The following is a 54534-nucleotide window of genomic DNA, read 5'->3' as shown; positions in this document are numbered from 1 at the left end:
CAGCCGGTAAAAATTTGGCGACGATTTCTCAGGTCGTGACCCGACGGGCCTACCTTGGACCTATCGTTGCGGATTACACTCGCTACACGGTGGCCGCTGTGGTCTGTGAGGTGGCCGAGCAGCTACTGGCCCACGAGCAAGATAGGCTTCAGGACCAGTTCGTTCTGCTGGCTGGTGCTTTATCTGCCCTGGCCGCGGGGGAGCTCCCAGCGTATCGGATTCTCGATTCCTACCTGCTGAGAGCGCTTCATCTTGCGGGGTGGAGTATGGCTTTAGCTAGGTGCGCATCATGCGGTCTCGAGGATGGCCTTACCTACTATTCTCCTGAGGTTGGCTTGCTCTGCACTGGCTGCGCTCGGTCGGGTGATTTCAGCCGCATTTACCCGGTACCGCCACAGACTCCGCAGTATTTGCAGGTACTTGCTGGTGGGGACTGGCCTGCTGTTACCGGGCAGTTCCCATCAGTCTTAGCCCATAGAATGTCCGGGCTTATCATGGATTATGTGCAGTGGCAGTTGGATAAGCCGCTGAAGACCCTAGCAACCTTGGAAAAGGAACAATAGCCCTATGACTGTCATCAAGCCACCTGCCCACCCAAGTGGTGTTGTAGCTCCTGCTATCCCCAGTAAGTTTGTCCCTCAGCATGTTGCCGTGGTGATGGACGGGAACGGGCGGTGGGCTAACGAGCGCGGTCTGCCCAGGAACGAGGGGCACCGGGCGGGGGAGGCGGCACTTCTTGAGGTCGTAGCTGGCGCAATTGAGATGGGCATCCCTTACATTTCTGCTTACGCCTTTTCAACGGAAAACTGGCGTCGGTCACCCGACGAGGTTGCCTTTTTGATGCGTTTCTCATCCGAAGTGCTGGAACGCCAATTAGAAACGCTTAAGTCCTGGGGCGTCCGTATTCGGTGGGCCGGCCGCAGGCCTAAGCTCTGGAAGTCCGTCATCTCGCTCCTTGAAAGATGCGAGGAAGAGACCAAGAACAATACGCTGTGTACCCTGACCATGTGCGTCAATTATGGGGGGCGCGCCGAGATTGCCGATGCAGCAGCCCTCCTTGCCGAGGATCTTGCTAGCGGCAAGCTGAAGGCCAAACACATCAACGAAAAAATTTTCCAGCGCTACCTTGATGAACCCGATTTACCCGATGTAGACCTGTTCCTACGCACATCTGGCGAACAGCGAATTTCAAACTTCTTGCTCTGGCAAAGCGCCTACGCCGAAATGGTCTTCATGAACGTTCTCTGGCCCGATGTAAACCGTCTCACCTTATGGCAGGCTGTCCAGGAGTACGCCTCTCGCGATAGACGCTACGGTGGGGCGGTAGATAAGGTCAGCAAACCCTAGTTTTTGCTTACAAATTGGCAGTTGTGATGCCCTAGCTGAAAGGGGTCCCCGATGCGGATCTACCCAACCCTGTTCAAGCTCTTTTTTAAACCGATGGACCCTGAAAAGGCCCACCATCTAGGTATGTGGGGTGTGAAGACCCTGCGAGCGACGGGTGTGACGCGGTGGGGTGGCAGGTTCTTCTCGCCTGACCCCTCTTTGTCCACGGAGGTCATGGGTATCCGGTTCCCATCTCCTTTTGGAATTGCCGCTGGTTTTGACAAGGGGGGTACGGCTATCGTAGCTCTGGGTAACTTGGGCTTTGGGCATGTCGAGATTGGCACCATCACAGGCCAGGCCCAACCTGGTAACCCTCAGCCACGATTATTCAGATTGCTTGAGGACCGTGCAATTGTTAACCGCATGGGCTTTAACAATAACGGTGCAGCAGACACTGGACCGAGGGTAGCTGCGGCTAGAGCTGACCTTGATGCCGAATACCGGGGTAAGGTACGTCCTGTTATTGGTATCAACATTGGTAAGACCAAGGTCGTTGAGTTGGACCAGGCCATTGAGGATTATCTGATCAGCACCCGTATTCTTGCGCCTCAGGCGGATTATCTTGCGGTTAATGTAAGTTCTCCCAATACTCCTGGGCTCAGGGATCTTCAGGCTATCGAAACCCTCGAGCCGCTTCTTGCCGCTGTGCGTGCTGAGGCCGATAGGGTAGTGCTAGGCCGACGAGTTCCTCTGGTCGTCAAGATTGCGCCTGACCTTGCCGATGAGGATATCAGAGACCTTGCCGCCATGGCTCTGCGCCTTGGCCTCGACGGCATTATCGCCACCAATACGACTATTGCTCGTGAGGGCTTGGAGCTGATAACCCCCATGGATAAGGTCATGGAACTCGGTGCTGGTGGCCTATCGGGGGAGCCACTCAAGCATCGTTCGCTTGAAGTTCTGAAGCTCTTGAAAGCAGAGGTAGGGGATAAGCTCGCGCTGATCTCTGTAGGCGGTGTAACAACTGCTCAGGATGTTGCTGAACGGCTAGATGCTGGGGCCGACCTGGTTCAGGGTTATACAGCCTTCATCTATCAGGGGCCGCTCTGGGCTGCGCACATCAACCGAGAGCTCCTCAAACTGAGGAAAGCTTCCTAGTCTCCAGCAGATACGATAAAGGGCCGCTACCGAGTGGTGAGCGGCCCTTCTCATGCGCCTGTGAGCTCTATTAGCTGGGGTAGTTTCCTCGTTCTACCTGCGGTTTAGGCAGGCGGAACCTACGAATCATCATGGTGCGGTTGAAAGCGTAGAGACCAGAACGAGGTTCAAGAGTGGTGAATTTTTCGGTTAGCTTTTTCTTGAGCTTGCGCCACATGATGAAGTAATCGAGGATCCACAGCAGAAGCATTGCCCACATGAGTAGAGCGGTTAAATGCTGTGTAGCGGGAACTATCAATCCGATAATGAAAATCAGCAGGATGACAATCAGCATAAAATCACCTACGTTGAAACGGGCATCAACGTAGTCACGAATGTATCGACGCTGGGGGCCGCGATCGTTAACCGGGAGGTAGCGTTCATCCCCGGTCTGAAGGGCCTGTTGCTGCTTAGCCCGGAATTCACGCTCTGCTGCGCGCTGGGCCTCTTTTGCGGCCTTCCGGTCAGCGGGAACGAGAGGGTTCTTACGCGCAGCTTCACGTTCCTTACGTGATGGGGTAGGGCGTCCCTTCGGTGGCGTGTATTTTGCGGGCTTGTTATCTTTGTCGCTTGCGGCGGGGGGAGCGGAGTCAATTGCTGCGGCATCCGCTGTTTCTACTGATTTCTTATTTCGTCCAAACACCCCTTAAGAATAGCAAGTTGTTCAAAGTTATAGTGGCTCGGCGTATTCTGGGATACATGACAACAACATGTTTTAATTTTTCGGCACGTGATGAACTAGCTCGCTTCATTGATGAGCGATTCGAGCAATATGTCCAGGAGCTGACAGAACTAGTAGCTATTCCTTCGGTGGCTTGGGAATCTTTTGATTTGGATGAAGTTGCTCGGAGCGCTCAGAAGGTTCAGGAGCTTGCGCTTGATGCTGGCTTTGACTCGGCAGAGGTTCTGACAGCTACCTACGGTAAGGGGCAGCAGGGTATGCCCGCAGTTCTAGCTTCGAAGTCTGCCGCCCCGGGTTACCCCACTTTTGTTCTCTACGCCCACCACGATGTCCAACCTGCCGGTGATCTCGAACTCTGGGAGACGGAACCTTTTAAGGCTCAGCAAAAGGGGGATAGACTTTTTGGGCGTGGGGCAGCCGATGACAAGGCTGGAGTTATCGCCCATCTGGCCGCTTTTAGAGCTGTGAAAGCAGTCTTGGGCGATGATTTTAGAGCCGGGGTCACCCTCTTTATTGAAGGTGAAGAAGAAGCGGGTTCACCCAGTTTCGATAGTTTCATTGCAACTTACCGTGAGAAGCTCTCAGGTGACTATATTGTCGTGGCAGACTCAGCCAACTGGCGGGCAGGAGTTCCTGCTCTCACGGTGGGTCTGCGAGGTGTTGCAAGCGGTGATATCTCGGTGAAGGTTAGTGACCATGCCGTTCACTCAGGGGTATTCGGTGGGCCCCTTCTCGACGCGAATACGGTTCTTATTCAGTTGCTTGCCACCCTCCATGACACTCAAGGTTCGGTTGCAGTTGAAGGTTTAATCTCTTCCCCTGAACTTGAGGTTGAATATTCTGAAGAAGATTTTAGGGCGGATTCGGGTATCGTCAAGTCGATGAAACTTGCTGGTAAGGGCTCTATTACTTCACGCCTGTGGTCCCAGCCGGCTATTTCAGTCATCGGCATGGACATCACTCCTGTATCTGAAGCAGCCAATACTCTTGCGGCGACTGCTAAAGCAAGGATTAGCGTTCGTCTTGCGCCAGGCCAGGACCCAGCAGCTGCTCACTCTGCTTTGGCACGACACTGTGCAGAAAATAACCTGTTTGGGGCTGAGATTACATACAGTGCTGTAGATTCTGGACGCCCGTATAAGGGTGAAGTTGATGGTGACGGTGCTCAGCTCGCGCTGGCGTCCTTCGCCCAAGCCTGGGGGGTGGAACCCGTTAAAACCGGCTTAGGAGGGTCCATTCCTTTTATCGCGACACTCACTGAGGTTTTCCCCAGCGCCCAGATTCTCATCACAGGTATTGAAGACCCCGACACTCGGGCCCACAGCGCCAATGAGTCGCTCTTTTTGCCAGACTTCAAAAAAGCCATCCTGGCTGAAGCGCTGATGATTTCCTCCCAATGTCTTGACTGCTAACAGTTGACCTGTCTGCGAACAGGTCGCCCAAAATTTAATAAAGGCGTAAGATAAAGGCGAATTAGTCGAATGAAAGGATTCATGGAATGACTGAAACAGTTTCCACGGAACTTCCCACCCACGGTGTCAATCTCACAGAGGTTGCTGCTGACAAAGTCCGCAGCTTGCTCGAGCAGGAGGGGCGCACTGATTTAAGACTGCGCATCGCAGTTCAACCCGGCGGTTGCTCTGGCCTGATTTACCAGCTCTATTTTGACGAGCGGGTTCTTGATGGCGATGCTGTCCGTGACTTCGATGGGGTAGAGGTTATCGTGGACCGCATGAGCGTGCCTTATCTTGATGGTTCAACTATTGATTTTGAAGACACTATTCAGAAGCAGGGCTTCTCCATCGATAACCCTAACGCTCAGGGATCATGTGCTTGTGGAGATTCTTTCCACTAAGTCTTGCTTGTTTACCAGGAGGGGCGCACCCACGGTGTGCCCCTCTTTCTGCTTTTAATAGTGAAATACTTGTGAAATGACACGTTGCTTAGGTGACAGATTGTCACTTTTTACGCCCATTTGAGGGTAAGCTCGTAATGAAAGATTTAACACCTGGGTTCATGCTGTCCATACACAGCACCGGGTGGCACGCACATCGCTACAGGAAGGGCCGTCTGTGAGTTCGCAGCATCGAACCAGCAGCAAGGGGCTGAAGGGCAAGGCACTTGTCCTTGCCACAGCAGCTTCTGCGCTGCTCTTGACCGGTTGTTCAGAACAGGCAAAGGTGGGCTGGTTGCCCACCAGGCGTGGTGTTACCGATAACGCAAATACCATCATGGAGCTCTGGATTGGTGCCTGGATCGCTGCACTGGCAGTTGGTCTGGTCACCTGGGGTCTCATGATTTGGTGCCTTATCGCCTACCGTCGCCGCAAGTACGAAACCGGTTATCCTCGCCAGGTGAGCTATCACCTTCCCCTGGAAATTTTCTACACCGCAATCCCCATCATCTTGATTGTCAGCTTCTTCACCTTCTCCGATAAAGCGGAGCGTGAGATTACTGCTCCCAAGTCGGATGTTGCTGACGTAACTATTGAGGTTTACGGTAAGCAGTGGTCCTGGGACTTCAACTACATCGACGAAAATGTCTACTTTGCTGGTGTTCAGGCTCGCCTGGATAAGGAAGGACAGGTAGGAGTTGAGGAAACACTCCCCACTCTCTACCTGCCCGTGGATTCAACCGTGGACATTCAGCTTAAGTCTCATGATGTCGTTCACTCATTCTGGGTCCCCGCCTTCCTTGAGAAGCGCGACACCATCCCCGGTATGACTAACCACATGTACTTCACCACCGGTAGCGAGCCTGGCACCTACCAGGGTAAGTGCGCCGAACTCTGTGGGGAATACCACTCAGAGATGCTGTTCAACGTGAAGGTAGTCAGCCAGAAAGACTACGACGCTTACATCCAGTCGCTGAGGGATTCCGGTCAAGAAGGCCGCCTCGGTGATGAGCAAAACCGTAACCCTAACATGAACACCAACCAGTAAGAGGTGACCCGTGACTACTCTTGAGTACTCAGCGGAGACAACCGGTAGTGTTGTTCCGCGGGTGGTTCCCAAGTCAAAGGGACGCATCATCGTCAATTGGCTGACTTCCACCGACCACAAAACAATCGGGTACATGTACCTGATTGCAGCATTTATTTTCTTCTGCTTAGCCGGTGTCATGGCTCTACTCATGCGCCTTGAGCTTTACTCACCCGGTATGCAGCTCTTGCAGACTAAGGAACAGTTCAACCAGCTGTTTACCATGCACGGCACGCTCATGCTGCTGATGTTTGGCACGCCTCTGTTCACTGGTTTCGCAAACGTACTGGTTCCGCTTCATATCGGTGCCCCTGACGTTGCTTTCCCTCGTTTGAACTCCCTGGCCTTCTGGTTCTTCCTGTTTGGATCTTTGGTAGCTATTGCAGGCTTCCTGACGCCTCAGGGCGCTGCTTCGTTCGGCTGGTTTGCTTATGCACCTCTGAACAGCACCACCTACAGCCCTAGCGTAGGTGGCGATCTCTGGATCTTTGGCCTGGCACTGCAGGGCTTCGGTACCATCATGGGTGGTGTCAACTTCTTGACAACCATTCTGTGCATGCGTGCCCCCGGTATGACCATGTGGCGTATGTCGGTGTTCACATGGACCACACTGATTACCGCAATTCTCATCATCATGATCTTCCCGCCGCTTGCATCTGCTCTGTTTGCGCTCGGCATGGATCGTCGCCTCGGTGGCCACATCTTTGATCCTGAAAACGGTGGTGCCGTTCTCTGGCAGCACCTGTTCTGGTTCTTCGGTCACCCTGAGGTTTACGTTCTGGCACTGCCTTTCTTTGGCATTGTCTCTGAAATTATCCCGGTATTCTCTCGTAAGCCGATTTTTGGTTACAAGGGCCTGATTTTCGCAACCATTACCATCGCCGCTCTCTCTGTTACCGTGTGGGCTCACCACATGTACGTTACTGGCGCTGTCATGTTGCCCTTCTTCTCCTTCATGACCATGCTGATTGGTATCCCCACCGGTGTTAAATTCTTCAACTGGATTGGCACTATGTGGCAGGGGTCAATTACCTTCGAGACCCCTATGCTCTGGGTTGTTGGCTTCCTGATTACCTTCCTCTTCGGCGGTATCACCGGTATTATCCTGGCCACCCCTCCGCTGGACTTCCACCTGTCGGATTCTTACTTCGTGGTTGCTCACTTCCACTACGTAATTTTCGGTACCTTGGTGTTCGGCATGTTTGCTGCTCTCTACTTCTGGTGGCCTAAGTTTACTGGCAAGATGCTCAATGAACGTCTGGGAAAGATTCACTTCTGGTTGCTGTTCATTGGCTTCCACACCACCTTCCTCGTTCAGCACTGGCTGGGCGTTGATGGCATGCCTCGTCGTTACGCCGACTACATGCCTGAGGATGGTTTCACCTGGATGAACCAGCTTTCAACTTTTGGCTCAATGATTCTTGCTGTCTCCATGATCCCTTGGTTCTGGAATGTCTTTACAACTGCTCGCTCAGGCAGGCGTGTTGAGGTCGATGACCCTTGGGGCTTTGGAGGTTCCTTGGAGTGGGCAACTTCTTGCCCTCCTCCACGCCATAACTTTACGGCTCTACCCCGTATCCGTTCAGAACGCCCGGCGCTGGATCTTCATCATCCCGAGCTATCAACCAATCACGATATTGCTGCGGCTGCCCGCCAGGCTACCGAGCGATAGGAGACATGCGTGAAACTTCTAGGTAATATTTTTGGGCTGATCGGTGTCTTCCTCATTCCTGTCGGTATCGTCTATGGTGTGATGACTGACTTCACTGAGTGGGCTGGCTTCCCGGCCATCCTGGCTACTGCGGTCATGTGCTTGTTCCTGTGGTTCTTTCTCAAGTTCACAGATAAGCGGCATCCCGATATGCCCTATGAAAACCTTGAGGGTGAGATTGCAGATGGCGCTGGTGACTATGGTTTCTACTCACCGTGGTCATGGTGGCCTCTCTTCATCGGCGCTGCTTGCACCATTGTTGTAGTCGGTCTGGCAATTGACTGGTGGATTGTTCTCCTGGCCATTCCTTTTGCCGCTACCGCTGTTATTGGTTGGGTCTATGAGTACAACCGTGGCGATCACGCTCACTAAGGGCCAATAGGTCATAAAAGTAAGGCGGAGCCCATATCTGAAAAGATATGGGCTCCGCTTTTATGTGTTTGGTACTTTCCTGTCGGGGAGAGTAGTGATGGTAGCTGGCTTGAAAATCTAGCGGAAGAGCGCTGATGAGAAGGTTTGATTCCCTGCAAGTGGTGTATTGAAGCCATGTTAGATCTGTGCGAGACGGCGGGTGCGCCTGGGGGCAAGTTACCCCTTATTGTTTGGTTTTTCTTTTTACCTTCTGGGGGTACGGAGTCCTTAGCTCTTAGCTTCAGTTGATTAGAGTTTTATGACTACCTTTCGCCAGATAGAGCTGGTTGTCTAACCGTATGGGCCTATCTAGTAGGGGCGAATTGAAAACCTCGCTAAGGGGCTCCAACTCTAGTGCAATCCTATGCAGGAGGCTTTTGGCATGCTCACCAGGCTAAGCGACGCCCAGAACAGCCCAGAACAGCCCAGAACAGCCCAGAACAGCCCAGAACAGCCCAGAACAGCCCAGAACAGCCCAGAAGGCATATTCGCGCCTAAGGAGCTTGTGTCGCAGCAAGACACGCCGTCTCTGAGACAAACTGTTTTTCAAACAGATCACTCATGATCCGAGCACTAAGGTTTGCGCCCATCTATTGAGCTTCCAGTATTGCTTCCAGGCATAGGGGAGTAGCCGGGGTTATACCCTCAATAAGCCCCTTGAGGCACACCAGCAGAGAAAGCTCGTCCGCTACAGATTAAACCGCTTTAAACAAATGTGGGGCACCCGCATAAGCGGATGCCCCACACCTAACTACAACCTATATTTACTTTTCGATTGATTCTGCAGAGCTAGCAGTCACAGCATGATCGCCGTGATGCTCATGGTGAGCAACTTCTAGTTCTGTGGGGGTGACGGCAAGAACGCGGTCTTCGAACCAAATCTTTGAGATGCCTGAACGCAACTTCTCAATCGAGCTGATCTTACCCTTCTTATTGGGCTGAGCAGGAATTGGCGCAGGTGACTCAAAGGAAACCAGCTCGTAGCGGCGGTATTCATCAATAGGCTTGTGAACCTCAATGAACTCGCCGTGGGGCAGCTGAACAACCTTACCTGTTTCAACACCATGCAGAACCAGCTCACGGTCTTTACGCTGAAGCGACAGGCAAATGCGCTGAGTGAGCAGGAACCCAATAATGGGGCCCAGGACAAAGGAGGCACGCAACCAATAGGCCACATCGTTGAGTGAGACATGGAAATGGGTTGCAATGAGGTCCGAGCTTGCAGCAATCATGAGGGATGAGTAGGCAGTAATACCAGCTACACCACAAGCAGTTCTGAACGGGGCATTCCGGGGGCGATCAAGGATGTTGTGAACACGATCGTCTTTGGTAACCCAGCGTTCAATCCAGGGCCAGAAGACCATGGCCATCATGACGGAACCGGCCATCAAGGCAAAGGGGAGAAGAACATTGAGAACCCAGGTTCCACCAAGGAACTCAAACTCCCAGGGCCAGGGCCAGACCCCGGGCCACAGGCGAAGAGCGCCATCGCCGAAGCCGACATACCAGTCAGGCTGGGTTCCTGCCTGTACAGGTGAGGGGTCGTAGGGGCCGTAGTTCCAGATAGCGTTGATGGTAAAGGTCGCGCCCAGGAAGGCAATGATACCGAAAACGATGAAGAAGAAACCGCCAGCCTTTGCTGCATAAACAGGACCGACAGGGAAGCCAACGACATTGTTTTCAGTCCGGCCAGGCCCAGGGTACTGGGTGTGCTTATGAAGTACAACCATGAACATGTGAATGGCAACCAGCAAGAGGAGCATAGCTGGGATGATCATGATGTGTAGGCTGTAAAGTCGACCGATTACGGCATCGCCGGGGAACTCTCCACCGAAGAAGAAAAGAGAGATGTAAGTACCAACCAGAGGTATGGACTTGAAGATACCGTCGATAATCCTCAAACCATTGCCCGAAAGAACATCGTCAGGCAAGGAGTAGCCGGTAAAGCCTGCGAGAATGCCGATGATCAGCAGGACAGTTCCTATAACCCAGTTTAGTTCACGGGGACGTCGGAAGGCGCCGGTGAAAAAGACACGTAGCATGTGTACTGACATAGCCATCATAAACATCAGAGCCGCCCAGTGGTGGATCTGACGCATGAGGAGTCCACCGCGAATATCAAAGGAGATATCCAGGGCAGAGGCGTAGGCTGCAGACATGTGCGTGCCCTTCATGGGCACATAGGAACCATCGTAGGTTACGGAGACCATGGTGGGGTTGAAAAAGAAGGTCAGAAAGGTTCCCGAAATAATCAGGATTACTAGGCTGTAAAGGGCAACCTCACCGAACATAAATGACCAGTGATCTGGGAAGATCTTACGGCCGAACTCCTTGATGATACCGGAGGCACCAACCCGCTGGTCGACATATTGAGCGATCTTTCCCGTTGAGGTTTTTGCCTTGTAGTCATTTTGCAATGAAGTAGACATTACGCTTCACCTGCCATTTCCTTGATTTGCTGTGCGCGTTCCCAGTAGCCGGGGCCTACGGGTTCATGGAAATCGCTTTGAGCGATTAGGTAGCCTTCTTCATCAACTGCGATGGGCAGCTGAGGTAGGGCGTGACCTGCCGGACCGAATACAACCTCGCACTCATTTGCCGCATCGAAGGTCGACTGGTGGCAGGGGCAGAGTAGATGATGGGTCCGCTGTTCATAGAGCGCGATAGGGCAGCCGACGTGCGTACAAACCTTTGAGTAGGCAATAATGCCATCGACGTTCCAGTCCTCGCGGCCCGGGGACACGTTGAGCTCGTCAGGATCTAGGCGCATCAGTAGCACTACTGCTTTTGCCTTCTCTTCAAGATATCCATTTTCATGAGAAAGGCTTGACAGGGTCTCAGGCAGTACGTGGTAGGCGGAGCCTAGAGTGACATCGGAAGCCTTGATGGGCGTACCCGAGGGGTCGCGTACAAGGCGAACACCCTTATCCCACAGTGTGTACTTCAGTACTGAAGGATCAGCCGGTCCCAAGTCCCGGAATAGGGTGACGAATGTCAGGGGAGCGAGGATTACAGAGCCGATGAGTGTGTTTCGCAGAAGCGGGCGTCGTTTGATGCCTGATTCCTCGATGACAGTTTCAACGATTTCCTGTGCCTCAGCTCGATCCTCCTCAGAGGTGACTGCATGACGCTCTTCGACCATTTCATGGTCGGGCATGAGCGAGCGTGCCCAGTGGACGATACCGATGCCGATACCGAACATGGCAAATGCGATGCCTAGACCCAGCAGGAGGTTCTGCAGGCGAAGCATGTTGTTTGCTTCGGGGTTCATGACATCGTAGAAGTTGCCGGTTACCTCAATCCCGAAGTAGCCGAACCAAAAGAGCAGTGAACCCAGCATTGAGATGACGAATAGTAGAACTACCTGTCGCTCAGCACCTTTAGCTTTTTTGGGATCGACGTCGGTGAGTCGCGGAGCATGCGGGGGAAGCCCCGGGTTGGGGAACTTCTCCTTACTTGCCTCTTGAGAGGTAACTACGGCAGCATTTTCGTGTGCGCCGTCACTATGGTTTCCCATGTGTTGCCTCAAATCTTCCTTGGTACGAAATTAATGTGTGTGCGTGAGCTTATGCAGCTCGTGAAGTTAGCCAGAGGGTAAAAGCAATAACAATGACCAGGCCAAGTGTCCAGATGAGCAGACCCTCGGATACCGGGCCGAGTGAGCCAAGCTTGAAACCGCCAACAGATGCGTTAACTTCCTGAGACTTCAGGTAAGTAATGACATCGCGCTTTTCTTCAGGGGTGATGTTTGCATCGTTAAATACAGGCATGTTTTGAGGGCCAGTTTCCATGGCCTCGTAGATATGCTGCTCGGATACGCCCATCAGGGTAGGTGCAAACTTACCGCGGGTTAGAGCACCACCAACGCCTGCAGCGTTGTGGCACATTGCGCAGTTAGCAAGGAACACCTTTGAACCGTTAGCTGCATCGCCCTGCGATACGTCCAGGTATTCAGCTTCGGGGATAGTGGGGCCAGCACCCAGCGAAGCTACGTAAGCAGCAAGCTGCTTGGTCTGCTTTTCATTAAACTGGCCAGGCTTCATTTGAGCCTGCACGCCCTGCATCTGCATAGGCATACGACCTGTGCCGACCTGGAAGTCAACGGCTGCAGCGCCAACACCAATCAGGCTGGGTCCGTCAACAGAACCCTCGGCGTTTGTGCCGTGGCAGGTAGCGCAGTTAGCCAAAAACAGCTTCTGCCCAGCATCAATATCATCACTGGTGTAAGTCGTGCTTGTTGCAGCCTGTGCTTCGTTGGTAGCCGTTGCAACAGAGTACAGGCCTCCAGAAAGAATCAGCGCGAGAGCAAGCAAGACGAGAGCTGCAAGCGGATGGCGTCGCTTTTGAGAAAGTGCCTTCACGTCGTTGTTCCTTAGTGTGTGTGCTATTTGGGATTATTTTTAGCGGTTACCGGTTACTTGAGGAAGTAGACAACAAGGAACAGAACGATCCAGACGACGTCTACAAAGTGCCAGTAGTAAGAAACAACGATTGCTGAAGTTGCTTCGTAATGACCAAAACGCTTTGCTACATAAGCACGGCCAATGATGAGCAAAAATGCGATAAGGCCGCCGGTAACGTGTAGCGCGTGGAAACCGGTGGTGATGTAGAAAGCTGAACCGTAGGCGCTTGAAGCGATGGTCATGCCTTCAGCTACGAGATTTGCGTATTCGAAGGCCTGAACAGAAACGAAGAAGGCGCCCATGATGAAGGTCAAGAGGAACCATTCAACCATGCCCCATTCGCGGATGTTGAAAAGTGATCCGGTACGACGGGGCTTGAGCTGTTCAGCTTTAAATACACCAAACTGGCAGGTAACAGAACTCAAGACCAACACGATGGTGTTGGCAAGAGCTAGCGGGACTTCAAGGTGCACGGAGTTCTCGGCCCAAATATCGGGTCGAGATGCACGCAGAGTGAAGTACATTGCGAACAGGCCGGCAAAAAACATGACCTCAGAAGCGAGCCAAACAACGGTGCCTACAGCTACCTGGTTGGGTCGATTAAGAGTGGCATGAGCCGACTTACTTGGAGTATGGGTTGCAGTTGTCACATAGACATTATGTCTGTAAAACAGCCCTTGAACCAATAGGAGAGGGGGTTTAGGGGTAGGTGTGTTGTAAATCTTGCGCTTGCCCCTGCATTTCTGGGGCTTTCATCACGAGATATCAGACACATTGTCTGTAAAACTCGCGTAACCATACCGCATCAGAGAGCCCCACAGCTTCTATTGACCTGTTCCATAATCCATAGAGGGTAGAAGGCTTAGCTAGCTGATATACGTAGAATAAGGAGCATGACACCCAATATCACCTGGAAACAGATACTCACCAAGCTCATAGCCCATCAAGAGCTTGAACCGTTTGAAGTTGCTTGGGCCATGGATCAGATGATGGAGGGTGAAACTCCAGAAGGCATACTGGCTGCATTTCTTATTGGACTTCACGTTAAAGGCGAGACTTCTGCAGAGCTTAATGCTTTAGCTGAGGGAATGCTTGATAAGGCTCGCCCAATTGAGATCACCCACAAGGCAGTTGATATTGTAGGAACCGGTGGCGATCAACAAAATACCGTCAATATATCCACTATGGCCTCGTTAGTTGTGGCAGGCTCCGGTATTCCGGTTATCAAGCATGGCAACAGGGCATCATCTTCAATGAGCGGAAGCGCGGATGTGCTCTCCGAGCTTGGTATAAATCTAGACCTTAAGATTAAGGATGTTGCAGGAGCCTTGGATTCGGCTGGTATTACATTCTTATTCGCACAGGTATTTCACCCATCAATGCGTTACCTAGCACCCGTTAGGCGGGCACTCGGGGTTCCATGCGCATTCAACTATCTAGGCCCCATGACCAATCCCGCAAAAGTGCGGTCTTCTGCTATTGGTGTTTCCAACCAGGCTATGGCCCAGAAGATGGCCCAGGTCTTTGCCAATCGCGGCAATCATGCGCTTATTTTTAGGGGCGGAGACGGCCTCGATGAAATTACTATTACAGGTAAGTCCTACGGTTTTGAAGCCGTCGATGGGGGAGTGAAGCCCCTAGAAATCGATCCCACTGAATTTGGTTTCAAGCTTGGCAGACTGGAAGATCTACGAGGTGGTGACGCAAAATATAACGCTCAGGTAGTACGTGAGACACTGGGCGGACACCCCGGGCCAATCCTGGATGCCGTTATTCTCAATGCAGCAGCGGGAATCCTTGCCTTCCATAAAGTAGACGATCAACCCTTCAGCCAGCGATTCGAAGCTGCACTAGAGCAAGCCAGGGAGTCTATTGGATCAGGCAAAGCCACTGATACTCTCGATCGCTGGATTTCTTATAGCCAGGCCCAGTAGAGCAAGAGCAAGGCCCCGAGTGTAACTCGGGGCCTTGCTGCTGTGTGCCTGAGTCTATTGCTTGCGGCGCAGAGCCAGCAAAACACAGCGCCAACCAACTAAAAATAGGAGAAGCGTAACCGCTGAAACGATGATAAAGGGTGTTGCGGCGGTGTCTCCAAACGAGAGGCGCAATCCAAGGCCCAAGACCAAGGTGGTTACCCAGAGCATGAAGCCTTCTAAAACAAGGGGCAGTTGCCTGCGGGTTTTGACAGCCCAAACACCAACATGACCAGCAAGCACGGCCAGCACAAAAGGCAAGGCGGTTACCGGGAGTTTACTCAGGGTTTCCTGATGGCTGGTCAAACCAATCGCAACGAAAAGAAGAACCAAGACAAAATCAATTCCGAGCCGAGTTAGCTGAGAAAAATATTTACCTGAATTGACAGAACTTAACATGGTTACCACTGTAACCTATCAAGCTATCTCAAAGCTGAGGAAGTCGGTGTAGGGCAGGGTCTAGGCCACCCAGGGGAGCTTTTCAAGCTTTACTTTACATAATGTATATTATCGGCTCTATGAAAACATCAATCTGAACCCTAACTTCAGTCAATTTTCGGCGTCATGTTACGCACGACTGTTGGTATCCTTCCAGGTTTTAAGGAGAATGGAAGGACTATAGGTAACGCAGGAGAAAATACATGATCGAGTGGTTTGCTGAGCATCTATGGGCCTTCTGGCTCTTGGTTGCAATCCTTCTGGCTATCATTGAAATCCTCATGCTGGATTTCGTTTTTCTCATGATGGCTATTTCTGCACTTACTGCTGCAGGTCTTTCGCCCTTCCTTGATTCATTTGTAGGCCAAGTTGTCCTATTTGCCCTTGTGAGTATTGGCTTGCTCCTTGGGCTCCGGCCTCCGCTGATTCGGAAGTTCCACCAGAGCTCACCAGATACGCCCATGAACACAGCAGGCTTGGTTGGCGCCCAGGCCCTAATAACCCAGACAGTCACTACCGACAGCGGGCTTGCAATGATTTATGGCGATATTTGGACCGCGCGCCCGGCTTCAGCAGAAAAGATTCTGCCTGAGGGCTCTAAAGCAACTGTTACAGAAATTCGGGGCGCCACAGCATATTTGTCTTAAGACAGTTTCATTAAACACTAGCTAACAATTAAACCTTTACTGGAAGGTAAGAAATTGACTGCACCGCTACTCACAACGGGCTTCATCCTGACGGCCCTCGTTGTCCTCGTACTCATTATTCTTCTTAAAGCTGTCCGCATTATTCCGCAGGCACGCGCTGGGATTGTTGAAAGGCTGGGCAAATATCACACGACCCTTACCCCCGGTTTCCATGTCACCGTCCCTTTTATCGATCGCGTCTTACCCCTAATCGACCTGCGTGAACAGGTTGTCTCTTTCCCCTCGCAGTCAGTCATTACCGAAGATAATCTGGTTGTAGGTATCGACACCGTTGTCTACTTCCAGGTAACCGACCCCAAGGCAGCAACCTACGAAATCACCAACTACATCCACGCTGTCGATGAGCTCACCAGCGCCACCCTCCGTAACGTCGTTGGCGGGCTCAATCTTGAACAAACACTGACTTCGCGAGACAAAATCAACGCTGAGCTCCGTGGAGTACTTGATAACACCACCGGACGCTGGGGCATCCGCGTCTCCCGTGTTGACATCAAAGAGATTCAGCCCCCTCACTCCATTCAGGACTCCATGGAAAAGCAGATGCGCGCTGAGCGTGATCGCCGCGCTGCAATTCTGACCGCTGAAGGTCAGAAGCAGTCTCAGATTCTGACCGCTGAAGGTGATTCCCGCGCTGCAATTCTACGAGCCGAAGGCGCCAAGCAGTCACAGATTCTGACCGCTGAGGGCGATGCCAAGGCAGCTATTCTGCGTGCAGACGGTGAAGCCCAGGCTATTCAGAAGGTCTTCCGTGCAATTCATGCTTCAAACCCCAGCCAGAAACTCCTGACTTACCAGTACCTCCAGACCCTGCCCAAGCTAGCCGAGGGCGATGCAAATAAGCTGTGGTTTATCCCCACTGAGCTGGGGGATGCACTCCGTGGAATCGGTAAGGCATTCAACCCTGATGCCGGGAACGATCAGGACACTGCGACAGCTGAAGAAGAGGGAGCTACTCCCCCATCTTCACCATTGATTGACACCCCGGTTATTAAGGTCACCCCGGAGGATCTTAACCCCAATCTGGATAAGCTCGACAGCGGCCTGGACGATGTTATCGATGAGATTTCACAGGATGGAGCAGAATCATCTCTTGGCGCAACCGATATACCTAACGCTTCACACTAAACGGAAGCTATAATGGATATTCGGTCTGTTGGTTTCTAGCCGGTCTATAGGGGCGGTTAGAAACCAACAGACAATTAAGATCACCGTTCTTGGAGGAAAAAAATGAGCGATCGCAGCCTGCGCGGTATGCGCCTGGGTTCACAATCCATGGAAACCGAATCAGGTGTGGAGCCCGCTCCTCGCCAGCGCGTTGAGTACCGCACTGAAAACGGTGAGCGTGTTTTCGTTACTTTTTCACAGGAAGCCGAGATTCCCGCGACCTGGACTGCTAAGTCAGGCAAAGAAGCGCACCTAGTTTCTGGCGACGGCAAGGTTGAAGAAAGTGCTGATAAGCCCATTAGGACTCACTGGGATATGCTCCTTGAGCGTCGTAGCGTAGAAGAGTTAGAAGAAACTCTACAACGGCGTCTTGACGTCTACAGAGAGCGTCACTCCCTATAAATAGATTTCTTCTCAAGATGAGGAAGGGCCCCACCGGGTAAGTTTGGTGGGGCCCTTCTCATCTTTATTCCGTGAAAAGCTCTTCCTTATTTCTTGATAAGTTTGCGGATACGCTCAGCCCTGGCAGTCAGACCCCAGCGGGTTACCTTAGTCATTGAGTCAAGGATGATGTTACCGTCCATCTTAGAGCTACCGATTTCTCGTTCCACGAAGGTGATAGGAACCTCAACAATTTTAAGCCCGGCTTGCTCGGAGCGCCAGGCCAGGTCAACCTGGAAAACATAGCCTTTAGAGTCAATCCCCTCAAGGTTAAGACCTTTCAGAGCCCCGCTCTTATAGGCGCGATAACCTGCTGTGATGTCTTTGATTTTGGTACCCAGAATCAAACGGGTGTACATGTTTGCACCCCGTGAGAGAATCTGCCGGTGCGCCGGCCAGTTCTTGGTCTTTCCGCCGGGAACGTAGCGGGACCCAATAGCTAAATCTGCGCCCTGCTCAATGGCTCGCAGAAGGAGAGGAAGCTGTTCAGGCTGGTGGGAGCAATCAGCGTCCATTTCGATTAGGACGTCATACCCTGCTTCAAGGCCCCAGGCAAAACCGGCTAGATATGCCCCACCCAGCCCGTCCTTTACCGTGCGGTGCAGGACCTTGATCTGGTGATCTTTCTCGGCCATCGAGTCAGCTAGGTCACCGGTGCCATCGGGGCTACTATCATCGACGACGAGGACATCGCAGGCAGGTACAGCAGCGCGAAGGCGCTCCACCACCATGGGAAGGTTTTCCTTCTCATTGTAGGTTGGGATAATAGTCAAAACTCGCATGCGGTCTCCTTATGCTGGCCTGCGGAACAGGTCGGTTACTTGAACCAGTCTCTCATTGTATCCTTTATTGAGTTCCACCGGGTTACAAAATACCTCTCATCGATTTGTTACCCTTATCCAATTTTTGTCCGGAGTTATACAGTGCTACGAGTTCAGGGCGAGAGACATCATCAGCTAATACAGGTAGCAGGGGTGTTCGCGCGCGGGGATCTGTGCTCCAGGCAGAAATTCTTGAGTCCGGGGTCTGCACCATCAGTTCAGTAACTTTCCACAGCGCACAGTGTGCGGGTGCCCCCGGCACTAACTGCCCACACCAAGGATTATTCTCTCCCTGCGCCCGATAGACCGCGCGAGTCATAGACTGAAAAGCCGCACGCGCAGACACAGCCATGTCATCTTGCTCAGGGTTAACAGCACGGTTCATTAATTCCCAGCCCAAGGCAAAAGGTGATCTTAGCGGGTCAGAGCCCAGCACAGCCGATGCTCCAGCCGACAGAGCATGGCTATAGGAATTATGGGATTGGTCAAAGTCTGATGAGAACCCAAGGCTTACATTGAGGTCTTTTGCACGCTCAATCAGGGACATATCTAATGACTGGAGCCCACCCAAGCAGGGGCTAATCCTCATACGGGCCAGCGAATCCATGCCAGCGAGCTTATCCAGAAATTCTTCGGCAACCGAGTCATCTGCGGGTACAGCAACCAGGTTGAGTCGGTGAGACGTAGCAAATTCGAGGGCCTGAGCCGTAACTTCAGCTGAATCCAGGCAGTAGATACCCTTGACCGCAGGGTCTGGGTGCTGCCCGGTGTTGAGCTTACTAGCTGGTAGGTAATACCTCACCCTTGTTGCTGGGCTCTGTTCAAACCTGCCTGTTGAATCAGTTAGCATCACATTTGCTGAAATGTACCCGGCTTGAGTCAAGGTATCGAGCAAGTCAGCAACCTGATCAGGTTCTGCGCTCAAGGCCGCAAGGGCAAAAGCCGGAGCCACCAGGTTACCGCTCAAATCAGTGCACCGCATGGAGGGGTCCAAAATAGAGCGAGCACCAGCATCTTGACCAACCCATTCCACATTCCCTTGGGCCACAACCATGGCAGTAGCAAAAGGATCTGCCGGGCTGTAGACCGAACCGTTCAGAAATACCTGTGTGCTCATTGTGAGCGTTCCTTTCTGTTCGATGTCCTAGAACTGGGTTGCAACGACGCCTCGCCGCAAAAGGTTAATTGCAGCCTCGCATTGGGTGCGAAGCTGTGGATCTGTAATCGATACGTGGGCAATCTGGTCAAGACTATCAATAACCTGTTTAGTCCACCTGACAAAGTCACCCGCCACGAGGTCCGACTGTGACAGGGTTCGATCCAGGTTGCGGCCGCGTGCCCACTGATAAATTGGCCAGACCATACCGAAATCGGGTGATGAGGTCTGTGGTAGTTGATGAAGTTTTTCTGCATCGTTGAGAGTGCTCCAATGTTTCAGGACCTTCATGAGGGCCTCTTCAACTCCCGAGGATGGATAGCGAGACAGTAGCCCGAATTCTTCTCGTTTAGCTTCGTAGACTAAGGATGACACAACAGCGGCAGTTGCTGCTGGGTCTAGCCCCTGCAAGAAACCGTCTTCAAGGCACAGAGAGGTCAGAAGGTCTTTCTCACCGTAGATGCGACGCAGTGATGCGCCACGAGAGGTCAATGTATGCTCACCAGTATTGAAATCGACATAACCAAAGTCAGCAAGAAGCAGCGTGATACGCTCAAAGACCTGGGCAATTGTATTGGTACGTCTTTGAATTTGGCGGCGGAGCCCATCTGTCTCCCGCGATAGCTTGTACCATCGTTCGGCCCACCGGGCGTGGTTTTCTCGCTCTGAACAACCGTGGCAGGGGTGATTACGCAATGAGCTACGCAAGCTATCGATTGCCTGTGACTCTCCGGTATCGCGTTCACTAAAGTATTTTTTCTGTGAGCCTTTACGCGCGGGTAATTCATGGTAGAGAGCCTCGCGAACTCTTGAGGCCATATCACGGCGTTCCTTGGGGGTCTTGCCCGTGAACTTCTTGGACACCTTGATCTTGGAGATAGGTAGGATAGGGCCAGCGAGATCACGCGGATCAAGGCGCCTTAGCTGAGCTTTGAGGGTCAGGATTGAAGGCCTGGGGTTCTCCAAAGATTCGGCCCGCGAAAGTACCACAGCTGGTCCTGCGTTCCGGCCCTCGGGAATCTCGATGATATCGCCAGGAAGCAAATCAAGAATCGAGGCGATGGCCTGTGACTGCTGCAGGCGTGAGCGGCCCTTGGCAGCTTTCTTTTCACGCTCAGAAAGCTCCCGCCTCAACGATGCGTATTCGGTAAAATCACCCAGGTGGCATGTCATGGCTTCCTCAAAACCTGCAAGAGCTTTCTCGTTCTTGCGCACCCGCTGGGCAATACCTACAACTGACTTATCTGCCTGGTATTGGGCAAACGAACTTTCAAGAATCTTCTTTGTACGTTCCGCACCAAACTGGGCAAGCAGGTTAGCACTCATATTGTAGGTCGGTTTGAAGGACGAATTGAGAGGATAGGTGCGCTTTGAGGCCAGGCCAGCTACCTGTTGAGGTTCCAGACCAGGACGCCACAGGACAACAGCGTGACCCTCAATATCGATCCCTCGACGGCCTGCCCTTCCTGTCAGCTGGGTGTACTCCCCCGGCGTAATATCGACATGGGTTTCACCATTAAATTTGGTGAGCTTCTCTAAGACCACAGAGCGGGCAGGCATATTGATCCCCAAAGCCAAAGTCTCGGTTGCGAACACCATGCGGATGAGCCCCTGAGAAAAGAGCGTTTCCACGACTTCCTTGAAGACAGGTAGCAGGCCAGCATGGTGTGCAGCCACCCCTCGGGTAAGTCCCTCTCGCCACTCGTAGAAGCCAAGAACAGCAAGATCCGATGTATCAAGAGATGACGTTGCCTCTGCGATGTATGCGCGAATTGTTTGAGCTTCAGAATCGGTCGTCAGCCTAACATCGGCGTCAATGCACTGAGATACGGCCGCATCGCAACCGGCCCTTGAAAAAATAAAACAGATACCGGGTAGCAGACCGTCACGGTCCAAAGCCCGAATCATCTGCGGGCGAGAAACTCTCTGAGGCCTTATATCCTCAGCGCTGTGTCGTGTTTTTTCCCACCCTTCTTCATATTTACCCCGCCGTCCCCTGCCCAAGCGGGAAAAAGACTTTTCTTGCCGCCCGCTCCTAGAACGCGGCCTATGGCTCAGCTTCACCAGCTCAGGATTAACAGCCGGAATTTCAGCAGAGTTGGCAGCATCCTCAACTGTAGTCTCTCCGATGAACAAGTCCAGGAGCTGTTTGCCCACCATCACATGCTGCCACAGCGGCACTGGGCGGTGTTCGGACACAACGATATCGGTGCTCCCGCGCACCATGTCGAGCCAGGCCCCAAACTCTTCTGCGTTAGAGATAGTTGCCGAGAGAGCGATGACAGAGATGTGTTCCGGTAGGTGGATAATAACTTCTTCCCAGACAGCGCCCCGCGAGCGGTCAGCTAGGTAGTGAACCTCGTCCATAACGACATACCCGAGATTCTGAAGGGTCGCCGACCCAGCATAGAGCATGTTACGGAGAACCTCGGTGGTCATCACAAGGATGTCCGCCTCAGAATTGATGGAGGTGTCACCTGTCAGCAGGCCCACAGCCTCATGACCATAAAGGTCAACAAGGTCATGGTACTTCTGATTACTCAGTGCCTTAATGGGGGTTGTGTAAAAAGCCTTTTTGCCCTGTTTCAAGGCTAAATAGATAGCAAATTCGCCAACAATAGTCTTGCCGGCACCTGTTGGGGCTGCAACCAGCACACCCCTACCATTTTCAACCGAGGTGCAGGCCTCACGCTGAAAACTATCGAGGGGGAATTCTAAGGTCTGTTCGAATCTGTGCAGGACCGTACGTGATTGAGCAGCGCGCTCCTGTGAGCGAAGATATTGTTCAGCATAGCTAGCCATACAGTCCATCTTAGAGGGGACCGGAGGCCACTCAGGGTTCCTACGGCCAGTTTCGGCCTAAGGCGGATAAGCAAAAACCCCGGTAAACAAACTACCGGGGTCTACTTAAAACTAGAGATTTTCTCGACCAAGCCGCTCAAGTTCTTCAGCGCTAGTTGCTCGGCTAAGTTGATCGTGTGCCAGGCCCTCTGCAAGCTTGGCGTTCCTCCGATCCCTGCGCTTGTCATTGAGCATGGAAATGCCAATGGCCACAAAGAAGAAAAAGAGTAGAGGAAGCATTAGGTAGAGCATAGACATGATGTCGTTACCGGGAGCCGCAATAGCTGCCAGCAAGCCAACAACCACAACAACCCAACGCCAAGACTTGAGAATAGTTTTGCCCCGAATCAAGCCAATAAAGTTTAGACCAACCAAGACAACTGGAAGGACAAATGATAAACCGAAAACAAGCAGGAACTTAACCACAAAACCGACATAGACATCGGCTGTAAAAAAATTAGTAGCCCCATCTGGGCTGAACATGGTCAAGGTTTCAACCGCTGTAGGCAAAACCCACCAGGCCAGCGCCGTGCCTAGCAGAAACATCGGAATGGCTGTAAAGACAAAACTCAGGGTGTAGAGTTTTTCCTTGCGATAGAGGGCCGGTGTGATGAAAGCCCACAGCTGATAAATCCAGACGGGGCTGGCAATAACCAGTCCAATGTACAGCGATACCCTCACTAGCTGATCAAAAGGTGAGGTAGCAGTCGCGTAGTTGAGCGCAGCTGTCCGACCGCTTTCAACATTGATTGCATAGACAGGAGCACTAATAGCTTCCATGAAAGGCTGATAGAGGAAAAAACCTGCCACAGCACAGATAATGGTCGCGATGCCCGCTTTAATGAGCCGGGAACGGAACTCACGGAAGTGCTCACTCAGGGCCATGGTTGCCTGAGGGTTGTTCTTCCGGTTATGTTTTTTCGCCATCATAGCCTTCTGCTATTTCAGTGGAACCCCACAAACCCGCACCCACTAATCCTGGGTACGGGCTGTGATATTTACTCAAAAACGCTCAAAAGAACCAAGGAGTCTCTAACTTAGAGGCCCTTGTTCTGATCAGTGTTGGTGGGGTTATTGATAACTTCGCCCGAAACTACGTCATCAGTAGTAGATCCGGCAACTGTGGTGTTATCTTTCTTAGAATCCTTCTTGAGACCATCGACCTCTGACTTGAAGATGCGCATGGACTGACCCAGGCTACGAGCCATGCCGGGGAGCTTGGGAGCACCGAAAAGCAGAATAATGATGATAGCGAGAATAAGGAGGTGGCCAGGATGAGAAGCGAGATTACCAAACACGTTCGTCACCTTTCTTGGAGACGTTTAAGGTCTCCCATGAGTTGGGGCTGACCGAGTTCGCTGCGGCGTTGAGTGCGACGCTGGGCGCGGTCGAGCGTTCGAGTATTTTTGCCCTGGACATAATCCGAATATGCCGCTCTGACAGGTGTGAAGAAAGCCGGCGAAGTAGTTTTATCCACCGAACCGACAACCCTTGCCTGCCCTAGCTGGCTATTGATATCGTTCTCCCATTCCTGGGCCGCATCAATAGCCTGCATTGCCTTCTTGAAGACACGGTACAAAAGCCAGGCTAGTACACCAAAGGAGCACACAACCAGTGCACTCCATAGGACTATCCAAAACCACCAAGGCATACCCCTCATTATATATGCCAATCACCAAGAGAGAGCAGGACATTTAGCTCTAGGCTTGCAGTGATTCTTTGTACACTCATCTATGGCACATACTCAGCTTTTACCCATACCCGTGGTTTCTATATGATTTACCAGTTCCTTTTGTATTTTCATTGGTGAGAGTACAAATACCGTTGGCCCAAGCTCAACCAAAAAATCAAAGAACCACGACATATAAACCACTGATAGGCGATAAAAAAGCCCTTGGGATGTTTCAGCGACTTCCCGCGAATATCTATTGAGCAAGGCAACAGATTTCTCCCGGTGGCCACCTGAGATATCTGAGGGAAGAACAAGTTCAATCTCTTGCCCAGCACCCTTACTACCCACGAGCTCTCTGAGCCACTCGCGTGGAGAGCTGCTACCACTTTCAGGCTGGTGTTCGTAGACTTGCCCAAAAGCTAAACGACTTTCAAGAATCGAGCCAAGAGAGAAATTTCTATATTCCCTGGCAGTTCGGCACCAGGCCTTAACATATTTTGGCCCGTTATCGATAACCAGGCTCACCGGCTCAATCGTTCTGCTACTTGTGCCCTTACGCGAGCGATAAGTGATATTTAAAGGAACACGGTGCTCCAGAGCATACGCCAGCTCAGCATCGATATCCGCCTGATAAACAGCAACACGATTCTGAAGGGACTTACTCCCCCTCTGATCATCATTGCCCAGCGCTGACCAGAGCTTAAACTTCAGGAGCGAATACACTTTGCTGGCTTCTGAACTCGCAATCAGCTCAAGCGCCAGGACTAGAACCAGAGATTCAGCTTCCGTGAGCCTTACACCTGAGGTAATCAACGGCCGCCCAGAAGCTGTAACAAACCCGTCGCTCCTGATCTCCACCTCCAGAGAATCATAGTTCAAACTGTAGGAGAGATTCTCAAGCTCTGTACGGATCTTTCGCTCCGGCATATCAAAGAAATCTGCGATCTCTGCAAGGTACATATCCTCTTTCTCAGACACCAGGTTCACCATCAGAAGCAATCTGACCAACTGCTCTGAAGCGCTTTCACGAGAACGCTGTGGCGCAATGGGCTTCCACTCTTTTGGGTTGGACGGCGAAGTAAGCTGCGGAGTCTGCCGGTGCCAAGCCAACAGCTCTGAACGCAACTGCTCTTCTGCTCGAGCTACCTCAGCCTGGTACCCGGTATCTATTGTTGCCCCAACAGAGTAGCTAGCTATCTCACCCACCATGTGGGTCCTGCCTTGTGCAAGAGCGCTACGTGCAGATTCAAGGACCCCAAACGACGGTGAGACAAGAACCTGCTGAACCTCTGAATCTGCGCCATCATCGCTGAGGGGCACCGTCAGGACATGTGGAGTTTCTGCCGAACTTAGCTGTTCCAGCACCTCTATCATGCTAAATCCTGCCGGTGGCAGCGGCCCTTCAAGAGCAAGAACCTTGACATCGCTCATACGATCAAGCCTAAAGAGGCGCCGCTCCCTACGATCAGCATCCCAACCTGTCACATACCAGTGCCCGAAACGCAAACCCAAGCCCCAGCAGAATAATTTTCGGCTCTCGGACGACGCTCCGTAGGAAAAACTAACGCCCTTGCCTTCTGCCAAGGACGTAAGGCACTCTGATAAACCAGGCCCCGCCGTAAAGCGTGCCACTTCCCCAGAATCCTCCTGGATACCATAGCCAGTTAAAGTCCCAAGTTTAAGCAAAGCTGAACGCACCTGACGTTCAAGGTCGGTTCCCTCCCAGGCACGAGCACAGCGATTCAAAACAGCACAATCAATCAAAGAGAAACTAACCGGCGCAGCAGGAACCCTCCGCTCAACACGGTAGATAAAACCCGACTCAACCGATGGATCACGCTCAGCGACCAAGCTGATACCCAAAGCACGCAAAACCTGTTTATCTCTCTCAAAAGTTCTTTCAAAAGCCGCGAGCGTTCCTAAACTACGATAGCCCGGTACACGCCACCTAATTTCTTCACGTTCAATACCCCGGGGCATAGCAGAAAGCACTTCTAAGAGCGCTAATGAACGTTCCACAGCTTTTGAAGTCACATATACAAAGATAGCCCCCGGACTGAGCTGTCCGGGGGCTAAACACAGATTTTTGCTGAACCTGTTAGGCCTTACCGCTTGGTGACATCGACCAGATCAACAACAAAAATCAGTGACTCATTGGGGCCAATTGCAGCACCGGCACCGCGCTCGCCATAGGCCATATCGCTAGGAATCTCCAGACGACGGCGTCCACCAACCTTCATGCCGAGCAGGCCCTGGTCCCAACCGCGAATAACCATACCAACACCTACCTGAAAGCGGAGCGGTTCCCCTCGACCCCACGAGGCATCAAATTCTTCACCGGTGGAAAAGGCAACACCAACATAATGCGCAGAAACTGTGTCACCGGGTTCGACGATATCGCCGGCACCCTCAATTTCATCGATGATAACGAGCTCTTCGGGCACGCCACCTTCCGGAAAATCAATTTCTGGCTTAGTGCGATCAAGTTTGCGCTGACCAAAAGACATAAGATTATTACCCTTCTAAAGTATTATTCGCTCGCTGAGGCTGAAGCTTCAGCAGATTCGGATTCAGTGCTTGTTGCTTCAGCGGACGCGGGAGCAGATTCAGCGGTAGCGGAGGGAGAAGCTTCTGCACGAGAAGGAGCGCTACCGACAATATCAACGACAAAGACCAGGGCACCTTCAGGGGCACCCGAGCTAGCGGCATCTTCACCGTATGCCAGCTCGCTCGGGATTATGAGAAGCACACGGGAGCCAACGGTCTTGCCAGCTAGGCCCTTCTTCCAGCCCTCAATAACCTGTGAAAGAGAGAGACCAGCGGGGGTCTTGCCGTAGTTTCCATCAAACTCAGCGCCGTCAGACCAGGTCGCACCGACATAGTTGACGTAAACAGTATCGGTTTCGGTAATAGCCGGGCCGTTACCGGTGATTAAGTCCTCGGTATAGAGCTCGGTGGGTGCATCCCCGCGATCCTCAGCAAGCTTGAGGGTAGCAGTACCGTCATCGGTGAGCGAGAAAGATTCAAGCGCGGTTGACTTCTTCTCCTTAGCCTGACCTTCAGCGCTCTTCAGTAGCTTGCCTGAAACCGTGTAGACCTCAACGTTGGTTGCTGTACCGGGTGAGACAGTCGGTGTAGCCGAAGCTGTTGCGGTGGATGTAGCGTCGATGTTAGTGGTGTATGAGAAAGATACACCCACTTTGGAGTCAACCAGAATCTCGTAGAGCTCGGGAGCCGCTGTTTTCAGGCTTTCGCCGACAGGGATAATCATGGGATTGCTAGCGTAAGTGCTATCAAGGGCACTCGTATCTGCACCGTTAAAGACAGTGGCATCAACGAGCAGGGTGTCGCCGTCCTTAATGGTTTCACCCTCACCATCAGAAATCTTGTAGGCTTCAGCATCAGAAGCCGCAAAGGGGGTAGCAAAAGAGACTGATGGCTGAGCTGTTGCACCGTTCATGGAGTAGTTGACATCTGAGAGCTTCGAGCTGTTGCTTGAGCCAGTGCCGCAGGCCGACAGCGCCAAAGCGAGCGCGGCTGCACTTGAAAGGATGAGGGTTGACTTTTTCTTCACGGGGGTTCACTTTCTAGGGTCTGCCAAATATGACGGGATTCTTAACCGGGTTCATACTATCTGATAGACCTGGTTGAGTTCTGAAAAATTGCTAATATCCACTAAATAAACGGGGTCTGCCAGGTCTGTTTTTCCTTGTGCCCTAGAGAACTGAGCAGTTCATCTAGCTGGCTATTTTGAGTTTCAAACGGATCTTTGCACATGATGGTGTGCTGGGGTCTGTTGTTGAGCTTCAGGTGAACCCAGTCAACGGTAAAGGGCTCCCCCGCGGCTCTGGCGGCGCTAATAAAGCGGCCACGAAGTGCAGCGCGTGTTGCTGGTGGGTTGACTGCCGCATGGGCTATGTCGGTTTGCTCGACCAAGTTCTTGATAAGACCCTTACGGCTGAGCAACCCAAAGATGCCGCGCTCCGGGTCAATATCATGATAGGCAAGATCAAGCTGTTGAATCTTGGGGTCGTCATACCCGTGAGCGCCCCGCGCAATATAGGTGTCCAGGAGTTTTTTCTTGATGGCCCAGTCGATTTCAGTGTCGATGAGGGAGGTGTCGCCTGTTTCAACCGCGTCAAGGGCCCGCCCCCAGAGGTCGAGTACATAGGGGACATCGGGGTGGTGGGGGCCTTTGTGCTCAATGTATTGGGTGGCCGCTTGGTGGTAGTGGCGTTGTAGGGTCAGTGCGTTGGCCTGGGTGCCGTTGGACAGATCGAAGATGGCGGTGCCGGTGAGGTCGTGGGAGATGACGCGCAGGGCGGTTGCGGTGTCTTTGATGTCGTAGGTATTCAGGGGGTAGTAGTCTTCGAGCATGCGCAGGACAAGCTCGGTGGCTCCGAGTTTGAGCAGGGTTGTTGCCTGTGACATGTTGGAGTCGCCGTTGATGACGTGCATGCGGCGGTAGAGAGAGGCATCGGCGTGGGGTTCATCGCGGGTGTTGATGATAGGGCGGGCTCGGGTGGTGGCGGTTGATGAGCCTTCCCAGATGTAGTCGGCCCGTTGGGAGAAGGAGTAGCTGGGGTGCCCTGGGGTTCCGAGGGTGCGTCCGCCCCATTGGGGTGGGCCTTGGGGGTGGGTTTTGCCAGCGCCTACGATGATTTGGCGTGTGATGAGGAAGGGTATGAGCGATCGCATGAGCCGGGAGAATTCTACTTTGCGTTCGAGCATGTAGTTTTCGTGGGAGCCAAAGGAGTTGCCGGCCGAATCTACGTTGTTCTTGAAGAGAAAGATTTGGCCCTTGTAGCCCTCTGCTTCGAGATGGTCTTGTGCTTGGTTGACCAGGTCATTGAGCAGGTACTCCCCCGCTTTGTCTTGGGTAAGGGCGTCGCGGATTGAGGCGGTTTCTGCGGTGGCGTATTCGGGGTGGGAGCCTACGTCGAGGTAGAGTCGTCCCCCGTTGGGAAGAAAGACATTCGATGAGCGCCAGGTGTCGACAACGGGTTTGAAGAGCTTTCGGGCTGCTTCTTCGGGTGAGAGGGGGCCGAGCCCACGGGGTATGTAGCGGATACCGAATTCTGTTTCGATTCCGAATATTCTGCGTTCCATCTGTGTCCTTGCCGCTGGTTGAGGGGTGTGGGTGGGGCCTGGGGCTCTTATTGGCCGCCCTTTTGGACGAATCCTTTGACGAAGTCTTCTGCGTTTTCCTCGAGGACACCGTCGATTTCGGCTAGGAGGTCATCGATTTCGGAGACAGCCTGGTGGTTGATGTCGGTTGTTGTGGTTGCCAGTTGGATTTCGTCGGTTCCCTGGCTGGTGGCCTGCTTCTGGTTCTGTGCTTGGCTTTGGATGCGTTCCATGGTGTTTTCCTTTGCTGGGGTTGGTTAGTGTTCGGTCTTGTTCAATAGAGCGAAGAGTTGGTCAGCGTGGGCAAGACCGAGGTGGGGTTCTACTGTTTCTGCGGTGAAGCCGGTGGGGTCGTCCATGTGCAGACGGTGCAGGTCAATTGAGAGCGGGTTGCGGGCTGAGAGGGTATCCCAGTTAGCTCCTAGGACTTCATCGGGCCAGGTGGTGATGAATTTGCCGCGAAGATAGGCGCGAGTGTCACGAGGCGGTTCGTGGGCGGCGCGGGCAATCTCTTGTGGGGTGAAGAGGGTCTTCATGCGCCCCAGGGCTACCAGCTTGTGGTAGAGGCCTTTGGTGGTTCTGACATCGGAGTATTGCAGATCGATGGCTGCCAGTTTGGGGTCGGCCCAGGTATGGCCCTTGGCAATGTAGGAGCTCATGAGGGCGTATTTGGCAACCCAGTCCAGTCGGTCTGCCAGGGAGAGCAGATCATGTTCTAGTGCCTGGAGTGTGTCTGCCCAAAGATCCAGAATCTCTTGGGTTTCGGGGTCGGGGTTGGCTTCGAGGTTTCGGGCGGCCTGGAGGTAGGCATCTTGAATCTCCAGGGCGGTCATTTCTCCGCCGCTAGCCAGTGCCAGGGGCTGTTTGAGGCTAAGATCATGGCTGACAGCGTGCATGGCTTGCACCGGGTTAGCCAGCTTAATGGCTGGGACCTGCTGAGCCTCTACCAGGTTCAGTACCAAGGACATGGTGCCAAACTTCAGCAGGTTTGAGTAGTGTGAGAGGTTAGCATCGCCGGTGATCACGTGGAGCCTGCGGTATTTACTGCTCTCGGCGTGCGGTTCGTCCCGAGTATTAACCAGAGGCCTGCGAACTGTGGTTTCTAAGCCAACGGTGCGTTCAAAGAAATCGGCGCGCTGTGAGATTTGGAAGCCGGCTCTCTCCGCTGCTGTTCCCAGCCCTACGCGTCCAGCACCCACCATAATCTGGCGGGTGGCGAAGAAGGGCAGTAGGGCCGCTGTCAGGTACTCAAAATCTACTGAGCGCGGGAGCAGGTAGTTTTCGTGAGACCCGTAGGACTGCCCCTTCCCGTCAGTGTTGTTTTTATAGAGGTTAACAGCAGGCATGGTGCTCTGCTCCCCCTGAACCATACGCTCAATGGTTGCTACGCTCTGGGCTGCTATATGGTCCCCGGCGGCATCCCACAGAACCGCATGGCGCGGGTTGGTGACTTCGGGAGATGAGTACTCGGGGTGGGCATGATCTACGTAGAGGCGAGCGCCGTTGGGCAGTATGGAGTTCATGGTGACCGCGTCCCAGTCGATGCGTTCGGCAAAGTGACCCGCTTCGCTGAGTGCTTCGGCGGCGATGTCTTCGCTGGTCAGGATTTGAGCTGTGTCGGTGAGTTGGCTGGGGTGGGCCTTTTCGCGCGTAACGGTGAAGCCTCGGGCATCGGTGAGCGGGGTTTCTGAGCTGTATTCCCAGGTGCTGTTGAGCTCGGAGGTGAGCTTCTCTTTAAAGAGGGTGTCATAGGTGTTGACGACAAAGGCCGAGAGAACGGTGGGGTTAGCATGGGGCTTAGCTGGGGCATGGACCCCGTATTCGGTTTCGGCTCCCATGATGCGGCGAACGGTCACGGTATCCTCCTCTTATTCAGCTTCGACCGAGCGTGCTGGTGCTACTCGGAGGACGCGTAAACGGATGTTCAGGGTGGAGAGGACGTCTTCAATTTCTGCGGCCTGGGGTACTTCGACCTGGTCTTCGAACTCTGCGCGGACCGCTTCAAGCAGGTGCTCAGTGGTGATCCCGTCTGCGCCGGTGGAAAGGTAGGACTTAATGGCCAGTTTTTTGGCCTGGTCTACGATGTTGCGGATAACGGCACCGGAGAGGAAGTCGCCGCGGAAAAGCCAGCGGCTGACCCCGTTCTCTAGGTCGATGAGGATGTAGCGGTTGGCCGGATCGGTGGAGAAGAGCTGGCTAACCACGGTTTCAATCATGGTGCTAACGGCGGCTTCTTTTGAGCCGGCCCGGTCGATTTCGCTCTGACTAATGGGGAGTTGAGCGGTGAGGTAGAGGCCAAAGATTTCTGCGGCTCCTGCCCGGTTGGGGCGGTTGACGCGGATTTTGACGTCCAGACGGCCAGGTCGTAGCACAGCCGGGTCGATCATGTCTTCACGGTTGGTTGCGCCGATGACAATGACGTTATCTAGGCGCTCAACGCCATCAATTTCGGAAAGCAGCTGGGGAACAATCGTGGTTTCAACGTCCGAGGATCGTCCGGAGCCGCGAGTGCGGAAAAGGGATTCCATCTCGTCAAAGAAAACGACTACAGGGTGACCGGCGCGGGCCTTGTCGCGGGCGGCGGTGAAGATCTCGCGAATCTGGCGTTCGGTCTCCCCCACGTACTTATCGAGAAGCTCTGGGCCCTTGATGTTGAGGAAGTAACCGGTCTTGCGGATGCCGTCGTCTGCTTTCTCTGCTGCGCGGGCTGCCAGTGAGTTGGCTACGGCCTTGGCTATGAGCGTCTTGCCGTTACCCGGAGGGCCGTAGAGCAGGATTCCCTTGGGCGGGGTCAGCTCGTACTGGCGATAGATTTCGGGGTGTAGGAAGGGCAGCTCAACGGCATCACGAATGAGGTCAATCTGTGAACTGAGGCCACCGATCTGGTCATAGGTGATATCGGGGACTTCTTCAAGGACTAATTCTTGGGCATCGGTATGCGGAACCAGGGAGGTAATCATCTGGATCCGCGAATCGTAGGTGACGGTATCGCCCAGCCTCAGGTCAGCGGGGTTCAGTGCGCCCGAGATTCGGGCGACAGCCTTTGACTGGTTGGGCATATCAATGACCGCATGAGTGTCATCGAGGAGCTCTCGAACCACGACCAGCTCCCCGTAGCCTTCAAAGCCCAGGCAGAGGACAGCTTGACTGTGCTCATTGAGCAAGACCGTCATGCCGGGTTTAAGTGTAGAGAGGGGAAGAAGCGGAGAACAGGTAATGCGCACCAGACGCCCACCTAAGAATACGTCCAGGTGCTCTTCTATCTCAGCGGGGGTCTTACCCTTAGCCAAGTCCTGGTAGGTCATGCTGGCACCGTGTACTGCTAGAACAATAGCCGAGTTCAGCGGCGGCGCTACCTCCTGAGAAAGCGCTAAACGCAAGTGCTCAATCTCGTTTTTAGTTTTAGTGAGTGCGGTGACCAGCTTTTGGTTTCTCTCACCAGCAGCACGGAGCTGGCGGTCAAGGTTCCGGCGGTTATCGTTGGCTATATTGAGTTGCCTCAAAATACGTTCGTAGTCGGTTGCCGAAACATTCATCTGTTCACTCATCACTGATCATCTCTTCTGTTGCCCGTCCCCTGGTGCCCTCAGTAGATGCCCGCGGGCACCGGGGAGATTCACGGCTTTTCTACTCTGTTTCTTGAGCGTGCTGGCTAGCTGATGTTGCCTTTTCGGCCAGACTCAAGGCGTCACGGCCCGCCCGGCGGAGCTTACGGTCCGATACCTTGCGCTCACCCAGGGCAGCCGGGGTCCAGGCATTCATATCCTCTTCGGAAAAGTCGGTCTTAGAGGCGCGGCGCTTGGGTGCCAGACGCTCTGCACCGTCTGCCAGACGGCGGGCGGTAATCAGGAAGCCGGTGTGAGCTACCATGCGGTGATCGGGGCGTACAGCTAGGCCCTCAACATGCCAGCCGCGCACCATGGTCTCGTGTGACTCGGGTTCGGTGAACCGGCCATCAGCGCGCAGGGCTTCTGCCACGCGGGAGAGCTGGGTAACGGTTGCTACATAGCAGATAATAACGCCGCCGGGTGCCAGTGCCTGGGCAACAGCGTCCAGGCATTCCCAGGGTGCCAGCATATCCAAAACAGCCCGGTCAACGCTGCCGGGTTCTTCGACATCGCCCAGGGTCTCGGCCAGGTCGCCCAGGGTTAGGGTCCAGGCAGGGTGGGCACCGCCAAAGAAGGTCTCGATGTTACCGCGAGCGATATCAGCGAACTCTTCACGCCGCTCAAAGGAACGCAGGTGCCCCTGATCGCCCACAGCACGCAAGAGGGCAATTGAGAGTGCCCCAGAACCCACACCCGCTTCAATGACGCGAGCGCCGGGGAAGATATCGGCCATTGCAACGATTTGCCCTGCATCCTTGGGGTATACAACAGCTGCCCCGCGCGGCATGGAGAGAACAAAGTCCTTGTAGAGGGGGCGCAGGGCCTGGAACTTAAAGCCTTCGGAGTTCTCAATCACGGTACCCTCAGGGTGGCCAATCAGTTCACTGTGTTGGAAGAAGCCACGGTGGGAGTGGTACTGGCCCCCTTCGGTGAGGGTAATGGTGGTCATGCGTCCGCGTTCGTCGGTGAGTTGTACGCGCTCGCCAGGTCGGAAGGGACCGCGACGGTTAATGCTACCGGTGGGGGTGCTCATAAGGTCAGAAATCTCTTTCGTTAAAGTGTTTTTTCCATTGTCTCAGATAAAGCACCGGTGAGCACACCTGCCGTCTCAGGGTGAGGGCGGTGTGATGCTGCTGAGCGCTCCGGCTATGTCCTGGGCGGTTACGGTTCCGGCGGGGCCAGCGGTGCCGGTCACTAGCCAGATTCTGTCGAGGGCGTTCTCGGCGGGCGGTTCTGTGTAGCTGGCAAAGCCCTGGTACTCGTCTATGATATCGGTGGGCCCTGAGCTTAGGGTGAGATGCCGTCTTTGCAGGGGCTGGGCAATAGCGGCTAGGGGCTGGTAGGCCAGGCTCTGGTAGGAGGCTCTTAGGGTACTTGCTGGTACCACTGCGCGAAATTCGGGTTTTCCTTGGCCCTGGCTGATAAGAACGATGTCGCTCCGGCCGTCCCAGCCTTGTGCGGCAAGACCGATAAGTTCACTGTCAAATTCACAGCTAGCAGGTCCTATGAGTTGCTGAACGTGCAGAGGGTGGCCTGTATCGGAGTTCATTCCAAGTTTCTGAACAGCTGGTAGGAGCCCGGCCCCGATATATACGATAAGGAGCGCCCCAACGATTAAGGTGATGGGGCTCTGCCAAAAACCGGTCATCAGGAGAAAACCAATCAACAGTGCTAGGAGCAGAAAGCCGGTGTAGGTGACCAAGGCGTGAGCCGTTGAGCGACTCCGCACCACCAGGAAGATCAAAGCTTCAACCGCATACCCGCCGTCTAAAGGAAAGGTAGGTAAGAGGTTGAAAAGCCCTATGGCTAGGTTGACCTGCACAGCCAGGTGGAAGCCGTAAAACTCAGCGGTGCCAGTAAGTGCCCAGATGATCTGGCAGGCTAAAGCGACCACAAAATTCATTAGCGGCCCAGCTAAGGCCACCCACAGGGCAGTTGAAGCAGACATAGTGTGCAGGAGGGTCTGCCCGCCCCACATATTGAGCGTGATAGAAGAGACTCGGGCCTTGCGTGCTCTGCCGACCGTCGCGTGTGCAAGTTCATGTAAGAAGACACCCAGTGCAAGAGTGATAGCGACAACGGCCGCTGCCAAATACCCCTGAAAGGTGCTCAAGCTCTGCCAAGAGGCAAGCCGCATACCGTAGCCGGCAATAACGAGCCCCATCAGTGGAAACCATGACCTTTGCAGGTATATGGGCGCACCGGCGAAGCGGCCAATCATGAGCCCGGGTGTTTTCCTCATGCTTTCGCTCCTGCTTCCTAGGGTCACATCAAGACAGGGTTATCCTCAAGCTAGTGTATTACCCAACCAGCGCCCGGCACATATCGGGTAGAATACGGGGAGTGTTTACTCAGCCGCTACCTCACCATCTCTTGACCCACTACGCCCAGAAAGCCGGCAAACAAGGCCAGGTGCCACCTACCCTCCTGCTGGTGGCCTTTGAGGGCTGGAACGATGCCGGTGAAGCCGCCAGTCAGGCAGTCCAGCTGGTGGCAAAACACTACCAGGCCAAGCCTTTTGCTGGTTTTGAAAGCGAGTCTTTCTACTCCTACACAGAGAGCAGACCCCACCTGGTACCCGAAGCTCAGGGCCAAGCCACGGGGATTAGCTGGCCCCAAACGCGTTTTGTCGAAGCGTGGAGCACCAAGGGCACACGGATTCTAATCATCACCGGTCAAGAACCCTCCCTCTCCTGGAAGAACTACTGCCAGCACCTACTGGAACTCATAGACCGGGAAAAAGTTGATCTGGTCATCTTCTGCGGTGCCCTGCTCGATGAGGTTCCGCACACCCAACCAGCACCTGTAGGCATCACAAGTTTTAGCCCCACCATGCTGGTGCACCCGGGCGTTGCCCCCAGCACCTATACCGGGCCTACCGGCATCATAGGGGTTCTGGCGCATGCCGCTGGTGCACGCGACATTCCGGCGCTCTCGCTCTGGGCATCTCTGCCCCACTATCTGGCGCATCCGCCCCACCCCAAGGCAACCTTTTCCCTGCTCAGCGTCATCGAAGCCATCACGGGCCTGCCCATGCCGCTTGAAAAACTAGCAGATGAAATTATGGCCTGGGAACGGGGTGCCAAAGAGCTACTTGAAGACGAACCTGAGCTCCTAGCCTATGTCCAGCAACTGGAATCAACTTACGAAAGAGCAGACAGCATCGGGGATATCAGCAAGGTCGATATCGCCGCTGAATTTGAGCAGTACCTCAAAGAGCAGGACAGTGAGGGCGGCTCTCCCTCCTAGTTACTCATGGCTAGGGGCCCGCTCCAGGGGACTTCTGGTAAAAGAGACCGGTGGCGGCTCCCGCTCAGTAGGAGTACCGCCACCTGTCTAAGGGGTGCAGGGAATACTGGCCTTAGGCTCCCAGGAGCACACCCAACCGAGCAGACAAAAGATCGGCTACCAGCTGGCCACCCCTACCACCGTGTTCCACAACTGACAGTGCCCACTGGTCAATCGCAACCAAAGCGGCTGGAGAATTCAGATCATCGGCGAGCGCATCACGAACAGACGCTAAGAGAGCTAAGGCCGCTTCATCGGCCTCTCCTTCGGCACTCGCAAGAGCTGAACGGTAGAGCTCCAAACGTCCCTTAGCCTTATCTAGCAGGTCATTGTGCCAGAACCAGTCGGTACGGTAGTGGTTATCCATGATGGCAAGACGGATTGCAGCCGGCTCAACCCCAGCCTGGCGCAGCTTAGATACCAAAACAAGATTACCCAGGGACTTACTCATTTTTTCGCCGTCTAGGCCCACCATTCCAGTGTGCATGTAATGCCGGGCCATAGGCTGGCCGGTCAGGGCGTACGAATGGCTGGCACCCAAATCATGATGCGGGAAGATGAGGTCAGACCCACCGCCCTGCACCGAGAAGGGCGCCCCCAGATGGCTACCCGAAATAACGCTACATTCAATGTGCCAACCTGGGCGGCCAGCGCCCAGTCCCTCAGCAGGCCAGGACGGTTCACCAGCTCGCGCTACCCGCCACAGAAGCGGATCTAAGGCCTTGCGCTTACCGGGGCGGAGCGGGTCGCCACCACGCTGACTAAAAATAGTTAGCATCTCTTCGGGAGTGTAGTGGGCTATCTGGCCCAGTTTCCAGCCATGCTTACTCCCCTCACCCAGCTTCTGGGCCGCATCAAGGTCAAAGTAGATATCGCCCTCAGGCTGCTGGTTACCCTGCTCATCGGTAAAACCGGGCAGGCGATAGGCCAGGCCGCTTTCCAATAGCTCTAGCACCGCCTGAGCAACAGCAGGAATAGAGTCCACTACGCTCACATAGTTATCGGGCGCAATAACATTCAGGGCAACCATATCGGTGCGGAACAACTCGATCTGCTGCTCAGCGAGTTCCTGCCAGTCAACACCCGTTGCCGCGGCACGCTCTAAGAGAGGGTCATCTACATCGGTAACATTCTGCGCAAACTTTACCGGCACCCCGGCATCGCGCCAGGCCCGATTCAGCAAGTCAAAAGCTACATAGGTAGCCGCATGCCCCATGTGCGTAGCATCGTAGGGTGTGATACCGCAGACATAAAGCCCGGCTTGCTCTTGGCGCTCCAGGGTTGCGCGCGCCCCCAGAGCCGTATCAAAAATGGTAGGAAGGGGTGCCTGCCCCGGCAGGGACGGGATAGGGGGTTGTTCCCAAGCTCGCATGAATACCTCACGTTTGGTGGACTTTCTTGGCTCAGCCCCAGCCTATTTGGCCAGGTGCCCGAGTCTAAAACTCTCTAGATAAAACAATACCCGCCCGGTTTATATTTCCGGGCGGGCTGTGCAGTCCAACTAAGTTTAGGCGACGAGGATGCCTGTCCCCAGAAGGATGTAAAGTACTACGCCCAGCGCAATGCGGTACCAGATAAAGATGCTGTAGCTCTTATGCGAAACGTACTTGAGGAACCAGCCGATGATCAGGTAACCCACCACAAAAGCAACCAGAGTCGCCACGACGGTTGAGCCCAGACCGTAGTAGCCGTTGAAGCCCTCAGAGAGGCTACCGGCGAGCTTGTACAAGCCCGATGCGAATACTGCGGGAACCGCCAATAAGAATGAGTAACGAGCGGCGGCTTCGCGGGTATAACCCATCAGCAAACCTGCCATGATAGTGCCACCTGAGCGGGATACGCCGGGGACTAAGGCCAGTGCCTGCGCGAAGCCGTAAATCACGCCGTGCTTGATATTCAGGTCGGTCAGATCGCGCTGTTCCTTACCGATTCGGTCAGCAATTGCCAGGAAAAGGGCAAAGACAATCAGCATGGTTGCTGTAATCCAAAGACTACGGAAGGTTGAATCGATGGCATCTTCAAGAATCAGGCCAAGGATGCTGATCGGCAGCGAGCCAATAATAATGAACCAGCCCATACGAGCATCGGGGTCCTTCTTATCAACTCGACCGATCAGAGAACCAAACCAATTTTTGATGATCCGAACAATGTCCTTCCAAAAGAACACCAGAACTGCTGTTTCGGTACCCAGCTGGGTAATAGCCGTAAACGCGGCTCCAGGGTCCTCACCGTTGGGCAGGAACTGCCCAATGATGCGAATGTGCCCCGAAGACGAAATTGGCAAAAACTCTGTTAGACCCTGGACTAGACCCAGGATGACTGCTTGTATCCATTCCACAGCTAGAACTTTACGCGAGTCAAAACAAAAGCACAGCACCGCTCGCGGTGCTGTGCTTGGAATAACAGGCTACAAAATCTTCTCTAGCCCCTAAGGTTACTCGGCCTGATCAGCATCTTCTGCGTCGTCAGCCACAAATTCGTAATCGAATTCATCGGTGTCATCGTCTTCATCCAGGAAAACTTCCAGAGGAGTGACCTCTTCATAAGCGTCAAAAAGAGCCTCTTCGTAACGCTCAAAGGCATTGGCAATGGCAACGTAGGCGTTGTCTACAGCCGCATCGTGTTCACCTCGGCTGTTAACGATTGCGTTGAGGTGCTCTTCAAGAGCGGATGTCAGATAAGCCAGTTCGGCACGAGGATTTGTACTCATACAGTAGACGTTACAGCCTTTCTCCCAAAGTGGGAAATACCCGTCAGGAAAATTTTGGCTAAACCACCCTTCCGCTTCCCCCAGAAGTCCACCCCGTCTTAGGGGGTATAGGTTGGGGCCCGGTTCTGTCTACCGGGCCCCTATCGGCGCTCCTGAGGCCTCTTCCCTTGCGAGAGTGGCGATGACTCGGCCTTGATTAGAAACCTAGAGTAGCCAATGATGCGTTGATTGCGTTGGCTGAAGCGCGCAGCCGCTCAATCTCCTCATCGGTCATAGGGACATCGAGTACACGCTTGACACCATCGCGGGAAACGACTGAAGGCAGTGAGAGGGCAGCTTCGCCTTCGATGCCGTAGCGGCCACGGATCTGGGTAGCAACGTTCAGAACGGCGTCCTGGCCCTGCAGGATAGCCTCTGCGATACGGGTTGCTGAGATGCCGATAGCATAGTTGGTGGAACCTTTGCCTTCAATGACCTTGTAGGCTGCGCGCATAGCCTCTTCAGCAAGTTCAGCCTTAACCTGGTCGGTAAAGACCTTTTCGCCGGCTTCGTTGGTCCATTCGTTGAGAGGAACCATACCAATGTTGGCAGCTGACCATACGGGAAACTCGGAGTCGCCGTGCTCGCCCACGATGTTTGCGTGGACGGAGCGGATGGAAACGCCAGCCTTCTGGGCAATGAGCCAGCGCAGGCGGGAAGAGTCAAGAACGGTACCCGATGCGAAGCAACGCTCGCTGGGCAGGCCGGTAATCTTCTGGGCGACAACGGCCAGAACGTCACAGGGGTTGGTGACGATCATGAGGATTGCGTTGGGTGCTACTGCCATAACCTGGGGCAGCATTGCCTTGAAGATGTTGACGTTTGCTTCTGCCAGTTCCAGGCGGGGCTGGCCGGGCTTCTGGCGAGCGCCTGCGGTGACGATAATCAGGTCAGCATCGCGTAGGATTTCAATATCGCCGCTACCTGCAACCTCAGCTTCGTGGGCGAACATGGTGCCGTGAGCAATATCCAGGCCTTCAGCAACAGCACGGTCGGCGGCAATATCGTAGATCACGATTTCATCGGCTGCGCCGCGGAGGGTTGCTGCGTATGCGGTTGCTGAGCCTACGCCGCCTGCGCCGATAACGCCGAGCTTGGTGTGCTTCTTTTCCAGGGCCATGGTATTAGGTTCCTTTCACAGAATCCGTGGTGGATGTTTTCTGGTGGCAGTTCAATTATGCCACGATTCGATGTGTTTTAGTGTGGTTTTACCTGTATTTTGTGTGGGGTTTACCCGGCCCAGCCCCCTAAAAAACCAACAAAAACAAATATGTGCATCCTGACCTTTTGTTGAAGCTCACATGCTCTAGTGAGCTAGGGAATGTGCGGGAAAGAACATGAACTTTTAGAAGTTTTTGCAGAACTGCAAACTAGAATAAATCTGAGCAAATATCCCATGCACCGAAAGACCAACAGTGACATCACCAGATAAGAAAGTGTCGCCCAGCACGGGTGAAAAACCTATCATGACCCACCGGCAAATCATGCTGGTTATTCTCGGGCTCATGGCGGGCATGTTCCTCTCATCGCTCGATCAGACCATCGTCTCAACAGCAATCCGCACCATCGGCGATGACCTACACGGGCTAGAACAGCAGGCCTGGGTAACCACCGCCTACATGATTACCTCCACCATCACCACCCCTATCTACGGCAAGCTCTCCGATGTCTTCGGCCGCCGCCCCCTCTACCTCTTGGGCATCCTGGTCTTCATTCTGGGCTCCTTACTCTCTAGCTTCTCGACCAGCATGATGATGCTTGCCCTCTTCCGTGCCTTCCAGGGTATTGGTGCGGGCGCGCTGATGTCCCTACCCATGGCGATTATGGGCGACATGCTAGCTCCCCGCGAAAGGGCAAAGTATCAGGGCTACTTTTTGGCGGTCTTCGGTATCTCATCGGTACTCGGGCCCCTCATCGGTGGGATGTTCGCCGGTGCCCCCGAAATTTTCTGGGTTACTGGCTGGCGCTGGGTCTTCCTCATCAACGTACCTGTCGGCCTTGTTGCTCTAGCCATGGTCTGGAAGTTCCTGCATCTGCCCGCTATCGCTGATAAGAGCAAAGCTCCCCGCGTTGACTGGTGGGGCGCAACCAGCGTCATCGTTGCCCTACTGCCCCTGCTCCTGGTGGCTGAGCAGGGCCGTGAGTGGGGCTGGACCTCAGCCTCTGCAATTACCTGCTACCTTATTTCTGCTGTGGGTCTAGTAGCCTTCCTTAGCATTGAAGCTAAGATGGGCCAGGATGCCATTATCCCGCTAGCGCTCTTTAAGTCCGGTGCTTTCTCGATGTCTGCGATTCTGGGCTTCCTCGTAGGCTTTGGCATGTTCGGTGCCATGATGACCATCCCCCTCTACCTACAGATTGTTGTGGGCCTCACACCCACTGAGTCCGGTTTTGCAACCCTGCCTATGATGGGTGGCATCATGATAGCCTCCATTGTTTCTGGCCGTATGGTTGCCCGTACCGGGAAATACCGCATCTTCCCGATTCTGGGTACAGCGCTCATGACCCTTGCCTACTTCTATCTGACCTTTATGACGGTTGACCGCCCCCTCTGGTTCCTGATGATCGGTATGTTCATCATGGGTCTTGGCTTGGGCCAGCTCATGCAGTCACTCACCCTCGCCGCCCAGAACGCTGTGGCACCGACCTACATGGGGGTTGCCTCATCAGGGTCCACCTTCTTCCGCCAGATTGGTGGCACAATGGGCACCGCCGTTCTGCTCTCTGTTCTCTTCTCTGCGATGCCCGCCAACATTGTTAAAGCTATGGGTAACGACGATGACCTGCGCGCAGGGCTCGATGCCGCGCTGACACCGGCAGTTGCTCAGGCACCTGAAAATCAGGGCGTCATGGATCAGATCTGGAACAAGATTCTTACTTCTGCGCAAGCGGGTATCGCCACGCAACTCCAGCAGGCAGCCGAGAGCGCCAAATCAACCGCAGATACTCAGGTCAAGGAGCAGGTCACCCAGGCTGTTCAGAAGCAGGTAGAGGCTGGCCTTCTTGCGGCAGACCAGGCTCAGACAGTCATCGATGCCCAGATTGAGCAGGCTAGCCCGCAGGCAGAGACTGCCGCACTGGAACAGGTTGCCAGCCAACTCCATGCCACCGCCGATAAGGGAACTCTAACCGTTAACTGGTCCGACCAGGCCCAGCGCACCTACTGGGTAGATCAGCTAGTGCCGCAGATAGCTCAGAAAATCGAAGAAAACTCCGGGGAAACTCAGGGCGCTGAAGTGTCAACCTCCGATACCTCGTATCTGAACGGCGCAGATGCCCGCCTGACCCGCCCCTTCATGGAGGGTTTCACCGCCTCAGCGGTCTCGGTCTACTGGGTGGGCTTCTTCGTTACGGTATTGGCTTTTATTCTTGCTCTCTTCTTTAGGGTGCCCCCGCTACGCACTAGCTCCGGTCTACAGGAAAGCGCCCGCGTGAAGCAGGCTGATAAGCAGTTAGCCACTGCCCAAGAAACTGAGCAGAGTAAAGAATCTGTCTAGCGCGCTTGTGGTGTGGGTATATTCCCGCCGCAACCGCTAGTCCCAGCAAGGGGCTGATGACCTGTGTAGGGTCATCGGCCCTTTCTCTTACCCTCACTACCCGGTGTAGGGGTTCTAGGTGCCGCAGAAGCTGACAAAGAAACGTGACTGGGCGGGTGCTGTCTGTAAAAATTCGGCCCCCTCTTGAGGGGTAAAAGGCCTGCTGATGATGTCAATGAGGCCCAGTACCGGCTCTAGGTTTCCTCGCTCCACCTGACGCAGGGCAGTCTCCAGGGCAAGGTTGCGAGGAATGTAGAGGGGATTTGCCCGCTTCATCAACTGCTCCGCACGCTCAGGGGTGGTCTGCGTCAGCTCTTGCAGGTGCTGTTGTTCTGCCAGCCAGTCGGCCTGTTCCTGGCCTTTGAGCAGGCAGCTGCCTCCGGTGAGAGAACTGAAAAAGCCGGTGAAATCGAGGGACTGTTCTTCGAGTAAGTTCAGCGTCCGGTCGATGAAGGCAGCCACCTGTACCCGGTGTTCTACGGGTGTTGATGAGAGGTCACAGCCGATTTTCTGCGCAAACAAACTAACCTGCCGGTCGCGGATAGTCTCTTCAAACTCGGCCAGGACCTCTGTTGCCAGGTGAATAGCCCGGTTGGGGTTCTCACCGTCGATGAGGTCAAGCAGGGTTTCAGCAAAGCGCGCAAGGTTCCACTGGGTGACAGCGGGTTGCTGGTCGTAGGCATAGCGCCCATTCTGGTCAATTGAGCTGTACACGGCACCGCGTCTAAAGGTGTCAATGAGGGCGCAGGGCCCGAAGTCTATGGCCTGACCGGAGATAGTCACGTTATCGGTGTTCAGTACCCCGTGCACGAAGCCCAGCGCCTGCCATTGAGCCACCAGCTCGGCCTGTCTCTGTGCTACCGCGCGCAGGAGGGCCAGGGCCTCTTGACCGCTGGTTGCTGGGAGTTCTACCTCCGGGTAGTGGCGGTGTAGGGCGTAGCTGACTAGCTCCCGGCGGATGTCCGTATCTGCCCGGTACTGGGCGTACTGGAAGGTCCCCACCCGTATGTGGCTGTTAGCCACACGCACCCCGATGCCGGCAGGCTCAGGTTGGGGCGAACGCCGTCTGATGCGTTCCCCGGTTTCGATAATGGCCAGGACCCTGCTGGTCGGCACGTTCATTGCGTGCAGGAATTCCCCGATGACCGCTTCGCGCCAGATTGCTGACAGCGGTGCCTTGCCGTCTGAGCCGGGGCGCGAAAAGGGCGTCCTGCCGCTGCCTTTAAGGTGCAGGTCTAGGCGGTGGGCTCTGGCCCCAGGAGTATCACCAGCTTTTGGGCTGGGGGTTAGTTCCCCGGTCAGGTGGGCCCGGCCGTCCCCTAAGACGGGTGAGAGCTGGCCGAACTGGTAGCCGGAGTAGGCAAGGGCGTAGGTGCTTTTGCTTGCCCCGCCGGTGAGCCAGGTGAGTCCTTGGGCGCTGGCGAGGCGCTCGCTGTCTAGTCCGAGTTCGCGGGACAGGCTGTGGTTGACCCAGGCTACTTTTGACCCTGCGGGTATCTCTGGCTGCACGGGGTGGGCCAGGGATGGGAAGGCCTGGACGTAGGTGTGTTCGAGCTTGGGTAGATGGGATGACGGGGTGGGGCTGGTGGCTGTCATGTTCCCAGTCTATCGGCCCTCTACGGTTGGGGTCGGTGCCGGGTTCGGCCTTGGTCTGGGTGGTTAGGTGGGCATAGAAAAATCCCCGGCTCTCAAAGAACCGGGGATTGCTCTGTGCGCGAGGGGGGACTTGAACCCCCACCCTCTAATACGAGGACTAGCACCTCAAGCTAGCGCGTCTGCCTATTCCGCCACCCGCGCAAGGTGACTTCCCGGCCCGCTGGGGCCAGAAAAGCAACAAAAAACAAGATACACCGTTTGGTCGGCGAACCGCAAATCGGCTCCCCAAAAACAGTGACCCCGCACGGCTACCGCTTCACTCTAAGGACAGCCTGCCCTAGGTATTAGACCTCCGGTAGCCCGCGACCTACCATAGGTGATGTGAAGAACGAAAACTTAAGCCAGCAAGAAGCCGCCACCCGCGCCGCCCTGATCACTGTTGATACCTACGACGTCCACATCGACCTGACCCACGCAGCGGCAGGTTTTGAGACCTTCCCGGTTGCTACCACCGTCCGTTTCACCGCTGCTGCCGGCCAATCAACCTTCATCGACTACATTCACCAGGCGGTAGATTCCGTCAAGCTCAACGGTAAAACCCTCCACCTGGACGACGTAGTCCAAGGTTCCCGCATTACACTACCCAACCTTGAAAAAGAGAACACCCTCACCATCAAGGGCCGCTCCTACTACAGCCGCTCGGGTGAAGGCCTCCACCGCTACACCGACCCGGCCGATAACCGCACCTACCTCTACACCCAGTACGAGCCGGCAGACTGCCGCAGAGTCTTCCCCTGCTTTGAACAGCCCGACCTCAAAGCAGTCTTCAACTTCCGCGTCACAGCACCCAAAACCTGGGTTGTCTCCTCCAACGCAGAACTAGAAAGGGAACTAGAAGACCCCTCAGACTCAACCATCAGCAAACGAGTGTTCAAGCCGACTGCCAGGATTTCCACCTACATCACCGCAATCCTTGCCGGCGAGTATTTTGTCGCCCGTGATACCTACTCCCCCAAGTCCTCGGTCAACTCCGGCAAGATTCCTCTGGTTGCCTACTGCCGCCAGTCCCTGGCAGAACACTTTGACCACGACAACATCTTCGCGGTCACCAAGCAGGGCCTTGACTTCTTCCAAGAGCTCTTCGATTACCCCTACCCCTACCCCAAGTACGAGCAGGCCTTTGTGCCCGAATACAACCTGGGTGCCATGGAAAACCCCGGGCTGGTGACCTTTACCGAAAACTACATTTTTGTCTCCGGTGCCGACCAGTCCCAGCTAGAGAGCAGGGCCAACGTCATCTGCCACGAGATGAGCCACATGTGGTTTGGCGACCTGGTCACCATGAAGTGGTGGAAGGACCTCTGGCTCAAAGAATCATTCGCTGACTTTATGGGCCACCTGGGCGCAGCAGAAGCCAACGGCTACAAAGAATCATGGGTCACCTTCGCCAATTCACGCAAGGCCTGGGCCTACCGGCAGGACCAGCTACCGACAACCCACCCCATCGTGGCAGAGATACCCCACCTCGAAGCGGCCCGCCAAAACTTTGACGGAATCACCTACGCCAAGGGCGCATCGGCTCTCAAACAGCTCGTAGCCTACGTCGGCTTTAACGAGTTTATTGCCGCCGCCCGTCTCTACTTCAAGCGTCATGCGTGGGGTAACACCACCCTAGACGACTTCCTGGCGGCACTCGATGAGGTCTCCGACCGCGATGTACGGTCCTGGGCCGATGCCTGGCTGCTGACAAGCGGGCTATCCGAGCTTTCCTGCCGTCTGGTACGCGATGAACAGGGCAACCCAGCTACGCTTACAGTTCAGCAGGCTCTACCGCCCCAGGTGCCCGCATCTATCGGTCGCCCCCACAGGCTCCAGCTTGCAACACTGGCTCTCGCCCATGGGCGGCTTACCCAGACTGCCAGCATCCCCCTTGAGATGCCCGCAGGAACAGAAGAAGCACAGGTAAAACTTTCAGCCGACGAGCTTGCCCAGGTAGCCGATGCCGCCGTGCTGCTTCTCAACGCAGAAGACCTCACCTACGCCAAGGTCGCTCTGACCGAGCAGACCGGACTGTCCACGGCTCTTAGCCACGTTTCTACCCTTGAGGACCCACTTAGCCGTGGCCTGCTCTGGGGCAGCTTCTGGAACATGACCAGAGACAGCAAGCTCGAGGCCAGCCGCTTCGTCACCGCTGTCTGCCAGGCTCTCCCCCAGGAAAAGTCTGCAACGCTCCTCTCCAATATTGTGGCTCAGGCTCAATCAGCTATCTCCCTTTACACACCGCAGGATCAGCGGAGCCTACTATGGGATGCCCTCTTCCGGGCCCTGCTCTCAGCCCTCGAAACAGCGACCCCCGGGAGCGATGAACAGCTCATCATGGTTCGTACCGCTCTCAGTCTTGCAAGCCATACGAGGCTGGGCTCCGACTTTGCACGCGATGTTGCCCGGGGTGCCTACGGCCCGGTAGATGGACACATCCCCCAGGCCCCCGGTGTGCGCTACAACCAGACTCTGGGCTGGAAGGCACTAAACGCGCTTGCTGTGAACCAGCAGGTGACGGAGCAGGAGCTGGACCAGGCCCGTAGCTACTGCCCCTCAGCCACCGCCGAACGTGGTTACGCTTTTGCCCTGGCAGCGTTGCCCACTGCAGAAGCCAAGGCAAAGGCTTGGCAAGCTGTCACCGGCAACCCCGATCTTTCTAACGACCTTCTCTCTGCTACAGCCGCAGGTTTCCAGCAGGGCCCAGAAAGCCTGCGCACAGAATACCGTTCCCCTTATTTTGAGCTTCTGGCTCAGACCTGGAGTGAACGTTCTGGCGGAATGGCAACCCGGATTATTCGTGGGCTTTACCCCGCGGTGGAACTTGCTGAGGGAAGCCTAGATAACCACCCGGTGATCACCGCCACCAAGGACTGGCTTTCTCAGAACCAAGACGCGCCAACAGCACTGGTGCGCCTCATCCGAGAACTACTCGATGATGCCCAGCGCATTTTAGCGGCCCAGGAATTCAACACAGCGGGCAGCTAAAAAGTCTTGCGAGAGTTGCCTCACTCCAGCCGCGTTCAAGTCTGAGAATATCGAAAGAAAGCCGGTTTTGGTGGGCGAGATTGCGAACCAAAACCGGCGCTTTCGTGAGAAGCTATAGAGAGTAAGTTTTGCAGGGAAATAGGAGCTGGCAGTGACGGAATATACGCTGGGAGATCGTGGCACCGTACATATCATCACCGATGACTATTACGACGCCGAAATTCTTCATATTTTTGAAGAATTATTGATTGACCGGGAGCAGGTTTGGAACGGCGATGTTCGCCTGGTCCCTGAGCCGGATAACCCCTACCAGCCTTACGCTATCGCGGTCTACGTCGACGATCTCAAAGTAGGTCGCATGAGCCCAGAAGACTCCGAAGCCTACTGGAACCCCATCTGCCGCGTTGTTGCCTCAGGCTACGATGCCACTGCGCGGCTTCAGCTCACCGCTGTTCTGCGTGGGGTCACCGGCGACACCTATATCGAAAGTGCCGGTCTGCTTTCACTGAGTGCACCGGGCTCGCTCTTCCCCCTCAACCAGGCGCCCACCCAGGCAGCGCTCCTGCCCCAGGGAGCCTCCATGAAGGTCCTCGACGAAAAAGACTACTCCGAGTACCTCCATGAGATCCTCCCTCCCTCCGGCGAGGGCCGCGTCATTCTCTCCCTTGAGAACAACCAGATCAAACTTGCCGACGGACGTACCGTTGACTCAGTTGATGTGCTCCATGACCGTAAGGTTGTTGGTCGGCTCTCAACACAGATTTCGGAGCAGCTAGCACCCGTTATCCGCCATGCCTATGAACACAACAAGCTCACCAGCGCCTGGGGAACTATTCGCGGTAACGCTTTTGAACTCTCGCTCACCGTTCAGGCTGTGCGCCCCTCCGAGATTACTCAGGAGTGGTTCAATGAGCTACCCAACTTCCTGCCCGAGCTTCTTCCCGAGGCTGACGAGTACGATGTACCCGATGCTTTCGTGCCCTCCGAGGGCGAAGCCCACCGTGAAAGTGCACCCAAGAAAAAGCGCTCCCTGATTCCCGGTCGTTCAGCCTCAGTTGCCGACACGGCCAACCATGAATCGGCTACCTGGAAGGACCAGGACGAATCAGACTACCCGGCACCCCCATTGGGCCTCCAGAGGATTTCAGTGCTCATGGGAATCCTGGGCGGCCTGATTCTGACTGCCGGCCTGGTCATGATTTTCTTCAAGCCCATGCTTGGTATCCTGGGCCTTGTTCTGGGGGCCTCTATCGCCTTCCTTGCGCTCTTCTACGGTCGAGACAATAGCTACGACGAAGAAGAAGTCTCCGAGGACCCGCTCGAACACTAAGCTTTTTTGTTGAGACAAAAATATTGAGGGCCCCAGTAAGGGGCCCTCAATATTTTTTAATCAGTTGCCGCGCCCTACTGTTTAGTCAGCACCGTAGGTAGCGATGTAGTTTGGCATAGTATCGGTCTGTAGTGCGTGGGATAGAGCGCTGGTAGCTGCCGCATCAAGCACAACAATTGACTGCCCGTCCCATGACCAGCCGGTGCCAGCGTTGGGAAGAGTCAATGAGACAAGCTGGGTGTTGCCGTTGGACAGAACCGGCTGAGCAATTCCAACAATAGCTGCGGGTGAAAGCCCCGAGTCAACCTTCATGTAGGGCGAAACGGACTCGATAACCGGAAGTAGCTTGGCAGCAGAGCTCAAAGCGCCCTCAGAACGCAGCTGATTGTAGACACCGCGCAGGAAGGCGCGCTGGTTACGAACACGCTGGTAGTCACCGTCACTGAAGTTGTAACGTTCCCTGACATAAACAAGGGCTTGTCCGCCAGTCATGGTCTGGGGTCCAGCAGCGAAGGAGTAGCCTGGAGCGCTAGCATTAAAAGCCAGGGGAACATTAACGGTGACGCCACCTAAAGTGTCGACAAGAGCCTTGAAACCCTCGAAATCAATCTCTGCTACGTGGTCCATCTGCATGCCCAGGAGCTGTTCGATGGTTGCTACCTGTAGGTCAACGCCACCGTAGTTCAGGCCAGCATTCACCTTGTGGGAACCATAGCCGGGGATGTTAACCCAGGTATCGCGCATGATAGAGATCAGGTAGGCGGCTGAGCCGTCTTCGGGGATGTGGAGCACCATGATGCTGTCTGCACGGGCACCGGTCACGTACTGAGCTTCCGCTCCGCTTCTCTGATCGGAGCCCAGTAGAAGGATGTCGGTGGAGTTGGTGTTGGCGGGACGGCTGGTAACAGCACCGCCCTCCACCTTATCGAGAATGCCATCGCCATCGGAGTCGCCCTCAGAGATATTCTCTTTCAGGCTAGCCCCTGACTCATTAGTAATTTCTTCTGGGGCTTTGGTTGCTTTATCAACCATCTCTTGAAGCTGGTCGTTGTGCACGGTGTTCACCGAGCCATCTTCATTGGGCATAGCGTTCTCAATAGTTTCGGCTTTATTCCAAGCCTTGTTAATCATGAGTAAATACCCACCGGCAGCCAAGGCCGGAACCAGAATAAGGCACAGCAGAATAATCCACAGTGCTTTTTTTCGTTTTTTCTGAGGTTGACCCTCAACCGCCTTGGACACGGTACCTCCCTATAGTTATTTCACAGTGAGCGCCTTTGGGGGTTGGCGCAAAGCGAATCGACCCTAATTCTACGCAGTGAACCTACAAAAACACCCCGCAAGGAGTGAAAAATCGCCGTTGCGGGGTGTGATGTTAAGCGAGAAAGCCTGTGGCCTGCGCTTAGGCCTTCTTGCCGAAGTTTGCGAAGCGAGCGTTGAAGCGCTCAACACGGCCAGCGGCGTCCATGATGCGCTGCTTACCGGTGTAGAAGGGGTGTGAAGCCGATGAGATTTCAACTTCTACGAGGGGGTACTCGTTGCCGTCTTCCCACTTTTCGGTCTTCTGAGAAGTCATGGTGGACTTGGTCAGGAAGGTCTCGCCAGAAGCGAGGTCGCGGAACAGAACGTAGTTGTATTCAGGGTGGATGCCAGCCTGCATGATATATACCTTCTTCGTGCCCTGGATTTTGCCAGTGCATATCTTGTAGCTACCGGGGCGGGTGCCTACCGGTGGTTGCGGTTTACAACCGAGGCACCACTCTACCACTCTTTGGGCAAACTAGAGCCCCAGGAGGGCCGGTTGTTCATCACTCTTTAGGAGTTCAGGTGAGACTGGGGCCGGGTTTCCCAGAAAGCCACCGCACTAGCTGCGGCGACATTGAGTGAATCAACGCCGTGGCTCATGGGAATAATGACGGTGTGCTGGGTCTTAGCCAGCGTTGAGGCGGCAAGGCCGTGCCCTTCTGATCCCAGAATCAGGGCAAGTTTCTCTGGCCGTTTTTCCGCCAGTTGGGTAAGGGTCAGGGAGTCTTCTTTGAGAGCCAGCGCGGCTGTCACGAACCCGGCCTTGTGTAAGGTTTCTAGCGCATGGGGCCAGGGCTCAAGTCGAGCCCAGGGAACCTGGAACACAGTTCCCATAGAGACCCTGATAGACCGCCTGTAAAGAGGATCAGCGCAGCGGGGCGTTACCAGCACAAGGTCGACGTTAAGGGCGGCGGCAGAGCGGAAAATAGCCCCCACGTTGGTGTGATCAACGATATCTTCAAGAATAGCGACCCGCTGGACGTTCTCAAGCAGGTCTGCCAAGGCGGTCGGTTTGGGGCGTGCCATAGCTGCCAGAGCACCCCGATGTAGAGCGAAGCCAGTCACCGCTTCCAGTTCAGCTTCTGTTCCAAGATAAGCAGGTACCTCGGGGTGGGCGCTGAGAACATCATAGAGGTCATCAGCCCACTTCTCACTCAGTATGAGCGAAAGAGGGCGGTGCCCAGCGGCTAGGGCACGGCGAATTACCTTAGACGATTCAGCAATATAGATACCCCACTCAGGTTCTTTCTGGGAGCGCAGCTTCACGTCGGTGAGCGAGGTGTAGTAGCGTGTCTCAGCTTCAGGGGCCTCAGCCAGCGCGCGAGCGTTGGGCAGAGCCCAGACTCGCTCGGCGCGCTCAGCAAGCTGCTCCGGGCTCAGTTGCTTGGGTTTCATGCTTTAGCGAGCAAAGGCTGAGTAGCGACCACCGGGGTGAACTGTGAGGTCAAGATCCATTCCGTAGGTAGCTGAGACGTTCTCCTGCGTCAGAGTGCTCTCGATAGGCCCAGCGGCAACAACTTGGCCGTCGCGCAGCAGGAGGGCGTGCGTGAAGCCCGCAGGGATTTCTTCAAGATGGTGAGTTACCAGAATAGTTGCGGGGGCATAAGGATCCTGAGCGAGATGGGTCAGACGCTTAACGAGGTCCTCCCGCCCAGCAATATCCATGCCCGCACCGGGTTCATCGAGAATCAGCATTTCGGGGTCGGTCATCAGCGCACGAGCAATCAGAACGCGCTTCTTCTCACCCTCAGAAAGTGACCCGAAAGTTCGGTCAGCTAGGTGAGCCACTCCCCAGTCCTCAAGCAGAGCAAGCCCCTGATTATCGTCAAAGGAATCGTACTCTTCATTCCAACGGCCTGATACACCGTAAGCTGCAGTAATAACGACGTTTAGGGCTGTTTCATTGCCGGGAATCTGAGCAGCTACCGGAGCAGATGAAAGCCCAATCCGTGGGCGCAGTTCAAAGACATCAACCGCACCAAGAATTTCGTCCAAAATATCTACCTCACCACGCGTGGGGTGCAGACGCGCTGCTGCAATGGAGAGCAAGGTAGTTTTGCCAGCACCGTTAGGGCCGAGGACGACCCAGCGCTCGCCCTCATCTACCTGCCAGGTGATCTTGTCAATAAGGTTTTTGCCGTTTCGAGTGACGGTGACGTGCTTGAGATCCAGAACTGATGCCATAGCACCCAACTTTAGTACCTTTTGGGTTCACCTGCCTAGTTTGTTGCAAGGGGAGCCAAAGGGTTATATCCGTATCGCGTGTCAGAGCACTAGCTGGCAACATGGCTTAGCTGACACTTTTAGAATGGGAGCCATGAGTGTTTCTATGCGCCTTGTAGCCTTTGCCCCCGCCACTAGTAGCACGCCACCTTTTGATCAGGGTTGGTTCTTACAGGTTCTCGGTGAGGTTGAAGGCCTACAGCTAACCAACGGCAAGTCTGACTATATGCAGGAATGCGCGGTTGCAGGTGAGCTCTCCGGGCCTGCCTATTGGGTCTACACCGCCGATGCGGAATATTCTGCCGGTGAGATTGACGGGCTCAGGCAAGAGGTCGCAGCTTTAGATACGCTCTGCGAGCGGGGGTATCATGTGAACTTTGTTCCATGTTCCCTGACCGGTTCCGAGAAGAAACTCCTCGTCATGGACGTTGATTCGACTCTCATTGGCCAGGAGGTTATTGACGAGTTGGCGGTAGCGGCGGGCCGTGGTGCTGATGTTGCTGCGGTGACCGAGCGGGCTATGCGCGGTGAGCTTGATTTTGAGCAGTCCCTACGCGAGCGTGTCTGCGCGCTTGCCGGTCTTAGCGGGGATGTTATTGCGCAAGTTGCTGGGAGTGTGAAATTCTCTGCGGGGGCTCATGAGCTAGTTAGCCTGTTTTTGGAGGCAGGGCATGCCGTGTGTGTTGTTTCTGGTGGGTTTATGCAGGTCTTGGCTCCCCTGGCCGGTGAGCTCAGCCTCACCAGGTACCGGGCAAATAGGCTGGAGGTTGACGATGGGGCACTAACGGGGAAGGTTACCGGGCAGGTTGTTACCGCTGAGGTCAAGCGTGAGTCCTTGCTGGAATGGGCTCAGGAGTTTGGGGTTGATCTCTCGCAGGTGCTTGCGGTGGGTGATGGAGCCAACGATATTTTGATGCTAGATCAGGCTGAGTTGGGTGTTGCCTACTGCGCGAAAGAAGCCCTGCGCAAGGTAGCCGATGCGCAGGTCCCCTTCCCCCGCCTGGATGCTGTGCGCCATTTCGTGGGACTCTAACACTGTGAAAAGAATCAATGTCTTTGAAAGCCCTCAAGTGGTTGGGGGTAGACACTTAGGGCTTGCGGTTGCAGGTGTTATCGCTACTGTTGTGTGTATTTTTGGGGCGGTTGTCCTTTTGTGTTTGTTCCTGCAGTGGGGGCTCCAGCTCCTGGTTCAGGCCCTTATGTTTGCGATGCTCCTTGTCGGGGGTTTTTCTTTATCCTGGTTGTTTTGGCTGAAAAAGAAATACTGTTTAAGGGCGGATGTTCTGGGTCTGAGCAAGCCTTCTTTGCGGATTCTTCATGTCTTCTGGCAGGGCCCGCTCATCTTTATAGCCGCCCTTACTTTCCAGTTGTTTATCGTCTATGCGTTCGTAGATAGAGAAACGACTCCTCCAGGAAAGTCGTTAGAGACTTTGCTTTCTAGCATGCCTTCTCCCTTATCCATAGCATGCGCAGTTCTATCAATGGTTTTCTTGGGGCCATTGTGGGAGGAGTTGCTTTTACGCGGATACCTTTGGGGCTGGCTACGTACTCGTTTTTCTGCTGTTCTTGCGGTTATCTTGAGTGGTGTTGTCTTCGCATTTATACACGGCCTTGGTCTGCTCATTCCTTACTATTTTGTCCTGGGTGCGGGGTTAGCCTGGCTGAGAGCTTTTCACCGCAGTATCTGGGCACCACTTATCTGCCATATCAGTCTCAATGGTATGGTTGTGTTCCTAACCTTGCTAGCCTTTTCGAGGTAGAAAATCCTTATTTGGGTTACTTAGGTCCGTAGCAAAATAGGGTGTTCGCATACTGTATGCGAACACCCTTTGGGTTTGAGAGGGCTAACGTTTATTTGATGAAGCCGCCTGCTCCGCCGACCAGCTCGATATGGCCGGTTTCAACGTCGGCGGTAACCATCTTTGAGATTTCTTGAGCGAACTCATTGACGGTGTAGAGCTTGCCGGCTTCTTCGCGGCGGGCTTCGATAGCGCCGGGGTGCAGGCGGTTGAGCAGGGCCGCCGTGACGGTGCCTTCAATCATGTCGGCAGAGACAACGACCAGCGATAGACCGCGCTCAGTCAGGGCAGGAACCTCAGCCAGCAGAGCGTCTTCACCGGCCCGCTTGGACTCTGCTACCGGCTGGTACTCGGGCATGGTTTCTACCTCACGAATGAAGTGCGCCTGGTGGCTGGTTACGAAGACGATGCGGCCGCCTTGGGTCATTTTTTCGGCGGCTAGTCGTGCCAGACGGAGCTGTGAGTCGCGGTTGAGGGTCATGGCATAGTCTTCGGGCATACCGGATTCCATACCGCCGGAGGCGTTGAGAATCAGGTAGTCCAAGGAACCGTAGGCTTCAAGGGCGGCGTCGATGAGGGCCTGAGCGTCTTCGGCCTTGGTGACGTCGCCCTGAACGGCGATGGCGGAGCCACCGGCCTCTTCAATGGTTGCCACTACTTTCTGGGCTCGGGGTGCCTTGGAGCGGTAGTTGACGACGATGTTTGCGCCCTGGGCGGCAAGAATTTGGGCGGTATCTGCGCCTACGCCGCGTGAGGAGCCGGTAATGATGATGGTTTTGTTCTCAAGTGACATGTAATTTTCTTTCTTCAATAGCTTTGGTCTGGCTGCTTCCTTGGCTTAGGGCCGGTATGCCGGAAGCCCACGGGCTGGGTCTGGCATGAATCGCGTGAGGGCGTTAGCGAACCGGTGAGGAGGTGAGTGGGCTGAGGCCTATCAGCTTTAATCAGCCAGCAAACGGAATGTGATTCCCGTTAACACCCTAATGCCCCATGCCTAAACCGCCGTCAACGGGATGGAGTGC

Annotated in this window: 49 protein-coding genes and 1 tRNA gene; 18 read left to right on the top strand and 32 right to left on the bottom strand. The window is 54.5% G+C overall.

The features are described 5' to 3' along the window. The 3 genes from recO to ACN080_RS07735 form a co-directional block, all read left to right on the top strand. Positions 1–563: DNA repair protein RecO (gene recO, locus ACN080_RS07745; protein ID WP_419113469.1), on the top strand; the 563-nt coding region annotated here is incomplete at its 5' end. Between the two features lie 4 nt (positions 564–567). After that, positions 568–1347, top strand: a complete 780-nt coding sequence (locus ACN080_RS07740; RefSeq protein ID WP_419113468.1) for an isoprenyl transferase — start codon at positions 568–570, stop codon at positions 1345–1347. Between the two features lie 51 nt (positions 1348–1398). Continuing rightward, complete coding sequence (locus ACN080_RS07735; RefSeq protein WP_419104504.1) at positions 1399–2484, top strand: quinone-dependent dihydroorotate dehydrogenase; 1086 nt, start codon at positions 1399–1401, stop codon at positions 2482–2484. Between the two features lie 70 nt (positions 2485–2554). Here ACN080_RS07735 and ACN080_RS07730 read toward each other — a convergent pair whose 3' ends face one another. Beyond that, positions 2555–3166 (bottom strand): DUF3043 domain-containing protein, encoded by a 612-nt coding sequence (locus tag ACN080_RS07730; RefSeq protein ID WP_419099691.1) that lies wholly within the window; start codon positions 3164–3166, stop codon positions 2555–2557. A 56-nt stretch (positions 3167–3222) separates the two neighbouring features. Between ACN080_RS07730 and ACN080_RS07725 the strand changes: the two genes are divergently transcribed. The 5 genes from ACN080_RS07725 to ACN080_RS07705 all read left to right on the top strand — a co-directional run bounded on the left by ACN080_RS07725 (position 3223) and on the right by ACN080_RS07705 (position 8269). Then, positions 3223–4617 carry a M20/M25/M40 family metallo-hydrolase gene (locus ACN080_RS07725; protein WP_419113467.1) on the top strand — a complete coding sequence of 465 codons (1395 nt, stop codon included), beginning with the start codon at positions 3223–3225 and terminating at the stop codon, positions 4615–4617. Between the two features lie 86 nt (positions 4618–4703). Further along, entirely contained in the window at positions 4704–5060 is a 357-nt protein-coding gene (locus ACN080_RS07720) for a HesB/IscA family protein (protein WP_419099693.1), read from the top strand. A 217-nt stretch (positions 5061–5277) separates the two neighbouring features. After that, positions 5278–6147, top strand: a complete 870-nt coding sequence (gene coxB, locus ACN080_RS07715) for a cytochrome c oxidase subunit II (protein ID WP_419099694.1) — start codon at positions 5278–5280, stop codon at positions 6145–6147. Positions 6148–6157: 10 nt separating this feature from the next. Further along, the gene (gene ctaD, locus ACN080_RS07710; RefSeq protein WP_419099695.1) at positions 6158–7858 is read left to right on the top strand and encodes a cytochrome c oxidase subunit I; all 1701 of its coding nucleotides are present in this window, start codon (positions 6158–6160) and stop codon (positions 7856–7858) included. A 9-nt stretch (positions 7859–7867) separates the two neighbouring features. Then, positions 7868–8269 carry a cytochrome c oxidase subunit 4 gene (locus ACN080_RS07705; protein ID WP_419099696.1) on the top strand — a complete coding sequence of 134 codons (402 nt, stop codon included), beginning with the start codon at positions 7868–7870 and terminating at the stop codon, positions 8267–8269. Between the two features lie 803 nt (positions 8270–9072). Here the strand turns inward: ACN080_RS07705 and ACN080_RS07700 are convergent. From ACN080_RS07700 to ACN080_RS07685, 4 genes are read right to left on the bottom strand one after another with little or no spacing between them, the layout of a single operon-like run. Continuing rightward, positions 9073–10737 carry a cytochrome b gene (locus ACN080_RS07700; protein WP_419113466.1) on the bottom strand — a complete coding sequence of 555 codons (1665 nt, stop codon included), beginning with the start codon at positions 10735–10737 and terminating at the stop codon, positions 9073–9075. Beyond that, positions 10737–11825 carry a Rieske 2Fe-2S domain-containing protein gene (locus ACN080_RS07695; protein ID WP_419099698.1) on the bottom strand — a complete coding sequence of 363 codons (1089 nt, stop codon included), beginning with the start codon at positions 11823–11825 and terminating at the stop codon, positions 10737–10739. The genes ACN080_RS07700 and ACN080_RS07695 overlap by 1 nt, the downstream gene beginning before the upstream one ends. 49 nt (positions 11826–11874) lie before the next feature. Continuing rightward, positions 11875–12669, bottom strand: a complete 795-nt coding sequence (locus ACN080_RS07690) for a c-type cytochrome (RefSeq protein WP_419099699.1) — start codon at positions 12667–12669, stop codon at positions 11875–11877. 53 nt (positions 12670–12722) lie between these two features. Beyond that, positions 12723–13361 (bottom strand): cytochrome c oxidase subunit 3, encoded by a 639-nt coding sequence (locus ACN080_RS07685; protein ID WP_419099700.1) that lies wholly within the window; start codon positions 13359–13361, stop codon positions 12723–12725. A 243-nt stretch (positions 13362–13604) separates the two neighbouring features. On the opposite strand from ACN080_RS07685, the gene trpD reads away from it, so the two are divergent. Further along, positions 13605–14645, top strand: coding sequence for an anthranilate phosphoribosyltransferase (trpD, locus tag ACN080_RS07680; RefSeq protein WP_419113465.1), 1041 nt, complete (start codon positions 13605–13607; stop codon positions 14643–14645). Between the two features lie 54 nt (positions 14646–14699). Here the strand turns inward: trpD and ACN080_RS07675 are convergent, their stop codons facing one another. Then, entirely contained in the window at positions 14700–15083 is a 384-nt protein-coding gene (locus ACN080_RS07675) for a DUF3054 domain-containing protein (protein WP_419113464.1), read from the bottom strand. 242 nt (positions 15084–15325) lie between these two features. On the opposite strand from ACN080_RS07675, the gene ACN080_RS07670 reads away from it, so the two are divergent. The 3 genes from ACN080_RS07670 (at position 15326) to ACN080_RS07660 (ending at position 17395) form a co-directional block, all read left to right on the top strand. Further along, on the top strand, positions 15326–15769 hold the full coding sequence (locus ACN080_RS07670) for an NfeD family protein (protein ID WP_419104499.1): 444 nt from the start codon (positions 15326–15328) through the stop codon (positions 15767–15769). A 54-nt stretch (positions 15770–15823) separates the two neighbouring features. Continuing rightward, entirely contained in the window at positions 15824–16954 is a 1131-nt protein-coding gene (locus ACN080_RS07665; protein WP_419099704.1) for an SPFH domain-containing protein, read from the top strand. 102 nt (positions 16955–17056) lie between these two features. Next, positions 17057–17395, top strand: coding sequence for an RNA polymerase-binding protein RbpA (locus ACN080_RS07660; RefSeq protein ID WP_419099705.1), 339 nt, complete (start codon positions 17057–17059; stop codon positions 17393–17395). An 86-nt stretch (positions 17396–17481) separates the two neighbouring features. On the opposite strand, the gene ACN080_RS07655 is transcribed toward ACN080_RS07660, so the two are convergent. The 15 genes from ACN080_RS07655 to ACN080_RS07585 all read right to left on the bottom strand — a co-directional run bounded on the left by ACN080_RS07655 (position 17482) and on the right by ACN080_RS07585 (position 34901). Next, positions 17482–18216 (bottom strand): polyprenol monophosphomannose synthase, encoded by a 735-nt coding sequence (locus ACN080_RS07655; RefSeq protein ID WP_419104498.1) that lies wholly within the window; start codon positions 18214–18216, stop codon positions 17482–17484. A gap of 82 nt (positions 18217–18298) precedes the next feature. Then, the gene (locus ACN080_RS07650; RefSeq protein WP_419113463.1) at positions 18299–19372 is read right to left on the bottom strand and encodes a hypothetical protein; all 1074 of its coding nucleotides are present in this window, start codon (positions 19370–19372) and stop codon (positions 18299–18301) included. 27 nt (positions 19373–19399) lie between these two features. Further along, entirely contained in the window at positions 19400–22213 is a 2814-nt protein-coding gene (locus ACN080_RS07645) for a DEAD/DEAH box helicase (protein WP_419113462.1), read from the bottom strand. A 111-nt stretch (positions 22214–22324) separates the two neighbouring features. Beyond that, entirely contained in the window at positions 22325–23182 is an 858-nt protein-coding gene (gene tatC, locus ACN080_RS07640) for a twin-arginine translocase subunit TatC (protein WP_419099709.1), read from the bottom strand. A gap of 107 nt (positions 23183–23289) precedes the next feature. Then, on the bottom strand, positions 23290–23550 hold the full coding sequence (tatA, locus tag ACN080_RS07635; RefSeq protein WP_419099710.1) for a Sec-independent protein translocase subunit TatA: 261 nt from the start codon (positions 23548–23550) through the stop codon (positions 23290–23292). 5 nt (positions 23551–23555) lie between these two features. Beyond that, complete coding sequence (locus tag ACN080_RS07630; RefSeq protein ID WP_419113461.1) at positions 23556–23903, bottom strand: hypothetical protein; 348 nt, start codon at positions 23901–23903, stop codon at positions 23556–23558. A gap of 93 nt (positions 23904–23996) precedes the next feature. Further along, positions 23997–25943 (bottom strand): helix-turn-helix transcriptional regulator, encoded by a 1947-nt coding sequence (locus ACN080_RS07625; RefSeq protein WP_419113460.1) that lies wholly within the window; start codon positions 25941–25943, stop codon positions 23997–23999. Between the two features lie 86 nt (positions 25944–26029). Next, entirely contained in the window at positions 26030–26431 is a 402-nt protein-coding gene (locus ACN080_RS07620) for an FKBP-type peptidyl-prolyl cis-trans isomerase (RefSeq protein WP_419099713.1), read from the bottom strand. A gap of 23 nt (positions 26432–26454) precedes the next feature. Then, a complete protein-coding gene (locus ACN080_RS07615) occupies positions 26455–27498 on the bottom strand; it encodes an FKBP-type peptidyl-prolyl cis-trans isomerase (protein ID WP_419104493.1) in 1044 nt (347 codons plus the stop codon). A 101-nt stretch (positions 27499–27599) separates the two neighbouring features. Further along, positions 27600–29033 (bottom strand): Pup--protein ligase, encoded by a 1434-nt coding sequence (pafA, locus tag ACN080_RS07610; protein ID WP_419111976.1) that lies wholly within the window; start codon positions 29031–29033, stop codon positions 27600–27602. A gap of 47 nt (positions 29034–29080) precedes the next feature. Then, positions 29081–29284 carry a ubiquitin-like protein Pup gene (locus ACN080_RS07605; protein ID WP_419104491.1) on the bottom strand — a complete coding sequence of 68 codons (204 nt, stop codon included), beginning with the start codon at positions 29282–29284 and terminating at the stop codon, positions 29081–29083. Between the two features lie 24 nt (positions 29285–29308). Further along, positions 29309–30889 (bottom strand): depupylase/deamidase Dop, encoded by a 1581-nt coding sequence (gene dop, locus ACN080_RS07600; RefSeq protein ID WP_419113471.1) that lies wholly within the window; start codon positions 30887–30889, stop codon positions 29309–29311. 30 nt (positions 30890–30919) lie between these two features. After that, positions 30920–32599, bottom strand: coding sequence for a proteasome ATPase (arc, locus tag ACN080_RS07595; protein WP_419111975.1), 1680 nt, complete (start codon positions 32597–32599; stop codon positions 30920–30922). A 79-nt stretch (positions 32600–32678) separates the two neighbouring features. Next, a complete protein-coding gene (locus ACN080_RS07590) occupies positions 32679–33692 on the bottom strand; it encodes a tRNA (adenine-N1)-methyltransferase (RefSeq protein WP_419110437.1) in 1014 nt (337 codons plus the stop codon). 75 nt (positions 33693–33767) lie between these two features. Beyond that, entirely contained in the window at positions 33768–34901 is a 1134-nt protein-coding gene (locus ACN080_RS07585) for a site-2 protease family protein (protein ID WP_419111974.1), read from the bottom strand. Between the two features lie 101 nt (positions 34902–35002). Here ACN080_RS07585 and ACN080_RS07580 point away from each other — a divergent pair, with 101 nt between their 5' ends. Then, positions 35003–35908, top strand: coding sequence for a PAC2 family protein (locus tag ACN080_RS07580; protein ID WP_419113459.1), 906 nt, complete (start codon positions 35003–35005; stop codon positions 35906–35908). 112 nt (positions 35909–36020) lie between these two features. On the opposite strand, the gene mshC is transcribed toward ACN080_RS07580, so the two are convergent. The 4 genes from mshC to ACN080_RS07560 form a co-directional block, all read right to left on the bottom strand. Then, positions 36021–37319 carry a cysteine--1-D-myo-inosityl 2-amino-2-deoxy-alpha-D-glucopyranoside ligase gene (gene mshC / locus ACN080_RS07575; RefSeq protein WP_419113458.1) on the bottom strand — a complete coding sequence of 433 codons (1299 nt, stop codon included), beginning with the start codon at positions 37317–37319 and terminating at the stop codon, positions 36021–36023. A gap of 135 nt (positions 37320–37454) precedes the next feature. Continuing rightward, entirely contained in the window at positions 37455–38285 is an 831-nt protein-coding gene (locus ACN080_RS07570) for an undecaprenyl-diphosphate phosphatase (RefSeq protein WP_419113457.1), read from the bottom strand. 96 nt (positions 38286–38381) lie between these two features. Then, positions 38382–38657, bottom strand: a complete 276-nt coding sequence (locus tag ACN080_RS07565; protein ID WP_419113456.1) for a hypothetical protein — start codon at positions 38655–38657, stop codon at positions 38382–38384. 196 nt (positions 38658–38853) lie between these two features. After that, the gene (locus ACN080_RS07560) at positions 38854–39816 is read right to left on the bottom strand and encodes an L-lactate dehydrogenase (RefSeq protein WP_419099724.1); all 963 of its coding nucleotides are present in this window, start codon (positions 39814–39816) and stop codon (positions 38854–38856) included. Between the two features lie 346 nt (positions 39817–40162). On the opposite strand from ACN080_RS07560, the gene ACN080_RS07555 reads away from it, so the two are divergent. Further along, positions 40163–42193 carry a DHA2 family efflux MFS transporter permease subunit gene (locus ACN080_RS07555; protein WP_419113470.1) on the top strand — a complete coding sequence of 677 codons (2031 nt, stop codon included), beginning with the start codon at positions 40163–40165 and terminating at the stop codon, positions 42191–42193. Positions 42194–42307: 114 nt separating this feature from the next. Here the strand turns inward: ACN080_RS07555 and ACN080_RS07550 are convergent, their stop codons facing one another. Together ACN080_RS07550 and ACN080_RS07545 are read right to left on the bottom strand one after the other, a co-directional pair. Beyond that, positions 42308–43828 (bottom strand): protein adenylyltransferase SelO family protein, encoded by a 1521-nt coding sequence (locus ACN080_RS07550; protein ID WP_419113455.1) that lies wholly within the window; start codon positions 43826–43828, stop codon positions 42308–42310. A 115-nt stretch (positions 43829–43943) separates the two neighbouring features. Further along, a tRNA-Leu gene (locus tag ACN080_RS07545) sits at positions 43944–44029 on the bottom strand. Between the two features lie 180 nt (positions 44030–44209). Between ACN080_RS07545 and pepN the strand changes: the two genes are divergently transcribed. Both pepN and ACN080_RS07535 read left to right on the top strand, forming a co-directional pair. Then, positions 44210–46855: an aminopeptidase N gene (pepN, locus tag ACN080_RS07540; RefSeq protein WP_419113454.1), complete on the top strand. Its 2646-nt coding sequence runs from the start codon at positions 44210–44212 to the stop codon at positions 46853–46855. Positions 46856–47006: 151 nt separating this feature from the next. After that, entirely contained in the window at positions 47007–48185 is a 1179-nt protein-coding gene (locus ACN080_RS07535) for an HIRAN domain-containing protein (protein WP_419113453.1), read from the top strand. A gap of 81 nt (positions 48186–48266) precedes the next feature. On the opposite strand, the gene ACN080_RS07530 is transcribed toward ACN080_RS07535, so the two are convergent. The 4 genes from ACN080_RS07530 to ACN080_RS07515 all read right to left on the bottom strand — a co-directional run bounded on the left by ACN080_RS07530 (position 48267) and on the right by ACN080_RS07515 (position 51674). After that, positions 48267–49427 carry an LCP family protein gene (locus ACN080_RS07530; RefSeq protein WP_419113452.1) on the bottom strand — a complete coding sequence of 387 codons (1161 nt, stop codon included), beginning with the start codon at positions 49425–49427 and terminating at the stop codon, positions 48267–48269. Between the two features lie 160 nt (positions 49428–49587). Beyond that, positions 49588–49845, bottom strand: a complete 258-nt coding sequence (locus ACN080_RS07525; RefSeq protein ID WP_083091002.1) for a type B 50S ribosomal protein L31 — start codon at positions 49843–49845, stop codon at positions 49588–49590. A gap of 155 nt (positions 49846–50000) precedes the next feature. Further along, positions 50001–50885 carry a TrmH family RNA methyltransferase gene (locus ACN080_RS07520; protein WP_419113451.1) on the bottom strand — a complete coding sequence of 295 codons (885 nt, stop codon included), beginning with the start codon at positions 50883–50885 and terminating at the stop codon, positions 50001–50003. Positions 50886–50888: 3 nt separating this feature from the next. Continuing rightward, positions 50889–51674 carry an ABC transporter ATP-binding protein gene (locus ACN080_RS07515; RefSeq protein WP_419113450.1) on the bottom strand — a complete coding sequence of 262 codons (786 nt, stop codon included), beginning with the start codon at positions 51672–51674 and terminating at the stop codon, positions 50889–50891. A 133-nt stretch (positions 51675–51807) separates the two neighbouring features. Between ACN080_RS07515 and serB the strand changes: the two genes are divergently transcribed. Continuing rightward, complete coding sequence (serB, locus tag ACN080_RS07510; protein ID WP_419113449.1) at positions 51808–52746, top strand: phosphoserine phosphatase SerB; 939 nt, start codon at positions 51808–51810, stop codon at positions 52744–52746. 4 nt (positions 52747–52750) lie between these two features. Continuing rightward, the gene (locus ACN080_RS07505; RefSeq protein ID WP_419113448.1) at positions 52751–53473 is read left to right on the top strand and encodes a lysostaphin resistance A-like protein; all 723 of its coding nucleotides are present in this window, start codon (positions 52751–52753) and stop codon (positions 53471–53473) included. A gap of 91 nt (positions 53474–53564) precedes the next feature. Here ACN080_RS07505 and ACN080_RS07500 read toward each other — a convergent pair whose 3' ends face one another. Continuing rightward, positions 53565–54305, bottom strand: a complete 741-nt coding sequence (locus ACN080_RS07500; RefSeq protein WP_419113447.1) for an SDR family oxidoreductase — start codon at positions 54303–54305, stop codon at positions 53565–53567. Positions 54306–54534: the final 229 nt, after the last annotated feature.

Origin of the sequence: Rothia sp. CCM 9416, assembly GCF_048513535.1 — a bacterium.
Taxonomy (GTDB): Bacteria; Actinomycetota; Actinomycetes; order Actinomycetales; family Micrococcaceae; genus Rothia.
Note: the sequence above shows the minus strand (reverse complement) of the source record. Positions and strands in the feature narration are given on the sequence as shown.

What these genes read in the sequence shown, in the direction of transcription:
- ACN080_RS07740 (WP_419113468.1), top strand. Translation starts at nt 568, where the DNA reads ATGACTGTCATCAAGCCACCTGCCCACCCAAGTGGTGTTGTAGCTCCT.
- ACN080_RS07735 (WP_419104504.1), top strand. Translation starts at nt 1,399, where the DNA reads ATGCGGATCTACCCAACCCTGTTCAAGCTCTTTTTTAAACCGATGGAC.
- ACN080_RS07725 (WP_419113467.1), top strand. Translation starts at nt 3,223, where the DNA reads ATGACAACAACATGTTTTAATTTTTCGGCACGTGATGAACTAGCTCGC.
- ACN080_RS07720 (WP_419099693.1), top strand. Translation starts at nt 4,704, where the DNA reads ATGACTGAAACAGTTTCCACGGAACTTCCCACCCACGGTGTCAATCTC.
- ACN080_RS07700 (WP_419113466.1), bottom strand. Translation starts at nt 10,737, where the DNA reads ATGTCTACTTCATTGCAAAATGACTACAAGGCAAAAACCTCAACGGGA.
- ACN080_RS07695 (WP_419099698.1), bottom strand. Translation starts at nt 11,825, where the DNA reads ATGGGAAACCATAGTGACGGCGCACACGAAAATGCTGCCGTAGTTACC.
- trpD (WP_419113465.1), top strand. Translation starts at nt 13,605, where the DNA reads ATGACACCCAATATCACCTGGAAACAGATACTCACCAAGCTCATAGCC.
- ACN080_RS07675 (WP_419113464.1), bottom strand. Translation starts at nt 15,083, where the DNA reads ATGTTAAGTTCTGTCAATTCAGGTAAATATTTTTCTCAGCTAACTCGG.
- ACN080_RS07670 (WP_419104499.1), top strand. Translation starts at nt 15,326, where the DNA reads ATGATCGAGTGGTTTGCTGAGCATCTATGGGCCTTCTGGCTCTTGGTT.
- ACN080_RS07660 (WP_419099705.1), top strand. Translation starts at nt 17,057, where the DNA reads ATGAGCGATCGCAGCCTGCGCGGTATGCGCCTGGGTTCACAATCCATG.
- ACN080_RS07655 (WP_419104498.1), bottom strand. Translation starts at nt 18,216, where the DNA reads ATGCGAGTTTTGACTATTATCCCAACCTACAATGAGAAGGAAAACCTT.
- ACN080_RS07650 (WP_419113463.1), bottom strand. Translation starts at nt 19,372, where the DNA reads ATGAGCACACAGGTATTTCTGAACGGTTCGGTCTACAGCCCGGCAGAT.
- ACN080_RS07645 (WP_419113462.1), bottom strand. Translation starts at nt 22,213, where the DNA reads ATGGCTAGCTATGCTGAACAATATCTTCGCTCACAGGAGCGCGCTGCT.
- tatC (WP_419099709.1), bottom strand. Translation starts at nt 23,182, where the DNA reads ATGATGGCGAAAAAACATAACCGGAAGAACAACCCTCAGGCAACCATG.
- ACN080_RS07630 (WP_419113461.1), bottom strand. Translation starts at nt 23,903, where the DNA reads ATGCCTTGGTGGTTTTGGATAGTCCTATGGAGTGCACTGGTTGTGTGC.
- ACN080_RS07620 (WP_419099713.1), bottom strand. Translation starts at nt 26,431, where the DNA reads ATGTCTTTTGGTCAGCGCAAACTTGATCGCACTAAGCCAGAAATTGAT.
- pafA (WP_419111976.1), bottom strand. Translation starts at nt 29,033, where the DNA reads ATGGAACGCAGAATATTCGGAATCGAAACAGAATTCGGTATCCGCTAC.
- ACN080_RS07605 (WP_419104491.1), bottom strand. Translation starts at nt 29,284, where the DNA reads ATGGAACGCATCCAAAGCCAAGCACAGAACCAGAAGCAGGCCACCAGC.
- dop (WP_419113471.1), bottom strand. Translation starts at nt 30,889, where the DNA reads ATGGGAGCCGAAACCGAATACGGGGTCCATGCCCCAGCTAAGCCCCAT.
- arc (WP_419111975.1), bottom strand. Translation starts at nt 32,599, where the DNA reads ATGAGTGAACAGATGAATGTTTCGGCAACCGACTACGAACGTATTTTG.
- ACN080_RS07590 (WP_419110437.1), bottom strand. Translation starts at nt 33,692, where the DNA reads ATGAGCACCCCCACCGGTAGCATTAACCGTCGCGGTCCCTTCCGACCT.
- ACN080_RS07585 (WP_419111974.1), bottom strand. Translation starts at nt 34,901, where the DNA reads ATGAGGAAAACACCCGGGCTCATGATTGGCCGCTTCGCCGGTGCGCCC.
- mshC (WP_419113458.1), bottom strand. Translation starts at nt 37,319, where the DNA reads ATGCGAGCTTGGGAACAACCCCCTATCCCGTCCCTGCCGGGGCAGGCA.
- ACN080_RS07565 (WP_419113456.1), bottom strand. Translation starts at nt 38,657, where the DNA reads ATGAGTACAAATCCTCGTGCCGAACTGGCTTATCTGACATCCGCTCTT.
- ACN080_RS07560 (WP_419099724.1), bottom strand. Translation starts at nt 39,816, where the DNA reads ATGGCCCTGGAAAAGAAGCACACCAAGCTCGGCGTTATCGGCGCAGGC.
- ACN080_RS07555 (WP_419113470.1), top strand. Translation starts at nt 40,163, where the DNA reads ATGACCCACCGGCAAATCATGCTGGTTATTCTCGGGCTCATGGCGGGC.
- ACN080_RS07550 (WP_419113455.1), bottom strand. Translation starts at nt 43,828, where the DNA reads ATGACAGCCACCAGCCCCACCCCGTCATCCCATCTACCCAAGCTCGAA.
- ACN080_RS07525 (WP_083091002.1), bottom strand. Translation starts at nt 49,845, where the DNA reads ATGCAGGCTGGCATCCACCCTGAATACAACTACGTTCTGTTCCGCGAC.
- ACN080_RS07520 (WP_419113451.1), bottom strand. Translation starts at nt 50,885, where the DNA reads ATGAAACCCAAGCAACTGAGCCCGGAGCAGCTTGCTGAGCGCGCCGAG.
- ACN080_RS07515 (WP_419113450.1), bottom strand. Translation starts at nt 51,674, where the DNA reads ATGGCATCAGTTCTGGATCTCAAGCACGTCACCGTCACTCGAAACGGC.
- serB (WP_419113449.1), top strand. Translation starts at nt 51,808, where the DNA reads ATGAGTGTTTCTATGCGCCTTGTAGCCTTTGCCCCCGCCACTAGTAGC.
- ACN080_RS07500 (WP_419113447.1), bottom strand. Translation starts at nt 54,305, where the DNA reads ATGTCACTTGAGAACAAAACCATCATCATTACCGGCTCCTCACGCGGC.